This window comes from Spiroplasma endosymbiont of Aleiodes alternator (genome assembly GCF_964031135.1).
Classification (GTDB): domain Bacteria; phylum Bacillota_I; class Bacilli_A; order Mycoplasmatales; family VBWQ01; genus Spiroplasma_E.
In genome coordinates this window covers 57672-115342 of the sequence record NZ_OZ035008.1, presented here as the reverse complement: position 1 = coordinate 115342, position 57671 = coordinate 57672, and the positions used below count along the sequence as shown (strand labels likewise).

Annotated in this window: 69 protein-coding genes, 1 tRNA gene and 8 pseudogenes (2 of these 78 cut by a window edge); 21 read left to right on the top strand and 57 right to left on the bottom strand. The window is 26.2% G+C overall.

The window, feature by feature from the left end:
• From ACQH20_RS00690 to ACQH20_RS00675, 4 genes are all read left to right on the top strand, one after another.
• Positions 1-752: the 3' portion of an energy-coupling factor transporter ATPase gene (locus ACQH20_RS00690; protein ID WP_425377145.1), read on the top strand. Its footprint begins 91 nt before the window's first position; only the last 752 of its 843 coding nucleotides appear in the window; its start codon lies off the left edge, out of view; it ends in the stop codon at positions 750-752.
• On the top strand, positions 728-1606 hold the full coding sequence (locus ACQH20_RS00685) for an energy-coupling factor transporter ATPase (protein WP_281748539.1): 879 nt from the start codon (positions 728-730) through the stop codon (positions 1604-1606). Before ACQH20_RS00690 ends, ACQH20_RS00685 begins: the two co-directional genes overlap by 25 nt.
• A gap of 13 nt (positions 1607-1619) precedes the next feature.
• Positions 1620-2468, top strand: a complete 849-nt coding sequence (locus ACQH20_RS00680; RefSeq protein WP_425377144.1) for an energy-coupling factor transporter transmembrane component T family protein — start codon at positions 1620-1622, stop codon at positions 2466-2468.
• Positions 2469-2631: 163 nt separating this feature from the next.
• Complete coding sequence (locus ACQH20_RS00675; protein WP_425377143.1) at positions 2632-2805, top strand: hypothetical protein; 174 nt, start codon at positions 2632-2634, stop codon at positions 2803-2805.
• On the opposite strand, the pseudogene ACQH20_RS00670 reads toward ACQH20_RS00675, so the two are convergent.
• Positions 2747-3470: pseudogene (locus tag ACQH20_RS00670) on the bottom strand (IS30 family transposase); the annotation flags it as partial. The gene ACQH20_RS00675 and the pseudogene ACQH20_RS00670 sit on opposite strands and share 59 nt — an antisense overlap.
• 12 nt (positions 3471-3482) lie before the next feature.
• Between ACQH20_RS00670 and ACQH20_RS00665 the strand changes: the two are divergent.
• The gene (locus tag ACQH20_RS00665) at positions 3483-4661 is read left to right on the top strand and encodes an IS3 family transposase (RefSeq protein WP_425377142.1); all 1179 of its coding nucleotides are present in this window, start codon (positions 3483-3485) and stop codon (positions 4659-4661) included.
• Positions 4662-4751: 90 nt separating this feature from the next.
• Here the strand turns inward: ACQH20_RS00665 and ACQH20_RS00660 are convergent.
• Positions 4752-5129, bottom strand: a pseudogene (locus tag ACQH20_RS00660) (helix-turn-helix domain-containing protein); the annotation flags it as partial.
• A 154-nt stretch (positions 5130-5283) separates the two neighbouring features.
• On the opposite strand from ACQH20_RS00660, the gene ACQH20_RS00655 reads away from it, so the two are divergent.
• Both ACQH20_RS00655 and ACQH20_RS00650 read left to right on the top strand, forming a co-directional pair.
• A tRNA-His gene (locus tag ACQH20_RS00655) sits at positions 5284-5360 on the top strand.
• A gap of 151 nt (positions 5361-5511) precedes the next feature.
• Entirely contained in the window at positions 5512-6054 is a 543-nt protein-coding gene (locus tag ACQH20_RS00650; RefSeq protein ID WP_425377141.1) for a DUF402 domain-containing protein, read from the top strand.
• A 61-nt stretch (positions 6055-6115) separates the two neighbouring features.
• On the opposite strand, the gene ACQH20_RS00645 is transcribed toward ACQH20_RS00650, so the two are convergent.
• The 7 genes and pseudogenes from ACQH20_RS00645 to ACQH20_RS00615 all read right to left on the bottom strand — a co-directional run bounded on the left by ACQH20_RS00645 (position 6116) and on the right by ACQH20_RS00615 (position 14061).
• Positions 6116-6337, bottom strand: coding sequence for a hypothetical protein (locus tag ACQH20_RS00645; RefSeq protein WP_425377140.1), 222 nt, complete (start codon positions 6335-6337; stop codon positions 6116-6118).
• A 136-nt stretch (positions 6338-6473) separates the two neighbouring features.
• Positions 6474-7727: an HAD family acid phosphatase gene (locus tag ACQH20_RS00640; protein WP_425377139.1), complete on the bottom strand. Its 1254-nt coding sequence runs from the start codon at positions 7725-7727 to the stop codon at positions 6474-6476.
• Positions 7728-8251: 524 nt separating this feature from the next.
• Positions 8252-9196, bottom strand: a complete 945-nt coding sequence (locus tag ACQH20_RS00635; protein ID WP_425376675.1) for an IS30 family transposase — start codon at positions 9194-9196, stop codon at positions 8252-8254.
• 720 nt (positions 9197-9916) lie between these two features.
• A pseudogene (locus tag ACQH20_RS00630) lies at positions 9917-11154 on the bottom strand (IS256 family transposase).
• Between the two features lie 137 nt (positions 11155-11291).
• Complete coding sequence (gene glyA, locus ACQH20_RS00625) at positions 11292-12593, bottom strand: serine hydroxymethyltransferase (protein WP_425377138.1); 1302 nt, start codon at positions 12591-12593, stop codon at positions 11292-11294.
• A gap of 37 nt (positions 12594-12630) precedes the next feature.
• Complete coding sequence (gene rpiB, locus ACQH20_RS00620) at positions 12631-13059, bottom strand: ribose 5-phosphate isomerase B (protein ID WP_425377551.1); 429 nt, start codon at positions 13057-13059, stop codon at positions 12631-12633.
• 321 nt (positions 13060-13380) lie between these two features.
• Entirely contained in the window at positions 13381-14061 is a 681-nt protein-coding gene (locus tag ACQH20_RS00615; protein ID WP_425377137.1) for an IS3 family transposase, read from the bottom strand.
• Between the two features lie 158 nt (positions 14062-14219).
• Between ACQH20_RS00615 and ACQH20_RS00610 the strand changes: the two genes are divergently transcribed.
• Positions 14220-15128 (top strand): IS3 family transposase, encoded by a 909-nt coding sequence (locus ACQH20_RS00610; RefSeq protein WP_425377136.1) that lies wholly within the window; start codon positions 14220-14222, stop codon positions 15126-15128.
• An 89-nt stretch (positions 15129-15217) separates the two neighbouring features.
• Positions 15218-15361: pseudogene (locus tag ACQH20_RS00605) on the top strand (IS256 family transposase); the annotation flags it as partial.
• Between the two features lie 126 nt (positions 15362-15487).
• Here the strand turns inward: ACQH20_RS00605 and ACQH20_RS00600 are convergent.
• The 33 genes and pseudogenes from ACQH20_RS00600 to rpsJ all read right to left on the bottom strand — a co-directional run.
• Positions 15488-15859 (bottom strand): annotated as a pseudogene (locus ACQH20_RS00600) (transposase); the annotation flags it as partial.
• A 48-nt stretch (positions 15860-15907) separates the two neighbouring features.
• Positions 15908-17128 (bottom strand): IS3 family transposase, encoded by a 1221-nt coding sequence (locus ACQH20_RS00595; protein ID WP_425377135.1) that lies wholly within the window; start codon positions 17126-17128, stop codon positions 15908-15910.
• Positions 17129-17189: 61 nt separating this feature from the next.
• A complete protein-coding gene (locus ACQH20_RS00590) occupies positions 17190-17438 on the bottom strand; it encodes a hypothetical protein (protein ID WP_425377134.1) in 249 nt (82 codons plus the stop codon).
• Between the two features lie 50 nt (positions 17439-17488).
• A complete protein-coding gene (locus ACQH20_RS00585; protein ID WP_425377133.1) occupies positions 17489-18022 on the bottom strand; it encodes a M60 family metallopeptidase in 534 nt (177 codons plus the stop codon).
• Between the two features lie 108 nt (positions 18023-18130).
• Positions 18131-18496, bottom strand: a complete 366-nt coding sequence (rplQ, locus tag ACQH20_RS00580; RefSeq protein ID WP_425377132.1) for a 50S ribosomal protein L17 — start codon at positions 18494-18496, stop codon at positions 18131-18133.
• Between the two features lie 18 nt (positions 18497-18514).
• Positions 18515-19483 (bottom strand): DNA-directed RNA polymerase subunit alpha, encoded by a 969-nt coding sequence (locus ACQH20_RS00575; protein ID WP_425377131.1) that lies wholly within the window; start codon positions 19481-19483, stop codon positions 18515-18517.
• Positions 19484-19501: 18 nt separating this feature from the next.
• Positions 19502-19894, bottom strand: coding sequence for a 30S ribosomal protein S11 (gene rpsK / locus ACQH20_RS00570; RefSeq protein ID WP_252319229.1), 393 nt, complete (start codon positions 19892-19894; stop codon positions 19502-19504).
• 17 nt (positions 19895-19911) lie between these two features.
• A complete protein-coding gene (gene rpsM, locus ACQH20_RS00565) occupies positions 19912-20310 on the bottom strand; it encodes a 30S ribosomal protein S13 (protein ID WP_174480910.1) in 399 nt (132 codons plus the stop codon).
• Between the two features lie 24 nt (positions 20311-20334).
• Positions 20335-20448: a 50S ribosomal protein L36 gene (rpmJ, locus tag ACQH20_RS00560; protein WP_174480911.1), complete on the bottom strand. Its 114-nt coding sequence runs from the start codon at positions 20446-20448 to the stop codon at positions 20335-20337.
• A gap of 21 nt (positions 20449-20469) precedes the next feature.
• On the bottom strand, positions 20470-20790 hold the full coding sequence (gene infA, locus ACQH20_RS00555) for a translation initiation factor IF-1 (RefSeq protein WP_348774424.1): 321 nt from the start codon (positions 20788-20790) through the stop codon (positions 20470-20472).
• Positions 20790-21572: a type I methionyl aminopeptidase gene (gene map / locus ACQH20_RS00550; protein WP_425377130.1), complete on the bottom strand. Its 783-nt coding sequence runs from the start codon at positions 21570-21572 to the stop codon at positions 20790-20792. The genes infA and map overlap by 1 nt, the downstream gene beginning before the upstream one ends.
• Entirely contained in the window at positions 21565-22230 is a 666-nt protein-coding gene (locus ACQH20_RS00545) for an adenylate kinase (RefSeq protein ID WP_425377129.1), read from the bottom strand. Before ACQH20_RS00545 ends, map begins: the two co-directional genes overlap by 8 nt.
• Positions 22231-22239: 9 nt before the next feature.
• Positions 22240-23598: a preprotein translocase subunit SecY gene (gene secY / locus ACQH20_RS00540; RefSeq protein WP_338958165.1), complete on the bottom strand. Its 1359-nt coding sequence runs from the start codon at positions 23596-23598 to the stop codon at positions 22240-22242.
• Positions 23599-24042 carry a 50S ribosomal protein L15 gene (gene rplO / locus ACQH20_RS00535; protein WP_174480916.1) on the bottom strand — a complete coding sequence of 148 codons (444 nt, stop codon included), beginning with the start codon at positions 24040-24042 and terminating at the stop codon, positions 23599-23601.
• Positions 24043-24051: 9 nt separating this feature from the next.
• On the bottom strand, positions 24052-24756 hold the full coding sequence (gene rpsE / locus ACQH20_RS00530) for a 30S ribosomal protein S5 (RefSeq protein ID WP_425377128.1): 705 nt from the start codon (positions 24754-24756) through the stop codon (positions 24052-24054).
• Between the two features lie 18 nt (positions 24757-24774).
• The gene (rplR, locus tag ACQH20_RS00525) at positions 24775-25125 is read right to left on the bottom strand and encodes a 50S ribosomal protein L18 (protein ID WP_425377127.1); all 351 of its coding nucleotides are present in this window, start codon (positions 25123-25125) and stop codon (positions 24775-24777) included.
• 30 nt (positions 25126-25155) lie between these two features.
• Positions 25156-25710: a 50S ribosomal protein L6 gene (gene rplF, locus ACQH20_RS00520; RefSeq protein WP_252319239.1), complete on the bottom strand. Its 555-nt coding sequence runs from the start codon at positions 25708-25710 to the stop codon at positions 25156-25158.
• Positions 25711-25722: 12 nt separating this feature from the next.
• Entirely contained in the window at positions 25723-26127 is a 405-nt protein-coding gene (gene rpsH, locus ACQH20_RS00515; protein ID WP_425377126.1) for a 30S ribosomal protein S8, read from the bottom strand.
• Between the two features lie 13 nt (positions 26128-26140).
• On the bottom strand, positions 26141-26326 hold the full coding sequence (locus ACQH20_RS00510; protein WP_174480921.1) for a type Z 30S ribosomal protein S14: 186 nt from the start codon (positions 26324-26326) through the stop codon (positions 26141-26143).
• Position 26327: 1 nt separating this feature from the next.
• Positions 26328-26885 (bottom strand): 50S ribosomal protein L5, encoded by a 558-nt coding sequence (gene rplE / locus ACQH20_RS00505; RefSeq protein WP_338958174.1) that lies wholly within the window; start codon positions 26883-26885, stop codon positions 26328-26330.
• 21 nt (positions 26886-26906) lie between these two features.
• Positions 26907-27254, bottom strand: coding sequence for a 50S ribosomal protein L24 (gene rplX / locus ACQH20_RS00500; protein ID WP_425377125.1), 348 nt, complete (start codon positions 27252-27254; stop codon positions 26907-26909).
• Between the two features lie 13 nt (positions 27255-27267).
• Positions 27268-27636, bottom strand: coding sequence for a 50S ribosomal protein L14 (rplN, locus tag ACQH20_RS00495; protein ID WP_425377124.1), 369 nt, complete (start codon positions 27634-27636; stop codon positions 27268-27270).
• A 21-nt stretch (positions 27637-27657) separates the two neighbouring features.
• Positions 27658-27936, bottom strand: coding sequence for a 30S ribosomal protein S17 (gene rpsQ / locus ACQH20_RS00490; protein ID WP_174480925.1), 279 nt, complete (start codon positions 27934-27936; stop codon positions 27658-27660).
• Positions 27936-28430 (bottom strand): 50S ribosomal protein L29, encoded by a 495-nt coding sequence (gene rpmC, locus ACQH20_RS00485; RefSeq protein WP_338958179.1) that lies wholly within the window; start codon positions 28428-28430, stop codon positions 27936-27938. Before rpmC ends, rpsQ begins: the two co-directional genes overlap by 1 nt.
• Positions 28411-28896: a 50S ribosomal protein L16 gene (gene rplP / locus ACQH20_RS00480; protein WP_281748520.1), complete on the bottom strand. Its 486-nt coding sequence runs from the start codon at positions 28894-28896 to the stop codon at positions 28411-28413. Before rplP ends, rpmC begins: the two co-directional genes overlap by 20 nt.
• Position 28897: 1 nt before the next feature.
• Positions 28898-29641 carry a 30S ribosomal protein S3 gene (rpsC, locus tag ACQH20_RS00475; RefSeq protein ID WP_252319246.1) on the bottom strand — a complete coding sequence of 248 codons (744 nt, stop codon included), beginning with the start codon at positions 29639-29641 and terminating at the stop codon, positions 28898-28900.
• A gap of 16 nt (positions 29642-29657) precedes the next feature.
• Complete coding sequence (gene rplV, locus ACQH20_RS00470; RefSeq protein ID WP_174480929.1) at positions 29658-29990, bottom strand: 50S ribosomal protein L22; 333 nt, start codon at positions 29988-29990, stop codon at positions 29658-29660.
• A gap of 12 nt (positions 29991-30002) precedes the next feature.
• Positions 30003-30275, bottom strand: a complete 273-nt coding sequence (gene rpsS / locus ACQH20_RS00465) for a 30S ribosomal protein S19 (RefSeq protein ID WP_174480930.1) — start codon at positions 30273-30275, stop codon at positions 30003-30005.
• 14 nt (positions 30276-30289) lie between these two features.
• Complete coding sequence (gene rplB / locus ACQH20_RS00460) at positions 30290-31153, bottom strand: 50S ribosomal protein L2 (protein ID WP_425377123.1); 864 nt, start codon at positions 31151-31153, stop codon at positions 30290-30292.
• A 24-nt stretch (positions 31154-31177) separates the two neighbouring features.
• On the bottom strand, positions 31178-31471 hold the full coding sequence (gene rplW / locus ACQH20_RS00455) for a 50S ribosomal protein L23 (RefSeq protein WP_252319250.1): 294 nt from the start codon (positions 31469-31471) through the stop codon (positions 31178-31180).
• A 1-nt stretch (position 31472) separates the two neighbouring features.
• Positions 31473-32102, bottom strand: a complete 630-nt coding sequence (gene rplD, locus ACQH20_RS00450; RefSeq protein WP_425377122.1) for a 50S ribosomal protein L4 — start codon at positions 32100-32102, stop codon at positions 31473-31475.
• Positions 32103-32125: 23 nt separating this feature from the next.
• A complete protein-coding gene (gene rplC / locus ACQH20_RS00445) occupies positions 32126-32818 on the bottom strand; it encodes a 50S ribosomal protein L3 (protein ID WP_425377121.1) in 693 nt (230 codons plus the stop codon).
• Between the two features lie 115 nt (positions 32819-32933).
• Positions 32934-33236 (bottom strand): annotated as a pseudogene (rpsJ, locus tag ACQH20_RS00440) (30S ribosomal protein S10); the annotation flags it as partial.
• Between the two features lie 467 nt (positions 33237-33703).
• On the opposite strand from rpsJ, the pseudogene trmB reads away from it, so the two are divergent.
• A pseudogene (gene trmB / locus ACQH20_RS00435) lies at positions 33704-34156 on the top strand (tRNA (guanosine(46)-N7)-methyltransferase TrmB); the annotation flags it as partial.
• A 25-nt stretch (positions 34157-34181) separates the two neighbouring features.
• Here trmB and ACQH20_RS00430 read toward each other — a convergent pair.
• A complete protein-coding gene (locus ACQH20_RS00430; RefSeq protein WP_425377604.1) occupies positions 34182-34355 on the bottom strand; it encodes a hypothetical protein in 174 nt (57 codons plus the stop codon).
• Between the two features lie 6 nt (positions 34356-34361).
• Between ACQH20_RS00430 and ACQH20_RS00425 the strand changes: the two genes are divergently transcribed.
• Both ACQH20_RS00425 and ACQH20_RS00420 read left to right on the top strand, forming a co-directional pair.
• Positions 34362-34739, top strand: coding sequence for a hypothetical protein (locus tag ACQH20_RS00425; RefSeq protein ID WP_425377120.1), 378 nt, complete (start codon positions 34362-34364; stop codon positions 34737-34739).
• A 73-nt stretch (positions 34740-34812) separates the two neighbouring features.
• Positions 34813-35762 (top strand): annotated as a pseudogene (locus ACQH20_RS00420) (IS30 family transposase).
• Between the two features lie 83 nt (positions 35763-35845).
• Here ACQH20_RS00420 and ACQH20_RS00415 read toward each other — a convergent pair.
• On the bottom strand, positions 35846-37240 hold the full coding sequence (locus ACQH20_RS00415; RefSeq protein ID WP_425377119.1) for a M17 family metallopeptidase: 1395 nt from the start codon (positions 37238-37240) through the stop codon (positions 35846-35848).
• A 145-nt stretch (positions 37241-37385) separates the two neighbouring features.
• Here ACQH20_RS00415 and pepF point away from each other — a divergent pair, with 145 nt between their 5' ends.
• From pepF to ACQH20_RS00400, 3 genes are all read left to right on the top strand, one after another.
• A complete protein-coding gene (gene pepF / locus ACQH20_RS00410) occupies positions 37386-39224 on the top strand; it encodes an oligoendopeptidase F (RefSeq protein ID WP_425377118.1) in 1839 nt (612 codons plus the stop codon).
• 128 nt (positions 39225-39352) lie between these two features.
• A complete protein-coding gene (locus ACQH20_RS00405) occupies positions 39353-40342 on the top strand; it encodes a GMP reductase (protein WP_425377117.1) in 990 nt (329 codons plus the stop codon).
• A gap of 548 nt (positions 40343-40890) precedes the next feature.
• On the top strand, positions 40891-41031 hold the full coding sequence (locus tag ACQH20_RS00400; RefSeq protein ID WP_425377116.1) for a hypothetical protein: 141 nt from the start codon (positions 40891-40893) through the stop codon (positions 41029-41031).
• 18 nt (positions 41032-41049) lie between these two features.
• On the opposite strand, the gene ACQH20_RS00395 is transcribed toward ACQH20_RS00400, so the two are convergent.
• The 4 genes from ACQH20_RS00395 to ACQH20_RS00380 form a co-directional block, all read right to left on the bottom strand.
• Positions 41050-41994, bottom strand: a complete 945-nt coding sequence (locus ACQH20_RS00395) for an IS30 family transposase (protein WP_425377115.1) — start codon at positions 41992-41994, stop codon at positions 41050-41052.
• An 88-nt stretch (positions 41995-42082) separates the two neighbouring features.
• A complete protein-coding gene (locus ACQH20_RS00390) occupies positions 42083-42469 on the bottom strand; it encodes a hypothetical protein (RefSeq protein WP_425377114.1) in 387 nt (128 codons plus the stop codon).
• Between the two features lie 23 nt (positions 42470-42492).
• Positions 42493-43113 carry a viroplasmin family protein gene (locus tag ACQH20_RS00385; RefSeq protein WP_425377113.1) on the bottom strand — a complete coding sequence of 207 codons (621 nt, stop codon included), beginning with the start codon at positions 43111-43113 and terminating at the stop codon, positions 42493-42495.
• Between the two features lie 159 nt (positions 43114-43272).
• On the bottom strand, positions 43273-44316 hold the full coding sequence (locus tag ACQH20_RS00380; protein ID WP_425377112.1) for a BspA family leucine-rich repeat surface protein: 1044 nt from the start codon (positions 44314-44316) through the stop codon (positions 43273-43275).
• 564 nt (positions 44317-44880) lie between these two features.
• On the opposite strand from ACQH20_RS00380, the gene ACQH20_RS00375 reads away from it, so the two are divergent.
• The 3 genes from ACQH20_RS00375 (at position 44881) to ACQH20_RS00365 (ending at position 46691) form a co-directional block, all read left to right on the top strand.
• The gene (locus ACQH20_RS00375; RefSeq protein WP_281748502.1) at positions 44881-45030 is read left to right on the top strand and encodes a hypothetical protein; all 150 of its coding nucleotides are present in this window, start codon (positions 44881-44883) and stop codon (positions 45028-45030) included.
• Positions 45031-45199: 169 nt separating this feature from the next.
• On the top strand, positions 45200-46144 hold the full coding sequence (locus tag ACQH20_RS00370; RefSeq protein ID WP_425377111.1) for an IS30 family transposase: 945 nt from the start codon (positions 45200-45202) through the stop codon (positions 46142-46144).
• 100 nt (positions 46145-46244) lie between these two features.
• Positions 46245-46691: a hypothetical protein gene (locus ACQH20_RS00365; protein ID WP_425377110.1), complete on the top strand. Its 447-nt coding sequence runs from the start codon at positions 46245-46247 to the stop codon at positions 46689-46691.
• 57 nt (positions 46692-46748) lie between these two features.
• Here the strand turns inward: ACQH20_RS00365 and secA are convergent, their stop codons facing one another.
• Both secA and ACQH20_RS00355 read right to left on the bottom strand, forming a co-directional pair.
• Positions 46749-49133, bottom strand: coding sequence for a preprotein translocase subunit SecA (gene secA / locus ACQH20_RS00360; RefSeq protein WP_425377109.1), 2385 nt, complete (start codon positions 49131-49133; stop codon positions 46749-46751).
• Positions 49134-49178: 45 nt separating this feature from the next.
• Positions 49179-49334 (bottom strand): hypothetical protein, encoded by a 156-nt coding sequence (locus ACQH20_RS00355; protein WP_425377108.1) that lies wholly within the window; start codon positions 49332-49334, stop codon positions 49179-49181.
• Positions 49335-49340: 6 nt separating this feature from the next.
• Between ACQH20_RS00355 and ACQH20_RS00350 the strand changes: the two genes are divergently transcribed.
• On the top strand, positions 49341-50360 hold the full coding sequence (locus ACQH20_RS00350; protein ID WP_425377107.1) for an IS3 family transposase: 1020 nt from the start codon (positions 49341-49343) through the stop codon (positions 50358-50360).
• 31 nt (positions 50361-50391) lie between these two features.
• Here ACQH20_RS00350 and ACQH20_RS00345 read toward each other — a convergent pair whose 3' ends face one another.
• Entirely contained in the window at positions 50392-50619 is a 228-nt protein-coding gene (locus ACQH20_RS00345) for an IS3 family transposase (RefSeq protein WP_425377106.1), read from the bottom strand.
• 294 nt (positions 50620-50913) lie between these two features.
• Between ACQH20_RS00345 and ACQH20_RS00340 the strand changes: the two genes are divergently transcribed.
• Both ACQH20_RS00340 and ACQH20_RS00335 read left to right on the top strand, forming a co-directional pair.
• On the top strand, positions 50914-51612 hold the full coding sequence (locus ACQH20_RS00340) for an IS3 family transposase (protein ID WP_425377105.1): 699 nt from the start codon (positions 50914-50916) through the stop codon (positions 51610-51612).
• Positions 51613-51648: 36 nt separating this feature from the next.
• On the top strand, positions 51649-51984 hold the full coding sequence (locus tag ACQH20_RS00335) for an IS3 family transposase (protein ID WP_425377104.1): 336 nt from the start codon (positions 51649-51651) through the stop codon (positions 51982-51984).
• A 52-nt stretch (positions 51985-52036) separates the two neighbouring features.
• On the opposite strand, the gene ACQH20_RS00330 is transcribed toward ACQH20_RS00335, so the two are convergent.
• From ACQH20_RS00330 to atpG, 6 genes are all read right to left on the bottom strand, one after another.
• On the bottom strand, positions 52037-52549 hold the full coding sequence (locus tag ACQH20_RS00330) for a hypothetical protein (protein ID WP_425377103.1): 513 nt from the start codon (positions 52547-52549) through the stop codon (positions 52037-52039).
• Between the two features lie 104 nt (positions 52550-52653).
• Positions 52654-54711, bottom strand: coding sequence for a PTS transporter subunit EIIC (locus tag ACQH20_RS00325; protein WP_425377102.1), 2058 nt, complete (start codon positions 54709-54711; stop codon positions 52654-52656).
• 265 nt (positions 54712-54976) lie between these two features.
• Entirely contained in the window at positions 54977-55207 is a 231-nt protein-coding gene (locus ACQH20_RS00320; protein WP_425377101.1) for a hypothetical protein, read from the bottom strand.
• Between the two features lie 5 nt (positions 55208-55212).
• Positions 55213-55530 carry a F0F1 ATP synthase subunit epsilon gene (locus tag ACQH20_RS00315; protein ID WP_174480958.1) on the bottom strand — a complete coding sequence of 106 codons (318 nt, stop codon included), beginning with the start codon at positions 55528-55530 and terminating at the stop codon, positions 55213-55215.
• A 14-nt stretch (positions 55531-55544) separates the two neighbouring features.
• Entirely contained in the window at positions 55545-57107 is a 1563-nt protein-coding gene (gene atpD / locus ACQH20_RS00310; RefSeq protein ID WP_252319366.1) for a F0F1 ATP synthase subunit beta, read from the bottom strand.
• 17 nt (positions 57108-57124) lie between these two features.
• Positions 57125-57671: the 3' portion of an ATP synthase F1 subunit gamma gene (gene atpG, locus ACQH20_RS00305; RefSeq protein ID WP_338958301.1), read on the bottom strand. 305 nt of this gene lie beyond the right edge of the window; the window shows 547 of its 852 coding nt (coding positions 306-852); the start codon falls outside the window, past its right edge — the gene reads right to left on this strand; it ends in the stop codon at positions 57125-57127.

Sequence of the window (57671 nt, the reverse complement as noted above, 5' to 3'; positions counted from 1 at the left end):
ATATTAATCATGGTGAATATATTACTATAATTGGTCATAATGGTAGTGGTAAGTCAACACTTTCAAAAATTATTATTGGTGTTTTACACAAACAAAAAGGTACAATTCAATTATTTGGTGAAACAATTACTAATAAAAACATTAAACAATTACGTCGTCACTTAGGTATTGTTTTTCAAAATCCTGATAACCAATTTATAGGTTCAACTGTTCGTGATGATATTGCTTTTGGCTTGGAAAATCATTTAGTTGAGCCCAGTGATATGCCAGCAATTATTGACAGAGTTTCTAGGGCAGTGGGTATGGAAAAATATTTAGATCATGAACCACTATGATTATCTGGTGGTCAAAAACAACGTGTAGCTATTGCTTCAGTTTTAGCTTTAGAACCTGATATTATTATTTTTGATGAGGCAACTAGTATGCTTGATCCAAAAGGTAAACGAGAAGTTAAAGAAATTATGTTAAAATTACAAGAACAACGCAATAAAACTATTATTTCTATTACTCATGATATGGATGAAATTATTAATGCCGATAAAATTATTGTTATGAATAAAGGTAAATTAGTTCGTTATGGAACTCCATTTGAAATATTAAAAGAATGAGAGTTTTTACAAAGTATTCATTTAGATATTCCTTTTGTTTTAAAAGTATCGTTAGGTTTAAAAAATAAGGGAATTAATATTAATGAAACATTAAGTGAAGAGGAGCTGATTTCTAGCTTATGTCAATTAAATTCAAAGAAGTAAGTTATACTTATTCTCCAAAAACCCCTTATCAATATCAAGCATTAAAAGATATTACTATTGAAATTGTTGAACAAAAAATAGTTGCTATTATTGGTGAAACTGGTAGTGGTAAATCAACTATGATTCAACATATTAATGGTTTATTAGTTCCAATGGCAGGTTCAGTTGCTATTAATGATTTTATTATTAAGGCTAATCAAAAAAAAATTCGTGATATTAAAAAAATACGTAAACAAATTGGCTTAGTTTTTCAATTTCCCGAATATCAGTTATTTGAAGAAACTATTGAACGAGATATTATGTTTGGACCAGTTAATTTTGGTGAGAAAAAAGATAAAGCACGAGAGTTAGCAAAAAAATATATTAATTTGGTTGGATTAGACGAAACATACTTATCAAGAAGTCCATTTGATTTGTCTGGTGGTCAAAAACGAAGAGTTGCTATTGCTGGTATTTTGGCATTACAAGGTCATACTTTAATTTTAGATGAACCAACAGCAGGACTTGATCCCGATGGTGAAAAAGAATTAATTAATTTATTTTATGATTTAAATCATAAAGAAAATAAAACTATTATTTTAGTAACTCATAATATGAATCATGTACTAATGGTTGCTGATGAAGTTATTGTGTTACATAATACACAGATTTATAAAAAAGCAGATCCAATTACTATTTTTAGAGATAAAAAATTAATTACCGAAACCGGAATTGAGCCACCAAAAATTTATAGTTTTTTATATAAATTAGAAGCAGCAGGATTTGATACATCAAAAATTACTGCTAGAAGTGATTCAGAATTAATTGACCAGTTGTCAAAAATATTATCCAAAAAAAATAGCAATAAAAAGTAAGGAGTAATAAATAATGAAAGTTAGTTTTGGTCGTTATTTACCTTTAAATTCAATCATTCATCGTGTAGATCCAAGAATTAAATTACTAGTTTTAATTTGTTTAATTGCTTCACTTTTTTTTCATACTGGTTTTGAAGGTTACGCTCTTATTGGTTTTACTGTCATAACAATTTTCTTTTGTGCAAAATTACCTTTTATGATGTTATTAAAATTAATGCGTCCCATTTTATTTATGGCATTTATTTTATTTATAATTAATTGTTTTTTAACTGATAACCCTAATGTAGAAATGATTTGACGTTGGCATGGTATTAAAGTATCGTATAAAGCTATATTTGTTAGTATTTATATTGCTCTTAGAATTTATTTAATGATTTTAATTACAACAATTTTAACAACCACAACTCAACCATTAGATTTAACATTAGCATTAGAAGATTTAATGTTACCACTAAAATTAATTAAATTTCCAGTACATATTATTTCAATGATTATTTCTATTGCTCTTCGTTCAATTCCTACATTATTAGATGAAGCCGGCAGAATTTTAAAAGCGCAAGCATCACGTGGTGTAGATTTAAAGAATGGTCATTTTAAAGAAAAAGTTAAATCGTTAGTATCATTAATTATTCCCTTATTAGTTTCTTCATTTCAAAAAGCAGAAGATTTAGCATACGCTATGGATTCAAGGGGTTATGATCCACAAGGTAAAAGAACACGTTTTCGTCAATACCATATTGATTTTAAAGATATATTTTTCTTTATTATTGGTGTAGGATTGTTAGCATTTCTTATATCTTATACTTATCATCCAGAAATATTTTGAAGAATTCCATTTATTGATGATTATTATTCACAATAATATATAAAAAAATAATTAAATTTTTATTTATATATTTAGAAAATATTTGTAATTATATTTTTCTTAAGTATAATAATTTTATAAACTTAATATAGTTTTTAACCCGTTGTCTTATTTTAAAGTATATGGGTTTTTTATTTTTTTAAAAGAGGAGAAATTAAGTATGTCTAGAGAATGAAAATTTGAAAGAAGAGATTTTGAAGAAAATCAGAAACGTATTGAAAAAGAAATCCAAGAAACCTGAATTGTAAATATAAATGGGACAAATGGGACAGTTTTTAAAATAATTGTATTAAGTCTATTGGGCTTTTATAAGATAGTGATTTTCTGGGTGTAAAATTAATTTGAAATGCTATAGCATTTAAGTCTTTTTGTTTATATAAAGATAGATCTGTAGATTTTGGTAAATATCTTCTTAAAATACCATTATTATTTTAATTTAAACCTCTTTGACAAGGTTTGCCAGGATCTGCAAAATAAATCTTAACATTGCAAATTTTTTCGATTAATTTTCATTTATTAAATTGGGACTTTCCTAAAAAATGTGTTTTTTAAATAAATTTTAGTTGTAAAATCACTAAGTTACACAGATTGATGGAAAGTCCCATTAAATTCTTTACCACGATCAAAAGTAATAGTTTTAACTGTTCCTTTTTGTAACTTTGAAATAAATTTTATTATACTTTTTGTAATATTTTCTGCTTTATGATTTTTAGAAACTAAAGGAATTGTGGTTTTTGATCATATATCAGCTAAAGTAATAATAGAACTTTTATGATCTTTACCAATGATAGTATCACCCTCTAAATGACCAAATTCTTGTATATTTTTAATATTAGGAATGATTAAATTTCTTTCATGAATAGATTTACAATTATTAATTCGTCCTCTAGTTTCTTTTCGTTTATGAGGTTTATTTTTTCCTTTTCTCAATAAGTGAACATCTAGAATAAAGTAGACACAGAATTGTAACCTTTGTGTTAAAAATACTTTAAGGAAGGTGTTCATTTTTTTATGGCTAAATGACTATCAAAAGAAGAAAAGTTAAAAATAATAAAAATAAGTAAAATTAAAACAATTGATAAAACCGCATTAGAGTATGGTATTGATCGATCATCAATAAAAGAATGAATTAAAGCATATAAATTATTAGGTGAAAAAGGTTTAGAATATGGCAATGGAATTCGTGCTAAAAAAACCAAAAGAACAGGTCGACCCAAATCTTTAAATTTTAATGAAATGACAAAACAAGAATTAATTGAATATATTGAGGCAATGAACGATATAAAAAAGTATTTAGAAAAATCGACAAAAAAGAAGAAATATTTTGTGATTTTCTCATTGAAGAAAAAATATCAGATTAGTTATTTATGTTGATTATTAAATGTTTCAAAATCAGGATATTATAAGTGAATTAAGAATGGAATGAATGAATTTAATAAATGAGATACATTTTTAGCTAATATAATTAAAAATATTTTTTATGAATTTCAAGAAATTTATGGTTATAAAATGATAACTTTATGAATTAACAAAATTTATAATTTAAAATTAAAATTTCATATTGTATATAGATATATGAAAAATATGAGTTTAAAAGCTAAGGTTCGCATAAAAAAATTTGATTATAGAACTAAATCAGGAAGTTTAAGATATGATAATTTATTAAAACGTGATTTTTCAACTACTAATTTAAATGAAAAATTAGGTACTGATATAACTTATTTATTAACTAATGGTAAAACATATTATTTATCAATTGTTAAAGATTTTCATAATAATGAAATATTAGATTATAAAATAAGTGCAAGTTTAGACATGACATTTGTTGTCCAAAACATTATCCAAGCTTGAGTTAATGCTCAAAAACCTACTTCATGAATTTTACAATCAGATCAAGGATTTCACTATACAAATCCTTCTTATAAAATTTTATGTGATGAATTAAAAATAAAAATTTCAATGTCTAGAAGAGGTAATTCCTGTGATAATGGTGCTACTGAAACTTGATTTGGAACAATGAAAACAGAATTTCTATATCAAATTCCAAGAAAAAATAGAACTATTGAATGAATACAAGACAACTTACCTAAATATATTTACTTTTATAATAATTATCGACCTCAAATAAAATTAAAAGGAATGAGTCCAATCGAATATCGATTAGCTCATTCCAAACCAACAAATAATTAGTTCATACCTATAAATTTAACACTTACAAACGCTATTTTATAAAATTTAATAAAAGGTTACTTTTATTGTCCACTTTTCTTGACAAGTTCATAAGTTATTTTCATCAAAACCCATTCGATTTGTTTTAAACATGTTATATAAAGTTTTTGTTGAAATACTTTTTATTTTATTTTCCTTTAAAAAATTAGCAATTATATCAAGCACATAATTTTTAGTAATTAACAAATAATTAATAGTATTAATTTCTGTTAAAGTTAAAATTATTAATTTTCTACCTGCATTTTGCTTCTTTTTTTGAATTTGATTCAATATTTCTAATGGTAATAAGTTTTGATTTAATAATCTGCAAACTCTATGTACAGTTGATTTACTATAATCAACAGCTTTTGCTATTTTACGAATTGAAAATTCATAACTTTTATATTCTTTTATTGCTATTATTGATTCAATAGTCAGATACTTATACATTGTGCTAATTCCTTTCTTTTCTTAATTATAGAATTAACACAATTTAATTTTTATATAAATGTCCTTTTTAATTTTACAATTCAGGAAAAAAATATTAAAAAATCATAAATTTATTGTATAATATTTAACGGTTTTACTTATAGAAACTAATATGGCGACTGTGGCGTAGCGGTCTAGCGCATCAGTTTGTGGAACTGACATTCGCGGGTTCGAATCCCGTCAGTCGCCCCATTTAATAAAATTATGTTTTTTTACTACTCCTTTTTGGAGTTTTTTCTTTTTTAAATAAATATTATTATAAATTTATTTTTCGCTTTTTATTTACTAAATAAATAATGGTATAATTATTATGTTTTATGATTTGCAGAAAGTTGAGGTTTAAATGTATATGTACCTTAAAGAAGGGCAAATACTTTCAATTCATGCATATAAGCATAATGGCGATTTATATCGTAGTTGAAATAATTCAATTGTTTTAGAAGATACTGAAAAATATTTAGTTTTAGTAAATGAGAATGTAACAATTACTGAAATTAATGGTCGTAAATGAACAACCATTGATCCAGCAATTTGGTTATTTTTTAAAAATGATTGATACAATATTATTTGTATGATTCGTAATGATGGTGTTCATTATTATTGTAATATTGCCAGTCCTTTTATTTTAGATTCGCAAACAGTTAAATACATTGATTATGATTTAGATGTTAAAGTATTTCCTAATCGTTCTTATAAACTGTTAGATTTGAAAGAATTTAAAACTAATCGTCGAATATGAAAGTATCCAATACCTTTACAAAATATATTATGACAAAATATAAATAAATTAAAAAAAGGAATTAAGAAAAATGAAATTAATTTATTTAATGATGATGTAATTTTAAATTATTGAAAAAATTATCAAGACCAAAGTTTACAAAAATAGTAAGAACATATGTTCTTACTATTTTTGATATTAAAACTTTTTATAACTAAATTAAATTTTTTTATAAAATAGGTAATGTTTTTGCATAATTATGTTCTCTCATAATACTGTTTATATTACTTTTTTTATTTTTATCTTCAATACTATTATTTATATTTTGAATATCTATATCATTAAATTGTATTTTCTTTTTGTAATTATGATAATTAATAGCATATGTTTTTAATTTTTTTATTTCTTTAAACATTAAGTTTTTTATTTCTTGTTCAATTTGTTTATTCATTTTTTACTCCTTTTAAAAATAAAAACCTATTTACTTTGTTTCTCAAAGTAAATAGGTTAAAAACAATATTTAGTTTATAGTTATTTTTAACATCTTTTTGAAAATTTACAATTATCAAATATATTAACTTTGTAAATTATTTTCATATATTTTCATATATTTTGAAATAATGTTTTAGTAAATTTAATCAATTATCTAAATTACAACCATATTTTTTTTCTAAATCTCATAAAAAATTACCATATACATCATTACCGCCAACCAGTACATAAGTTTCTTTTCAACTAATTTTTCCTTCTTCTAGTTTAATTTCTTTTACAAAACCAAGGTTTTTTAGATCACTATCAATTAAACTATTTTTTTCATTTTCTTTTCAATAATGTTCTATTATTTCTCCATTTTTATTTTTTGTAAATCAAAATTCATCTCCCACTTTACCAATTAAGTTATTAAAATTTTTATTATTTATTAATTCATTTTTTAATGATATTTTATCAATTAATTCTGAATTAGTTAAATTAGAATGAAAATCATTAATGTTATCACCCAATCTCATTAGAATATGGGATGGTACATTTTTTATTGGTACTAAATCATTTTCTCAATTTTTTATTTGCATACTATTTTTATCTTTTGATGATAATTTAAAATTGTTATTATTAATATAATTAAAACGATTTTCTTTTGATATTAAATCTTTATAATTACTTGAATTATATTTAGTTACTCCTTGCATTCATCAAACATAACTATCAAGAAATGCCTTTGGATAATAATTATTTTCTAGTAGTTTTTTAGTTGGTATTGCTTCATCTCCATACTTGATATTTTCGCCTTGAAAACGATTTGAATCAAATAAAACAATACCACCACTTTTTCATACATGTTTAACAAATTCTAAAACTCCATTATAAAGTTGTTCTTCAAAATTGACTTGATGATCAACTCATTTTTTAAATTCATAATCCATATCTTTCATTTTTGGATTAAAAAATTTATAAATTGAAAAACCAATATTATTTATGAATGTTTCATCCAAATCAGTAATAACAATAGGTACATATTTATTAGCTTCAATTTTTGATTCATTATAATGCACAGTGTAATTTTTATCTTCTTCATCATTTTTGGCATTAGGTTTATTTGCGGTTGCGTAAATAACATCTAATGATAAATGTTTTTTATTTGCTTCTATAACATCATCATACTGTTTTATTGCTGCACGAAAAGTATTTAATAAGGATATTTTTCTTTCTGCTGATTCTTGTCAAATTATTGATTGTAACACTTTTAAATCATAAATATTGTTATTTTTATAACATCCAATAGCGTTTAAACTTGTACTTGTAATAATTATTAAACCACTTATTATTTTTAATATTTTTTTCATGTTTTTTCTCCTTTTAAAAATAAAAACCTATTTACTTTGAGAAACAAAGTAAATAGGTTAAAAACTATATTTAGTTTGTAGTTTTTTTAACATTTTTTTTGAAATTTTACAATCAATAAAGAAAATATATTTATTTTTAAAATTTAAAAGACAAGATATAATTATTATTAACTATTTAAATTACGTATTATTGTTGATTTATATTGGCTAAATGTTAAGATAAATGTAAAATTAGATATTTAATTATTAATTACATTTAGTTTTTAATAATTTTAAAAATGATTGATAAATAAAATTATTGTTTATAGATTTTAAATTTTTTTTGCATAAGATGTTAAAAATAAAGTACGAATAGTTTACTAGAAATATTGCGAAATAATAATTATAAAGAGGTAAAAGGATGTTAAAATTTTCAAAAAAATTATCTAACATTGGTATTTATCTACTTTTGACAACATTAATGCCGGTAATGGTTATTTCTATAACCTGAATTGTAAATATAAATGGGACAAATGGGACAGTTTTTAAAATAATTGTATTAAGTCTATTGGGCTTTTATAAGATAGTGATTTTCTGGGTGTAGAATTAATTTGAAATGCTATAGCATTTAAGTCTTTTTGTTTATATAAAGATAGATCTGTAGATTTTGGTAAATATCTTCTTAAAATACCATTATTATTTTCATTTAAACCTCTTTGACAAGGTTTGCCAGGATCTGCAAAATAAATCTTAACATTGCAAATTTTTTCGATTAATTTTCATTTACTAAATTCTTTACCACGATCAAAAGTAATAGTTTTAACTGTTCCTTTTTGTAACTTTGAAATAAATTTTATTATACTTTTTGTAATATTTTCTGCTTTATGATTTTTAGAAACTAAAGGAATTGTCGTTTTTGATCATATATCAGCTAAAGTAATAATAGAACTTTTATGATCTTTACCAATGATAGTATCACCCTCTAAATGACCAAATTCTTGTATATTTTTAATATTAGGAATGATTAAATTTCTTTCATGAATAGATTTACAATTATTAATTCGTCCTCTAGTTTCTTTTCGTTTATGAGGTTTATTTTTTCCTTTTCTCAATAAGTTATTTTCATCAAAACCCATTCGATTTGTTTTAAACATGTTATATAAAGTTTTTGTTGAAATACTTTTTATTTTATTTTCCTTTAAAAAATTAGCAATTATATCAAGCGCATAATTTTTAGTAATTAACAAATAATTAATAGTATTAATTTCTGTTAAAGTTAAAATTATTAATTTTCTACCTGCATTTTGCTTCTTTTTTTGAATTTGATTCAATATTTCTAATGGTAATAAGTTTTGATTTAATAATCTGCAAACTCTATGTACAGTTGATTTACTATAATCAACAGCTTTTGCTATTTTACGAATTGAAAATTCATAACTTTTATATTCTTTTATTGCTATTATTGATTCAATAGTCAGATACTTATACATTGTGCTAATTCCTTTCTTTTCTTAATTATAGAATTAACACAATTTAATTTTTATATAAATGTCTTTTTTAATTTTACAATTCAGGAAAAATTATAAAAAGATAAATTTTATTCTATATTTGCATAAAATATACTAAAATTAATATGGTGATACAAAATGGAAAATGAATTAATTAAATACTGAACAAAAAAAAGTTTTTTTTATGTTAGCATTTTGTGATTAATTGTTCAAATTATATTTATAATAATAGGTTCAATTTTAATAAATACTACTAGTGAAAAAATAATTAATATTTTATTAATAGTTGGCATAAATAGTTTAATTCTATTAATTTTGTTTGCTTTTTCTATTAATCATTATACTTATGAAACAGTTTATCAAATTAAAGTCAAAGGTAGTACTTTTCAAACTAAATTTTATCGTTATCTAATTATTCTATTTAGTTTTGGTTGATTAATTTTTTTCATTTTAAATGCATTATTTATGTTAGTTGAAACTGCCGTTTTTAAAAGCAAACTTGATTATTTTAATACTTTAAACGATCATTGATGAATTTTACTTATTGTAACAATATTTAACGTTTTAATTATTAGCATACATCGACAATTAATGCATTATACATTAACAAATTTACAATTACCATGAAGTAAATACATAAATAACAAATAGTAGATTATATGAGGCTTTTATGTAATCTGTGTATCTTTGTTTTACAAAGTACTAGTTTAGATTAATTCTATCTTCAAATTTTATCATAAAATGAGCAATTGCTGTATTTCAATTTTGAATGGGCATTGTTCATTTTTTTGTTATATTTTCAATTGCTAAATAAAATATTTTAAAAACTGCCATATCATTAGGAAAAACTTTTTTATTTCTGATAACTTTTCGTAATTGACTATTTACAGATTCAATAGCATTTGTTGTATAAATCACTCTTTTAATTTCTGCAGGATAACTAATAAAAACAATTAAATTATCTCAATTTTTATATCAAGATTTAGCAATTTGAGGATATTGTTTATTTCACTTATTTTCAAAGGATTCTAAAGCCTGCATTGCTTGTTCTTCACTACATGCAGTATAAATTGGTTTTAAATCTGCAACTAGAGATTTTCTATGCTTATATGGACATATTTCAAACTATTTCTAATTTGATGAACTATGCATAATTGATGTTCTGTTTTAAGATAAACTGATTGTATTGCTTCTGACATGCCTGTTAAATTATCACTGCAGGCAATAAGAATATCATTTAAGCCACGATTTTTCATTTCTGTTAAATTTGCTAATCAAAATTTAGCACCTTCATTTTCACTAATTCATAAACCTAAAACATCTTTTTTACCTTCTAAATCAACTCCTAAAGCTATATAAACTGATTTATTAATAATCCTTTTATCTTGTCGTACTTTCACTATTATGCAATCAAAATAAACAATCGGATAGACACTTTCTAATGGTCGATTTTGCCATGCTTTTACATCATCAATAACATCATCAGTAATTTGACTAATAACACTTTCACTAATATCAGCACCATGATATAACTCTTGTAATTGCATTCTAATATCTGATAATGTCATACCTTTTGCATATAAAGAAAGAACTTGTTGATCAAAACCTTCAAATCTTCTTTGTCTTTTTGCAACTATTACAGGATTAAAATTACTATTGCGATCTCGTGGTACATCAATCTCAATTTTACCTTGTTGAGTTATTAATTTTTTTGAACTTATACCATTACGAGCATTGTCACTATTACTATGTTGATTCTTATCATATCCTAAATAATTTTGCATCTCAGAATTCAACATTTTTTCTACTAATCTTTTTGTTAATTCTTTATACAATCCTCCCTCTTTAAAAACTGTTGTTAAATCTTCAGTATTTTCTAATAATAAATCTACTGCTTTTGATATTGGATCATTATTATTAATATTTTGCTTTTTAGCCATCTGTAACTCACTCTTTCTAGTCATTTAATTATATTTACTAGAATTAATTAAACATAGTTATTTTTGTAAGTTACACAGATTACTAAACATTACCAAAACTTTTATTTTTATATTCCAAACATAAAATAATTATTTTATTATTGAGGTAATTTTATATCTTCATAAATGGGAAATTTATTTAAAAGCATATCAACTTTTTTTCTTAATTCATTTAAACCATCATCATTAATACCCTTAGGTAATTTTCAAGCACTAATAATAATCTTTCCTAATTCAATAAACTGCTCTTCTTTAAAACCTCTCGTTGTCATTGCTGGACTACCAAAACGAACACCACTAGTAATAACAGCTGGTAAAGGATCAAAGGGAACACCATTCTTATTAGCAACAATATTAATCTTTTCTAAAATATCAACAGCTTCTTTACCATTTAAACCGTTAATATTAGTAACATTAACAGTTAATAAATGATTATCAGTTCCACCCGCCACTACATGAAATTTTGCATCAAGAAAAGTTTTCGCTAATGCTTGAGCATTTTTAATTACTTGCATTTGATAAGTTTTAAATTCTGGCGTTAATGCTTCATAAAAAGCTTGTGCTTTTGCTGCAATAATATGTTCCAATGGCCCACCTTGATTACCGGGAAATACCGCACTATCAATTTTCTTTTTTAATTCTTTGGTGCAAAGAATAGCACCACCGCGTGGTCCTCTTAATGTTTTATGAGTTGTTGTTGTTGTAATATCAGCATAACAAATAGGATTTTGATGTAATCCAGCAGCAATTAATCCAGCAATATGCGCCATATCAACCATTAAATATGCTCCAACAGTATCAGCAATTTTACGAAACTTTGATCAATCAATAAGTCTTGAATAAGCACTAGCTCCTGCTACAATAATTTTTGGTTTACATTCTTTAGCAATTTTTAAAATTTCATCATAATCTAAATATTCATCCTTTTTACTTACACCATAATTAACACCGTGATAAATTTTACCAGAAAAATTAATTTTATAACCATGAGTTAAATGACCACCGGCATCAAGTTCCATACCAAGAATAGTATCACCTGGACGTAATATAGCAGCATATGCTTCAGCATTAGCTTGACTACCAGAATGAGGTTGTACATTAGCATGAAAATTACCTTTTTTACATTGACCCGGTTTATGATTACAATTAAATAATTGTTTAAAACGCTCTATTGCCAAATTTTCAATTTTATCAACATTTTCGCAACCATTATAATATCTTCTGCCCGGATAACCTTCTGCATACTTATTAGTTAATATTGTTCCAGCAAGTGTAAGTACAGCTGGTGATACATAGTTTTCTGAAGCTATTAATTCAATATGATTTTGTTGACGTTGTCATTCATCTTTCACAATTTTTTTTAATTCTGGGTCAAGACCCTTATTAAAAGATTTATCCATTTTTAAACATCCTCTCTTTAATAATTTAATAGTAAAATTATTTTAGTTTTGCAACTCTTAATTGATGTCTTTTTTCATCACTTGTTTTAGTATTTAAAAATAATTTCACAAGTTCTACTGCTTTATAATCAGAAATAATTCTAGCACCTAGTGCTAAAACATTAGCGTCATTATGAAGCCTTGCCAATCTTACTGTTTCTTCTTCATAGCAAAGGGCACAACGAACACCATTAATACGATTGGTAGCAATGCTAATACCAATACCAGTACCACAAATTACAATACCAAAATCTGCTTTTTTACTAACAATAGCATTAGCAACATTAAAACCAAAATTAGGATAATCAACAGGCTCAATGCTATTTGTTCCTAAATTTAAAATTTGATAGCCTTCTGTATGTAAAAATTTAATAATTGGTTGTTTAAATTCATAAGCGGTATGATCATTACCAATAGCAATTACTAAACCATTAGTTTTCAACTTTATCACTTCCTTAGTTTAAATATTAGTTTTATTATACCTATTAATTTTAAAATTAATATATTTTCTTTTTAAAATAATTTTTATTACAAAAAGAAAAATATTTTTTCCTATAATAATCAAATTTAATCATTATTGCTATTAATAAATATGTTAAAATACTGCTAAAAGAAAGGTGAGATTCTTATTATGAAAATTAAAAAAATGATCGGAAATTGAACTTGTCAAGAAAAGTGGACAATAAAAGTAACCTTTTATTAAATTTTATAAAATAGCGTTTGTAAGTGTTAAATTTATAGGTATGAACTAATTATTTGTTGGTTTGGAATGAGCTAATCGATATTCGATTGGACTCATTCCTTTTAATTTTATTTGAGGTCTATAATTATTATAAAAGTAAATATATTTAGGTAAGTTGTCTTGTATTCATTCAATAGTTCTATTTTTTCTTGGAATTTGATATAGAAATTCTGTTTTCATTGTTCCAAATCAAGTTTCAGTAGCACCATTATCACAGGAATTACCTCTTCTAGACATTGAAATTTTTATTTTTAATTCATCACATAAAATTTTATAAGAAGGATTTGTATAGTGAAATCCTTGATCTGATTGTAAAATTCATGAAGTAGGTTTTTGAGCATTAACTCAAGCTTGGATAATGTTTTGGACAACAAATGTCATGTCTAAACTTGCACTTATTTTATAATCTAATATTTCATTATTATGAAAATCTTTAACAATTGATAAATAATATGTTTTACCATTAGTTAATAAATAAGTTATATCAGTACCTAATTTTTCATTTAAATTAGTAGTTGAAAAATCACGTTTTAATAAATTATCATATCTTAAACTTCCTGATTTAGTTCTATAATCAAATTTTTTTATGCGAACCTTAGCTTTTAAACTCATATTTTTCATATATCTATATACAATATGAAATTTTAATTTTAAATTATAAATTTTGTTAATTCATAAAATTATCATTTTATAACCATAAATTTCTTGAAATTCATAAAAAATATTTTTAATTATATTAGCTAAAAATGTATCTCATTTATTAAATTCTGAACATCTAGAATAAAGTAGACACAGAATTGTAACCTTTGTGTTAAAAATATTTTAAGGAAGGTGTTCATTTTTTTATGGCTAAATGACTATTAAAAGAAGAAAAGTTAAAAATAATAAAAATAAGTAAAATTAAAACAATTGATAAAACCGCATTAGAGTATGGTATTGGTCGATCATCAATAAAAGAATGAATTAAAGCATATAAATTATTAGGTGAAAAAGGTTTAGAATATGGCAATGGAATTCGTGCTAAAAAAACCAAAAGAACAGGTCGACCCAAATCTTTAAATTTTAATGAAATGACAAAACAAGAATTAATTGAATATATTGAGGCAATGAACGATATAAAAAAGTATTTAGAAAAATCGACAAAAAAGAAGAAATATTTTGTGATTTTCTCATTGAAGAAAAAATATCAGATTAGTTATTTATGTTGATTATTAAATGTTTCAAAATCAGGATATTATAAGTGAATTAAGAATGGAATGAATGAATTTAATAAATGAGATACATTTTTAGCTAATATAATTAAAAATATTTTTTATGAATTTCAAGAAATTTATGGTTATAAAATGATAACTTTATGAATTAACAAAATTTATAATTTAAAATTAAAATTTCATATTGTATATAGATATATGAAAAATATGAGTTTAAAAGCTAAGGTTCGCATAAAAAAATTTGATTATAGAACTAAATCAGGAAGTTTAAGATATGATAATTTATTAAAACGTGATTTTTCAACTACTAATTTAAATGAAAAATTAGGTACTGATATAACTTATTTATTAACTAATGGTAAAACATATTATTTATCAATTGTTAAAGATTTTCATAATAATGAAATATTAGATTATAAAATAAGTGCAAGTTTAGACATGACATTTGTTGTCCAAAACATTATCCAAGCTTGAGTTAATGCTCAAAAACCTACTTCATGAATTTTACAATCAGATCAAGGATTTCACTATACAAATCGGTAATGTTTAGTAATCTGTGTAACTTACAAAAATAACTATGTTTAATTAATTCTAGTAAATATAATTAAATGACTAGAAAGAGTGAGTTACAGATGGCTAAAAAGCAAAATATTAATAATAATGATCCAATATCAAAAACAGTAGATTTATTATTAGAAAATACTGAAGATTTAACAACAGTTTTTAAAGAGGGAGGATTGTATAAAGAATTAACAAAAAGATTAGTAGAAAAAATGGGACTTTCCTAAAAACTGTGTTTTTTAAATAAATTTTAGTTGTAAAATCACTAAGTTACACAGATTGCTGGAAAGTCCCTTTTCCGAGGCTTTTATGTAATCTGTGTATCTTTGTTTTACAAAGTACTAGTTTAGATTAATTCTATCTTCAAATTTTATCATAAAATGAGCAATTGCTGTATTTCAATTTTGAATGGGCATTGTTCATTTTTTTGTTATATTTTCAATTGCTAAATAAAATATTTTAAAAACTGCCATATCATTAGGAAAAACTTTTTTATTTCTGATAACTTTTCGTAATTGACTATTTACAGATTCAATAGCATTTGTTGTATAAATCACTCTTTTAATTTCTGCAGGATAACTAATAAAAACAATTAAATTATCTCAATTTTTATATCAAGATTTAGCAATTTGAGGATATTGTTTATTTCACTTATTTTCAAAGGATTCTAAAGCCTGCATTGCTTGTTCTTCACTACATGCAGTATAAATTGGTGAACTTGTCAAGAAAAGTGGACAATAAAAGTAACCTTTTATTAAATTTTATAAAATAGCGTTTGTAAGTGTTAAATTTATAGGTATGAAGTAATTATTTGTTGGTTTGGAATGAGCTAATCGATATTCGATTGGACTCATTCCTTTTAATTTTATTTGAGGTCGATAATTATTATAAAAGTAAATATATTTAGGTAAATTGTCTTGTATTCATTCAATAGTTCTATTTTTTCTTGGAATTTGATATAGAAATTCTGTTTTCATTGTTCCAAATCAAGTTTCAGTAGCACCATTATCACAGGAATTACCTCTTCTAGACATTGAAATTTTTATTTTTAATTCATCACATAAAATTTTATAAGAAGGATTTGTATAGTGAAATCCTTGATCTGATTGTAAAATTCATGAAGTAGGTTTTTGAGCATTAACTCAAGCTTGGATAATGTTTTGGACAACAAATGTCATGTCTAAACTTGCACTTATTTTATAATCTAATATTTCATTATTATGAAAATCTTTAACAATTGATAAATAATATGTTTTACCATTAGTTAATAAATAAGTTATATCAGTACCTAATTTTTCATTTAAATTAGTAGTTGAAAAATCACGTTTTAATAAATTATCATATCTTAAACTTCCTGATTTAGTTCTATAATCAAATTTTTTTATGCGAACCTTAGCTTTTAAACTCATATTTTTCATATATCTATATACAATATGAAATTTTAATTTTAAATTATAAATTTTGTTAATTCATAAAGTTATCATTTTATAACCATAAATTTCTTGAAATTCATAAAAAATATTTTTAATTATATTAGCTAAAAATGTATCTCATTTATTAAATTCATTCATTCCATTCTTAATTCACTTATAATATCCTGATTTTGAAACATTTAATAATCAACATAAATAACTAATCTGATATTTTTTCTTCAATGAGAAAATCACAAAATATTTCTTCTTTTTTGTCGATTTTTCTAAATACTTTTTTATATCGTTCATTGCCTCAATATATTCAATTAATTCTTGTTTTGTCATTTCATTAAAATTTAAAGATTTGGGTCGACCTGTTCTTTTGGTTTTTTTAGCACGAATTCCATTGCCATATTCTAAACCTTTTTCACCTAATAATTTATATGCTTTAATTCATTCTTTTATTGATGATCGACCAATACCATACTCTAATGCGGTTTTATCAATTGTTTTAATTTTGCTTTTTTTTATTATTTTTAACTTTTCTTCTTTTGATAGTCATTTAGCCATAAAAAAATGAACACCTTCCTTAAAGTATTTTTAACACAAAGGTTACAATTCTGTGTCTACTTTATTCTAGATGTTCAGTTTTATTTAAATTAATAATTGCTCGATATTGTGTTAAGTCCTGTCCCATTCCTTCTAATAATATACTATTTGCAAAATTTAATTTCACTGGAATTTGATATTTATTACCAACAAAATATTCATTTCTATCTATAACTACAAAATTAGTATCAATACTTTTTTTATCAAGAAAATCAGGTTTTTGATAAGAAATATCTTCAACACTTTCAACTTCTAAATTATCTTCCATCATAATATTTTCTTTAACTTCATTTTTTAAAATTTCATCACCAATACTTTTTTCTAAAAACTAATAACTTTTACTTCTTGCACTGGTTGATAACTTCGCAATTCATGTTCAACAATAGCATCATCATCATAATGACCATCAAAGATATTATTTCAAATCTCTTTTGTTAACTTTGGATATTTACTTACAATGTTTTCAGTATCTTCATCAGCTTTAATTCCTCATTTAGCAAAGAATGGAATTAGATTTCGATTAGCTATTTTTGAAGTCATTTGAATAAAAAATTGTTTTTTTAATTCATTATCAGTTGGTAATAACTTATTATCTAATAATCGACAAGTTTGATTTAAAGTTGAATAAAATCATTTTCCAAAGTCCTGATCTAATTGTCAAAACATACCTATTTTAACAAAAAGTGATTGTTTATCAAAATTTTTATCAGCATTTGAATTTAAAATAAATTCTTTAATATCTTTATCAGTATGTGATTTAATTAAGTTATTTTGAAATCCAAATTCTCTTTCAACTCAAAGCGCACTAATATTTACTGTAACTATAATAAAAATACCATAAAAAATATTTATCAATAATTGTATTAAAAAATACAATTTTATTTAAAATTGTCAACATATAAAAAAGAGAAAACATAAAAATGCTTTACTCTTTCCAAAATTTTCTTGCTTTAATATTTTTAATTAAACAAAAGTAATTAATACCATTAGTGCATTATCACCATTTCTATTATCTACTTTAATTAACTTTGTATATCCACCTTTACGGTCTTTATATCTTTCAGCAATATTGCCAAATAATGTTGGAATAACACCATCCTTTGGATGCTCTTTAGTTGTAATTTTACGCAATTTAGCAATTGCCATTCTTCTTGAATGCAAATCACCACGTTTAGCTAACGTTACTAAAGGTTCAATAAATGTTTGTAATCTTTTTGCTCTTTTTTCTAACAAAACTAATTTTCCATGAACAATTAATTCACTTGCTAAATTACGGATTTCAGCATCTACTTTAGCACTATTTCTTCCGATATCGTTAATATATGACATTTTTTCTTATCCTCCTTCTTAGTTTTTAATAGAAAACTCTAAATTATGTTTTGATACACAATCTTCAATTTCTTTAATTGATTTTGAACCTAAATGTTTAATTTGTTTAATTTCATCTAAACTTTTAGTTACAATATCACCCAAAGTTTTATAACCATCACGTTTTAAACAATTGTATGAACGAACAGTTAAATTCAATTCTTCTAAGGCTTTGTTTAAATCATTATTTTCTTGCTCATTAGTAATTGAAATAACTTCAAAGTTTTTAACATTATCATCTAAATTAACAAAAAACTCAATATGACTCATTAAAATTTTAGCTGCCATTGCAATAGCTGATGCTGCTTTAACTGAACCATTAGTTTGTACACCAAGAATTAATTTTTCATATTCAATACCCTTTAATGTTTTAGTTACAGGTTCAATTTTATAATCAACTTTTTCAACAGGTGAAAAGTTTGAATCAATAGCAATAATGCCTGAACTATTAGCAATTTCTTTTTTATTTTCCTCAAATGAAGAATAACCACGAGATTTCTTTACCATTAATTCCATTTCAAAAAGAACATTTCTTGAAGTTGTTCGAGCAATAATTAATTCTGGATTAACTACTCTAACATCAGTTGGACAAATAATATCTCCGGCAGTAATATCTTGTTCACCAGTAATACTAATTTTTAAATTAGCAATTTTTTCGTCCTTTTGAATATCACCATCAAAAGTTAAAACTAAGTCCTTAACATTTAAAATTATTTCAGAAACATTTTCAATTACACCTTTAACTGCAGTAAATTCATGAGATACACCACTTATTCTAATTGCATATACAGAAATACCTGGTACTGAAGATAATAATGTTCTTCTTAAGGCATTAGCTAAAGTTGTTCCATAACCACGTTCTAATTGACTCACAATAAATTCACTGTAATTAATAGCACTATTTTCACTGTTTAAACTAAATTTTGGTTTTAAAAATTGTTGTTCCATGTTTTATTTTCACCTACTTTATTTTCTTGGTTTTTTTGGTGGACGACAACCATTATGAGGGATTGGTGTCACATCATTTAAATCTTTGATTTCAAAACCTACTGCTTGTAAACTACGAATTGATGGTTCTCTTCCTGGTCCTGTTCCATTAACAAAAACACTTAAAATTTTAACTCCGTGTTCCATAGCAGTTTTACCTGCAGCTTCAGCTGCTAACTGTGCTGAGTGAGGAGTTGATTTACGAGTTCCTTTGAAACCTACTGCTCCAGCACTTGATCAAGCAATAACATTACCATTAAGATCAGTAATAGTAACAATAGTATTATTAAAACTTGCTTTAATAAATGCTTTTGCTTTAATAAAATTAGGATTAACTTTAATTTTTTTCTTTACTGTTGTTTTTATATTCATTATTTTTTTCCTCCTAATTAACTTGCTTTTTTCTTGTTAGCAACCGTTTTACGTGGTCCCTTGCAAGTTCTTGCATTAGTTTTTGTTGATTGTCCTCTGGCTGGTAATCCTTTACGATGACGAATACCACGATAACATCCAATTTCCATTAATCTCTTAATGTTTAAAGACACTTCACGTCTTAGTTCACCTTCAGTTTTATATTTCTTTTCAATTAATTGACTAATTGAACTTAATTCTTTTTCTGTTAATTCATTAATTTTTTTAGTTTCTTCAATTTTTAGTTCTTTTAATATTTCTGAAGATTTGCTGCGACCAATTCCATAAATTCTTGTTAAACCAATTACTGTATGTTGATTTCCAGGAATATTTACTTGCGCAATTCTTCGACTTGCATTATTAGTATTTGATGTCATATTTATTTTTCCTCCTTAATATTTTTATCCTTGACGTTGCTTATGTTTAGGATTTTCACAAATGATTACATTACGTTTTTTGCGTTTGATTGGTTGACATTTGTCACAAATTTTTTTAACTGATGCTTGTACTTTCATCATTTTCCTCCTGTTAAACTATTAGTTTTCTTTGTTTTCATCATCTTTATTTATCGGTAAATGTGTAGTAGCCATTCTGTTACGAAAAGTAATTCGTCCTTCAGTTAAATTATAAGTTGATAATTCAACTTTTACATGATCACCTTTGATAATTTTAATTTTATGTGTTTGCATACGACCAGATGGTCTTACAATAGGAGTAAAGTCATATTCATTCAACTTTACTTTAAATCTAGCATTAGGTAAGACTTCTATTACTATACCTTCACATTCAATAGTACTATCATTAGTTTTTTTTACTTTTTGAACTTTGGGTTTAACTACTTGTTTTGGTTTAGCCATTAATTACATTCCTCATTATTTTTTTGATTTTCATTAAGTATTGTTAGTACTTCACATCCATTATTAGTTACTAGGATAGTGTGTTCAAAGTGAGCAGTTTGCTGTTTATCAGCAGCAACTACTGTTCACTTATCACTTAAAACCAGAATTTTATCAGTTGTTGTTTGAACCATTGGTTCAATACAAATTGTCATTCCTGACTGCAATTTTATTCCAGTGTTGGGCTTACCAACATTAGGAATAGCTGGGTCTTCGTGGAGTTTTTTACCAATACCATGCCCAGTATATGATGTTGGTAAATAAAAGCCTTCGCTTTCTACATAAGTTTGAATGGCGTTACTAATATCACCAATTCTAACTCCTGGTGCAATAATTGCTATTGCTTTATTTAATGATTCTTTAGTCACATTAATAAGTTTTGCTTGTTCTGGTGTTGGTTTCCCACCAACACACATTGTAAAGGCAGCATCTGCATGATAACCATTAACAGCAGCACCAGCATCAATTTTCACAATATCATTCATTTTAAAAGGTCTATCATTAGGAATGCCGTGAATTAATTGTTCATTAACTGAAACACAAATTGTGGCAGGAAACCCATGATAATTTAAAAAAGAAGGTACAGCATTATTTTCTTTAATAATTTGTGCTGCCACTTTATCAAGTATTTTACCCGTTATCCCAACTTTTATTATCTTTGCTAACTCTTTATGAATAAGTGCTACAACTTGACTAGCGGCTTTGATATTTTGAATTTCACTTTGACTTTTAATGCTAACCATTATTTTTATTTCCTTTTAATGATGATAAATATGATTTAATTTGTTTTTTAATATCACTATTATTTTGGTTGGCATCCACTGTTCTTAACAGTCCACGTTCTTGATAAGAATCTACCAATGGTGCCGTTGCTACTTTGTAAGTTTTTAAACGATTGATAATTGTCTTTTCATCACTATCATCAATTCGCTTAATTAATTTTACCCCATCATTATCACAAATACCAGTAATCTTTGGTGATAGGAAATTAAGATTATAAATTGCTTTACATTGAGGACAAGTAACTCTTGAAGACAAACGTTTAATAACTGTTTCTTCATTAATATCTAGATACAATACCATTGAAAGCTTTTCATTCAAACTTGTTAATACTTTGTCTAATGATGCTACTTGTGAGATTGTTCTTGGATAACCATCAAGAATAAAATTATGTTTAATTTTTTTTAAAGTATTACTAATAATCTCATTTGTAATCTCATCAGGAACATATTGACCCTTATTAACATAAGTTTGAGCTTTTTTACCTACTGGTGATTGTTTTGTGATTTCATCACGAAACAAATCACCAGTTGATAAATGCATTAAATTATATTGTTCTTTCAGAAACTGTGACTGTGTCCCTTTCCCTGATCCTGGTGGACCTAAAATAATTAAATTCATCGTTACCCCCTAAGACCATAAGTGTTCTTTAACATCTTTGTTGTCCTTATAATTTAAGAATGAATGTTGAGTAATTCGTCCCTTAATTTGTTTTGTTGTATCTAATGCTACTCCAACCATAATTATTAATCCAGTTCCACCAACTGCTAATGAAGAAGGTAGATTAGTAAATTTAGAAATCAAAAATGGAGTTACTGCAACAGCAGTTAAGAAAAAGGAACCAATCGTACTTAAACGATTTAACATTCTTTTAATATAAATTTCTGTTTCCTTCCCTGGCTGAACGCCAGGAATATAAGTTCCTGATTTTTGAAAATTCTTAGCCATTTGCTCGGGATTAATTTGCACTTGTGCATATAAGAAAGTAAACATAATCGTCATTATAGCAAAAATACTAATTCCCGGCCACGACTGTAAAGATAAATAATTTCTAGCAAAATTAGCAAAACCACTATTTTGATCAACAATTTGTGCCACTGTCATTGGAGCAGTAATTAGTGCCGAAGAAAAAATAACAGGAATTACTCCAGCTGAGTTAACTTTTAAAGGTAAATAAGAACTTTTATCACCCTTTAAAGTTAAACCACTACCAGTTTGTTGAATTGGTAAGTGTCGCTCTGATTCACTAAAGAATACAACAACAAGAATAATCAGTAGGAAGGCTGCAAAATAAAGAGCAAATTTTAAAGCCCCTTGAAAAATAACACCGTTATTAGTATCTGGTCCTACTCAATACTTAAAAGTTGAAGCTAAGTTAAATGGTAAATTAGCAGCAATTCCACCAAAAATAATTAGTGAAATTCCATTACCAATACCACGATTAGTAATCTGATCAGCCATTCATAATGATAACATTGTCCCTGCTAGTAAAATAGCTGGAATTAATACATAATAGAAAACTTCTGGTCCGGCTGCTCCCGATCCCGAACTTCAATCAACACTAATAATATGTTGAGATTGTAAGCCAAAGATAGTGGCAAAACCTTGCATAATAGCAAAAGGAACAGTTAATACTCGATTCATTAACTCTAATTTTTTCTTACCTTTTTCGCCTGATTTAGCCCATCTTGTTAAAGTAGGAACAACATCAGTTGATAATAACTGCACAATAATTGATGCAGTAATGTAGGGTGAGACTCCAAGTGCAAAAACAGAAAATCTGCTAATAGCACCACCACCTAACATTGAAATTAAATTAAAGAATTCAATACCACTACTATTACTGCTACTTAAATCTTCATTCAAAGTTACTCCTGGAACTGTAATAAATGCTCCAACACGAAAGATAAATAAAATAAAAATGGTAAATAAAATTCTAATTATAACTTCTTTATACTTTTTTATTAATTCACGGGTTGTTGTGAACACTTAGATCACCTGCGCTTTTCCTCCGGCTTGTTCAATAGCAGTAATTGCTGATTTTGAAAATTTATGAGCTTTAATTGTTTTTGGTGTTGTTAATTTACCTTTACCAAGAACTTTAATACCATCTTTTTTACTTCTAATCAATTTTAATTGAAATAAAAGTTCAGGTGTTATTTCATGCTCTTTAATTAAATCAATTTGTTCTAAGTTAATAATACTATAATTGGTTGTAGTAAAGTTAGTAAACCCTCGTTTTGAAATACGACGGTACAGTGGTGTTTGTCCTCCTTCAAATCCGGGTCTTGTTCCACCACCGGTACGGGCATTTTGTCCTTTTGTCCCTTTACCAGCCGTTTTACCTTTTCCAGATGAAGTTCCTCTACCTAAACGTTTAATGTCTTTACGAGAACCTGGTGTTGGTTTTAAGTTATGTAATGTTGTTTCCATAATCCACCTCTAACCATTACTACGCTTAGTAGTAAGATTTTTATTTTTTATAAAATATTCTGCTGGTTTAACATTGCCAAGACCTGCAATTGTTGCTCTAGCTAAATTAATTTTATTTCTAGATCTAAATGCTTTTGAATAAATATTATGAATACCAGCTAATTCTAAAATATCACGAGCAGATCCACCAGCTTTAATTCCGATTCCTTCTTTAGCTGGTTTTAATAAAATTTCACTTCCACAATATTTACCTTTAACTTCATGAACAATAGAATTATTGTTTTTAGTTATCGTAATTGTTGTTAAATTTTTGTGAGCAGCTTCAATTGCCTTTTTAATTGCATCAGGAACTTCATTGGCTTTAGATATACCAAAACCAACTACTCCTTTACCATTACCAATAGCAACAGCAGCAGAGAAACGCAATCTTCTTCCCCCAGTTGTTACTTTGTTAATTTTTCTGATTCAAATCACTTTTTCAATAAATTCACTTGGAGTTTTTGGTTTACGTTCAAAATTTTTACGTGATTCACGAACTTTATTTTCTTTTTTATCGTGGCTATTTCTTGGTTGTGATGAATTAGTATGTCTAATTTTATTTTCATTACCAGCAGGATTTTTTACTTCTGCTTTAACAGAAGGTTTTGCTACTGATTTTTGAACTTCAGTATTTTCTTTATCATCAATAATTGTTTTTTTATTTTCTAAACTCATACTTTTAATTCTCCTTTTTTAGAATTCTAATCCAGCACTACGCGCCGCTTCTGCGAATGCTTTCACTTTACCATGATATAAATATCCACCACGATCAAAAACCACTTTTTTAATTTTTTTCTTAATAGCTAAATTAGCAATTGTTTCTCCAAGTTTAGTAGCAGCATCTATATTGCTTTTTGATGCTAAATCTTTAAATGTTAATGTTGATACACCAATAATTGTATTTGAAACAGTATCGTCAATAATTTGAGCATAAAAACTATTATTAGATTTAAAGATATTTAAGCGTGGTCTTTCACTAGTACCCATAATTTTACTACGAATACGATAATGACGAACTTTACGAGCTTGTTGTTTATTAATCATTTTCTATTCTCCTTAAGTGCCAGTATAAGATTATTTACCTTTACCAGCAGCTTTTCCTTCCTTACGACGAATGTGTTCATTTTTATATTTAATTCCTTTACCTTTATATGGTTCTGGTTTACGGAATTTACGAATTTTGGCTGCAACTTCTCCAATTAATTGTTTATCAATACCACTAATTTGTAATACTGTTGGTTTAGGAGCAACAATGGTAATTCCTTGCGGAATTTCAAACTTAATAGGATGAGAATATCCTAATGTTAAATTTAAGATATTAGCTTGAACAGCAGCACGATATCCAACACCATTTATTTCTAATTCTTTCATAAAACCTGTTGATACACCAACTAACATTCCATTAATTAATGAATTAGTTGTTCCGTGAAGTTGTTTATTTTTTTTGTTATCATCAGGTCTTGTTGTAGTAATTGTTTTTTTCTCTTCATCAACATTAATTTTAATAACATTTGGTAATAGTTTTTTTAAAGAACCTTTTGCTCCTGTAACAGTTAACAAGTTACTTGCATCTAGCGTTATTGAAGTATTTACTGGAATGGTAAGGATACGGTTACCAATACGTGACATATAGTTTCCTCCTTATCATACATAAGCAAGAACTTCGCCACCAAGACCAAGTTTTTTTGCTTGTTTATTTGTCATAATACCTTTTGATGTAGAAATGATTGCAATTCCATAACCATTTAACACACTTGGTAAGTCTTCACATTTTGCATACATTCTTAATCCTGGTTTAGATATTCTTTTTAAACCAAGAATTGGACTTTTACCAGTATGAACTAATAAAAGTTCTAATTTAGGTTTGCTAGGATTTTCTTTAGTAACACGATATTTTTCAATATAACCATTTTTTTGCAAGATATCAGCTATCCTAACTAGTTGTTTTGAAGAAGGTACACTAACTACTCGATGTTTACTGCTATCCGCAGCGCTAATAGCATTACGAATAACTGTTAAAATATTACTTATTGGATCTGTCATCATAATTATATACCTCCTATCATGATGCTTTTCTAATACCAGGAATTTGTCCTTGGTATACTAAACCGCGAAAACAAATACGGCATAACATAAATTTACGAATAACCGCATGAGGACGGCCACACTTTTGACAGCGTGTATATGCTTGCGTACTAAACTTTGATTTACGGGCTTGTCTTACTTTTAATGAAGTTTTTGCCATCTTATGCCACCTGCTTTCCTTGTTTTTTAAACGGTAATCCTATTTTTTTTAATAACAATAATGCTGTTGCATTATTTGATGTTGTGGTAATAATTGAGATTTCCATACCACGAACTTTATCTACTTCTTCATAATTAATTTCAGGGAAAATAATTTGTTCTTTAATACCAACAGTGTAATTACCATTTTGATCAAATGCTTTAGCTGATAAGCCTTGAAAATCACGAATTCTTGGTAAAGAAATTGAAATAAATTTATCAAGGAAATCATACATTTTTTCGCCACGTAATGTAACTTTACAACCAATTGGCATTCCTGCTCTTAATTTAAAGCCGGCAATTGATTTTTTTGCTTTAGTGATAATTGGTTTTTGACCAGTAATTTTTGATAATTCAGATACTGATTTATCAATGGCTTTTGGATTACTACTTGCATCTCCAACGCCAATATTAATAACAACTTTTTCAATTTTGGGTACTTGCATTATTGATGTAAAATTTAATTCTTTTTGCAATTGGGGAATAATAGTTTTATTATATTTTTCTTGTAAACGATTCATTTTTATGCTATTACTCCTTTATTATCGTAATTCTGTTTCAGATCTTCGTGCAATACGAATTTTTTTGCCATCTTTATCAATTTTGTACCCAATTTTTGTTACTTTTTTATCTTTTTTACCATCAAGGATCATTACATTAGAAATGTGAACACTAGTTTTTACTTCCACAATTCCACCTTCTTGATCATTTTGGGTAGGTTTTTTATTTTTCTTAGCAGTAATACCTTCAATAATAACACGATTTTTTTCACGAAGTACTTGGATAATTGGTCCGCTATGACCTTTATGCTTTCCTGCAATGATTTTAATTTGGTCGCCTCTTTTTAATTTAGTATCAAGACTAATAACTGGTTTCTTTTTGCTTGCCATTTATTTCATCCTCCTAAACAATTTCTTCTGCTAAAGAAGCAATTTTATTATAACCACGCTCTTTAACTTCACGAGCCAAGACACCAAATATTCTAGTACCACGTGGCGTTTTATCTTCTTTAATAATTACTACTGCATTATCATCAAATTTTACACAAGAACCATCATTACGTTTTACACCAAATTTACTACGTACGACAACTGCTTTAACAACTTGTCCTTTTTTCATTGCACTATTAGGTGTTACTGATTTTGCTGAACAAACAACAATATCACCGATTTTAGCAAATTTTTTAGTACTACCACCCAAAACTCTAATAACCATAACTTCTTTAATACCAGTGTTGTCAGCCACATTGGCTCACGATAGATTTTGTAACATCTTTCTTATCCTCCTGGTTAATTAAGCTTTTTTATTTGTTTTAGATTCAATAATCTTTAACAAACGGAAGCGTTTTAGAGCTGAAAGTGGACGAGTTGAAATGATTTCAACCTTGTCACCAATTTTAGCTTGGTTAGTTTCATCATGGGCATGATACTTTTTAGTTGACTTAAAACTTTTATGGTACATTGGATGTCGTTTTGAAGTTTCAACAACAACAGTAATTGTTTTATCATTTTTGTCAGAACTTACAATTCCAACAAAAGTTTTACGTTGTTTGCTTGGAATAATATTTGTCATTATTCTTTGTCCTCCTTAGCTGGTGTCACAGTTTTCTTAACTGTAGGTTTTTTAGATGGTTTTTCTACTTTAGTAGTAGTAACTTTTTTAACTTCTTTGTTTGATGATTTTGCTTTAGTTGTTTTTTCAGTAACTTCTTTTTTAGCAATTTTATCTGATTCTTTAATAACTTCTGATTTAGTTATTGTTTTAACTTTAATATCTTTTTTATCATCAACTTTAGCAACTTTTTTAGTTTTTTTGCTTTCTTTATTTTCTTCTGGTAATACCATTTTATTAATATGTAATGGTTTGATTTTTTCACCATTATTAATTCTGATAGTTAATTCAGTTTTAATACGAGCAATATCCTTACGAAGATTATTTATCATATGCGGAGTTTCTAGTTTACCTAACGAACTTTGAATTCGTAAAGCAAACAATTGCGCACGAAGAGTTTCTTCATGTTGTTGTAATTCTAAAGTTGATTTATTTTTAATTACTTGCATTTCCATTTGCTTCACCCAATTCTGTTGTTAAATTTTTAGCAACCTTTACTTCTTCTGTTGGTTTTATTTCTCTAGTAACAATTTTACATTTGATTGGCAACTTGTGCATTGCAAGACGCAATGCTTCACGTGCTGTTGCTTCATTAGGATATGATACTTCAAACATAACTGTTTTTGCTTTTACTACTGAAACTCAATGATCAATTGAACCTTTTCCTGAACCCATACGTACTTCCGCTGGTTTTCTAGTAATTGGTAAATGTGGAAAGATTCTAATTCAAACTTTTCCACCACGTTTCATGTAACGTGTCATTGCTACTCTGGCTGCTTCAATTTGTCTTTCAGTAATGTAAGAACCTTCTTCAGCACGAAGTCCGTAAGTTCCAAAAGCAACTGTTTTACAACCTTTTGCAGTTCCTTCATAACTTAAACGGTGGACGCAAGAGTGTTTATATCTCTTAGGTATAGCCATTTTACTTTACCTCCTTACGTGGTTGTTGTGAGTAATTATTTCGGCGATTGTTATTATTTCTTTGATTATATTTTGAAATAATTTCAGGTTGAGTTGAGTCAGTTCCTGATAAAATTTCACCTTTATATACTCAAACTTTAATACCAATTTGACCAAAAGTTGTTTTTGCCTCAGCAGTAGCATAATCAATATTACTACGTAATGTTGCTAAAGGAACACTACTTTCTGAATAACCTTCAACACGTGCCATATCCGCTTCACCAAGTCTTCCTGAAACACGAGTTTTAATTCCCTTTGCTCCAGCACGAAGTGCTTTACGAATTGCTAATTTTTGTGTTGTACGATGTGACATACGATTACTTATTTGTTGTGCTAATGTATTAGCAATTGTTTGCGCATCAATATCAGGATTTTTAATTTCAACAACATTAATTCTAATACCTATTTTACGATTTTTAATTGTTTTACGAACTAGTGTTGTTAATACTTCAATGTTTGAACCGCCTTGCCCTAAAACTGAACCAACACGAACACAGTGGATAAATAAGGTAATTTGTGATTTAGTTCTTTCAATTTCAATTTTAGAAACACCAGAAGTTTTTAAATGTGCAAATAGTGCTTTTCTAATTTTGTGGTCTTCTAAAATTCATTTTGCTAAATCTTCGTTACTAGTTGCATATCAACGTGATTGTCAATCTTTATTGATACCATATCTTAATCCATTTGGACTAACTTTGTGACCCATATTACTTATTTACCTCCTAATTATCGCTAACCACGATAGTGATTTTGCTTGTTCTTTTTAAGATTTGATATGCTCTACCATGAGCACGGGGCATAAATCTTTTCATAGTTGGACCTTCATTTACAAATATTTCCTTAATACGTAATTTGTTGGCTTCCATTCCATAGTTATTAGCAGCATTAGCAACTGCTGAATTAATTAATTTTATAATTGGCTGTGCTGCGCGTTTTTTTTCATGAGCTAGAATTACTAGAGCTTTGGCAACAGCATTATCACGAACTAAATCGGCTACTAAACGCACTTTTCTTGGACTAATGCGTAATTTATCTAAATGAGCTTTTGCTTCCATAATTTCTATCTCCTAACGCTTTTTCTTGTCAGAACCGTGACCACCAAACTTACGTGTGGGTGCGAATTCTCCTAATTTATGACCAACCATATCTTCTGTTACATATACAGGTAAATGTGTTTTGCCATTATGTACACCGAATGTATGTCCAACAAATTGTGGGAAAATTGTTGAACGACGAGATCAAGTTTGAATAATTTTTTTTGATTTATTTTTATTTTGAGTTTCCACTTTGTTTAATAAATGACTATCAGCAAAGGGTCCTTTTTTTAAAGATCTTGACATATATTACTTTCCTCCTACTTTGTTGCATTTCTTCTTCGTACAATTAATTTATTTGATGCTTTTTTACTATCACGAGTTTTTAAACCTAATGCTTTTTTACCTCATGGTGTTACTGGAGCTTTTCTTCCGATTGGAGCTTTACCTTCTCCTCCACCATGTGGGTGATCATTTGGATTCATAACACTACCACGAACAGTAGGTCTAATTCCTTTTCAACGATTTCTTCCCGCTTTACCAATGTTTACTAAGTTATGATCATCATTTCCAACTGTACCAATTGTAGCTCGACAATTACTTAATACTTTTCTAACTTCACCTGATGTTAATTTTAATAATGTATACTTAGCTGTTTCATCACGACCAAGAATTTGAACACTACCACCAGCACTTCGTGCCATTTGTCCACCTTTACCTGGTTTTAATTCAACATTATGAACAACTGTTCCTTGTGGAATCTGTGATAATGGTAAACAGTTACCAACAGTAATATCAATTTTAACAGTATCACTGTTTTCACCACTTAATAACTTATCTCCTACTTTGATTCCTTTTGGTGCTAAGATATAACGCTTTTCACCATCAAAATAAGAAATAAGACAAATGTTAGCATTACGATTTGGATCGTATTCAATTGTTTTAACTGTTCCAACTACATTGTCTTTGTTACGTTTAAAATCAATAATACGGTATTTAACCTTATGACCATTACCTTGATGTCTTACTGTAATTTTACCTTGATTATTTCTACCAGCTTGTTTAACTAAATTTACTAATAAAGATTTTTCAGGGCTATTACCAATAGTTAAGTTCTGTTTGTAATCCAGAACGGTCATATTACGTCTTCCTGCAGTAGTGGGATTAATTTTTCTAATTGCCATTGTTTTTTTCTCCTTCCAATCTCATTAGCTTTGTTCTTCAGAACTAAACAAACTTAATTGTTCACCAGGAGCTAATTTAATAAGAGCTTTTTTTACTGCCGATGTTTTTCCAACAAATCTACCAACAGTTTTAGTTTTTGGTTTACTATTAATAATATTAACGTCTGCTACTTTAACTTCAAAAATCTGTTCAAAGGCTTTTTTAACGTGACTTTTATTAGCTTTACGGTTAACAGTAAATGTATAGATACCTTCAGCCATTTGTTTATAAGTTTTCTCAGTTAATACTGGTTTTACTATAACTTCACTTAAATGCATATTAAATTAAAGCCTCCTCAACGATTTTAATTGCCTCAGTAGTAAACAATACTTTTTTAGCATTTAATAAATCGTAAATATTAATACTATTAGCAGCAATTGTTTTTGTTCTAGGTAAATTACGACCTGATTTAATAACTGTTTCTTTATTGCTTATTCCTGAAACAATTAGTGTTTTATTGTTTGCTAATTCTAAAACTTTTAAAGTTTCTAACATAATTTTAGTTGAAGGTTTTTCAAAGTTTAATTCATCAATTACAACTATGTTTTTATTTTGGAATTTGGCAGCCAATGCTGATTTTATTGCCAATCTTCTTACTTTTTTTGGTAATCCAATTAAATAATTACGATCAGTATTTGGTCCAAAAACAATCCCCCCACCTTTTCATTGTGGTGAACGAATTGAGCCTTGACGCGCATTCCCTGTTCCTTTTTGTTTTCATGGTTTTCTACCACCGCCAGCAACTTCAGCACGACTTTTAACAGCGTGTGTTCCTTGACGTTTTGTAGCATTATAACTTAATAAACTATCAAACTGCGCTTGCTTGTGGGGTTCAATTCCTCAAATTTTTTCGTTTAAAGTTAATTCGCTAACTTTTGTTCCAGCGTTGTTAACAACATTAATTTTCATTTTGCTATCCTCCATAATTAACTTTATTGACCATCAGTAACTTCGGTTGTAGTATTTTGATTTCTAACAACTAATGATACTGGGGTTTTGAGAATTGATTTTTTAACTGCTTGTTTAATAACAAGAAAGCCTTGTTTTGGTCCTGGAACTGAACCTTTTACTAAAAGATAATTATTTTCTTTATCTACTTTAATAACTTCTAAGTTAGCAACACTACGTTTAACATTTCCCATTTGCCCTGGCATTGGTTGTGATTTAAACACACGGTTAGCATTAATAGAACCTGTTGAACCCATTTGACGATGTAAACCTGATCCATGACCCATTGGACCACGTGATTGATTATGACGTTTAATACGTCCTGTAAATCCTTTACCTTTAGAAGTTCCTTGGACATCAACGAATTCACCTGCTGTGAATACGTCAGCAACATTAATAAGATCTTTATGATTAAATCCGTTCATGTTACGAATTTCTTTCACGAAGCGCTTAGGTTGACTGTCGGCTTTTTTAAAGTGTCCGATTGTTGGTTTGTTTGATAAAGTAACGCGAAGATCGAACGTTGCAAGTTGTAAACTACTATATTTGTCTTTTACATTTGTTTTAACTTGACTTACTACATTTGGTTGTACTTCGATAATTGTTACTGGAACTAGTTGTCCGTTGTTTAAGAAAACTTGTGACATTCCTAGTTTCTTACCTAAGATTCCTTTCATAATTTCCTCCTTGGAATATGTTGTAAATAATTAATATTTATCGATTTTAATAATTTTTTTTATTAATCTTTTTTGATACTTGATTTAAAGTTGATTTTTTTTCATCTTTAGATTCGATTATCAAAGAGATATTAACACTATTAGGGATAGTAAGTCCACTTAGAGCATTTAAAGATTTTGGTGATAATTGAGCACCAATAATTCTTTTGTGAGTTCTCTTTTCAAATTGTTCACGTGAATCTTTATGTTTATGCGGTGAACGAAGAATAGTGAAAATTTCTTTATGAGTTGGTAATGGAATTGGACCTACCACTTCAGCACCTTCTTTTTTTAACACATCTTTAATTTTCTGTGCTATTTGGTCAATAGCTGAGTGATCATAACTTTCTAAACGAATTTTTACTTTGTCTCCTATGATTGCCATTGGCTATATCCTCCTTAGAACGATTTTTAATAAAATAAAGAACAAAACATGTGATATAATGACAACTGATATCAGTGTATCAGCATTTATAAATAACAATCACGCCTTGTAAGTATAACATAGTGTAATGGTAAAAGGGAATAGCAAAATACAAAAAAACAAAAAAATAATGGGTTTTTTGTTCATAATCTTTTAACTATTAATTTAGTTGTAAAAAATAAAGATTTTTATTAAAAAAATAACGGTATTTTATTATTTTTTCTTACTTTAAAAAAGTAAAAGGTAATATATAATTATAATATTTCACAAAATTTATTTAAATAAAAATATTACATGATATAAATATAATAATGAAATTCTTTTGGCAAAAGATATTTAAACTTCAATTTTGATATAATTCTAAAATTAGTAAGTTACACTTTTATAACAACTATGTTGATTAAATTAGAAAAGGAATTACAATGAGAGTAAGAAATAAACCATGAGCAAAAGAATTTATTTTAACACATAATAATTTATGTATTAATGATTCCTATAATTACAAAGGGAAATGAAATAAAAAAATATTTCAAAATAAAAATCCAATCAATATTGAAATTGGAAGTGGCAAAGGAAATTTCATTATAAATCTTGCTAAACAAAATTCAAATCAAAATTATATTGCTATTGAAAAAAACATTTCTATTGTAACTATACTATTAAAAAAATTAATTGAAAATAAATTATGTAATTTAAAAATAATTATAGAAGATGCCATAAATTTAAAAGAACTTTTTGCCAATAATGAAATTAATAAAATTTATTTAAATTTTTCTGATCCATGACCTAAAAAAAGACATTTTAAAAGAAGATTAACATACCAAAAATTTTTAGAAATATACAAAAAAATTTTAATAAAAAATGGACAACTTCACTTTAAAACAGATAATAATAATTTATTTAATTATTCACTTTTGGAATTTCAAAAAAATAAATGAAATTTATTATGAACTTGTCAAGAAAAGTGGACAATAAAAGTAACCTTTTATTAAATTTTATAAAATGAACATCTAGAATAAAGTAGACACAGAATTGTAACCTTTGTGTTAAAAATACTTTAAGGAAGGTGTTCATTTTTTTATGGCTAAATGACTATCAAAAGAAGAAAAGTTAAAAATAATAAAAATAAGTAAAATTAAAACAATTGATAAAACCGCATTAGAGTATGGTATTGGTCGATCATCAATAAAAGAATGAATTAAAGCATATAAATTATTAGGTGAAAAAGGTTTAGAATATGGCAATGGAATTCGTGCTAAAAAAACCAAAAGAACAGGTCGACCCAAATCTTTAAATTTTAATGAAATGACAAAACAAGAATTAATTGAATATATTGAGGCAATGAACGATATAAAAAAGTATTTAGAAAAATCGACAAAAAAGAAGAAATATTTTGTGATTTTCTCATTGAAGAAAAAATATCAGATTAGTTATTTATGTTGATTACCTGAATTGTAAAATTAAAAAGGACATTTATATAAAAATTAAATTGTGTTAATTCTATAATTAAGAAAAGAAAGGAATTAGCACAATGTATAAGTATCTGACTATTGAATCAATAATAGCAATAAAAGAATATAAAAGTTATGAATTTTCAATTCGTAAAATAGCAAAAGCTGTTGATTATAGTAAATCAACTGTACATAGAGTTTGCAGATTATTAAATCAAAACTTATTACCATTAGAAATATTGAATCAAATTCAAAAAAAGAAGCAAAATGCAGGTAGAAAATTAATAATTTTAACTTTAACAGAAATTAATACTATTAATTATTTGTTAATTACTAAAAATTATGCGCTTGATATAATTGCTAATTTTTTAAAGGAAAATAAAATAAAATAAAAAGTATTTCAACAAAAACTTTATATAAAATGTTTAAAACAAATCGAATGGGTTTTGATGAAAATAACTTATTGAGAAAAGGAAAAAATAAACCTCATAAACGAAAAGAAACTAGAGGACGAATTAATAATTGTAAATCTATTCATGAAAGAAATTTAATCATTCCTAATATTAAAAATATACAAGAATTTGGTCATTTAGAGGGTGATACTATCATTGGTAAAGATCATAAAAGTTCTATTATTACTTTAGCTGATATATGATCAAAAACCACAATTCCTTTAGTTTCTAAAAATCATAAAGCAGAAAATATTACAAAAAGTATAATAAAATTTATTTCAAAGTTACAAAAAGGAACAGTTAAAACTATTACTTTTGATCGTGGTAAAGAATTTAGTAAATGAAAATTAATCGAAAAAATTTGCAATGTTAAGATTTATTTTGCAGATCCTGGCAAACCTTGTCAAAGAGGTTTAAATGAAAATAATAATGGTATTTTAAGAAGATATTTACCAAAATCTACAGATCTATCTTTATATAAACAAAAAGACTTAAATGCTATAGCATTTCAAATTAATTCTACACCCAGAAAATCACTATCTTATAAAAGCCCAATAGACTTAATACAATTATTTTAAAAACTGTCCCATTTGTCCCATTTATATTTACAATTCAGGAAATAAAAAAGGAATAATTGTTATTATTATTCCTTTTTATAACTTTATTTACTTGTACTATAATTTTTCATATATTGAACTAATGTTTTAATTAATACACCCATACCACGATCATTTTTATAAGCAGTTCCCGCAATATCTAAATGTAAAAATGGTTTATCTTTACTAAATTCTTTTAAAAATGCAGCAGCATTTGATGAACCACCATATGGATCTTTAGAAAGATTACTTAAATCAGCTATTTTAGATGAACGCATATTTAAAATATTTTGTTGATGAATTGGCATTCTTCAAATTTCTTCATTAGTTTGTTTTGATGATAAATCAAAATCATTAAATAATTTATCATCAGTAGCAAAAGCACCAGTCATATAACTACCTAATGCAACTAGCATTGCACCAGTTAAAGTTGATAATTCAATAATACGATTTGCTTTTCCTTTACGTAAAGCATATGTCATACCATCTGCTAATACCAACCTTCCTTCGGCATCGGTATTATTAATTTCTACAGTTTTGCCATTCATTGAAGTAAAGACTGTTTCTACTAAAGTAGCATGACTACCAATCTTATTTTCTGTTAAACAAGTAACAGCTACAAAGTTTATTTTTAATTGTAATTTAGCAGCAGCAATGGCAGCATTACATACACTAGCTGCACCCGACATATCAAATTTCATACCTTTCATTGCTGAAGAAGGTTTTAGTGAATAACCACCACTATCAAAAGTAATTCCTTTACCAACTAATCCTAAAATATCATCGGCATGCTGTGGATCACCTTTATATTCTAAAACAACAACACGAGCATCAAAATTACTTCCAGCATTAACTGCTAATAATAAATTCATATTTAGTTCTGTTATTTCTTTTTGCCCTAAAACCTTTACTGATAAATTTTTAATACCTTTTGCTGCATCTTGAATTTTTTTTGCAAAAACTTCGGGATATAACAAATTAGGTGGCATATCTTGCAAATTACGTGCTAAATTAATACTTTCTCCTTGAATTTTGATTTGTTGTTGTGAAGTATAGTTAGGGAATTTTGCTGTTGAAACAACATTATATTTAACTTTTTTTTCTTCATTGTTTTTACTTTTTAAAGTATATTCTTTAAAAGTACCGAATCATAATGCTTCATATATAGTTTGTAAAAGTATACTTTCATCTAAATTACTCGTAACAAAAGATTTGACATCAATATCCAAATCTTGACTATTATTACTACTAAAATTTACAAAAAAATTATAAACATCATTACGAGTTAAGCCCTTACTATCACCTAAATATAGGTAATAAGTTTTATCTTCAGAAATTAATGTTAATTTATTTTTTTCTTTAGCAATCAATTCATGAGGAACTTTATCAGCAAATACCGCTGTTAATTTTAATTTTAATTCAAGTTTACTACTAACATTAAGTAGAATATTTTTATCCATGTTTTCACTCCTAAATGGTAATATTAAAATAATTACAATATATCTGAATTAATATTTTCGAAAATTACAACAAAAATAGATAAGTTAAACAATATTATTGTATTATTATTGTATTGTAATATTACCATAGAATGGAGCAAAAACTATGAAGCGTTCTGAATTAAATGAAAAAGATAAAAAAAAGTACTGCTGAGATTTTAAGCATTTATTTATTAATAATGACTCTTGAAAAAAAGCTTTACCTGAGTTTGATAAATTTGCCAATCAACTTTTAACTTTTAAAGGAAAATTAAATAATATTGATAACTTTAAAAAATATTTAGCAATTAGCAAAGAAATATCAATGTTAGGGTCTAAAGTTGTGCAATATTTACATTATGGAGATTTAGATCAAACTAACTTAGAATTGCAACAATTATCTAGTTTATTTGCGACTCAACAAAGTAAGTTATCGGAAAAGTTAGCATGAATTGAACCAGAAATCAAAACTATTGGTTTACAAACTATTAAAAACTGAATTAATAATGACCCCTCATTAATGATATATAAACATGATATGGAAGTTTTCTTTAAATTTGAAAAATTTATTTTAAGTGAGCACGATGAAACTTTACTAAGCAAAGTTAGCAAATCAAGAAGTGCTGGTGGTGGTTTATATGATAGTTTGGTTTATGCTGATAAACAAAAAACAATGTTTAATTATCAAAATAAAGAACAAGAATTAACACAAACTTTATATTTAGACATTTTAGAAAATAGTAATCCAGTAAAAGATCAACAATTAAGAATTGATATTTCAAAAAAATTTTATGAAGATATTAAAAATAAAAAACATTCATTAGCACAAGTTTATGAAAGCATTTTAGAAGTAGCTGTTGAAGAAATAAAAATTCGTAACAACGATAAAGAAAAAGATAATAAAAAACATTTAACTACTTTAGAATATAGTCTATTAAGTGATGATGTACCATTAATACTATATGAAAATTTAATAAAAACAGGACAGAAACACGCTATTTTAGTAGAAGAATTTTATAATTTAAAACGTAAATTTTTTAAATTTAAAAAATTTTATAGTACCGATACTAGTTTAAAAATGACAACAATACGAACCAAAAAATTCAGTGTTGAAGAAGGTATTAATTCAGTCAAAGAAATTTTAAGTATCTTAGGTGATGAATATTTAGAGCAATTAAACTTAGCATTATTACCAGGTAGAATTGACTATTATGAAGACACAAATAAACGAACTGGTGCTTATTCAACGGGTGGTAATGGCGTAGAACCCATTATTTTAATGAATTGAGATGATACTATTAATTCACTTAATACACTAGCTCATGAATTAGGTCATTCTGTTCACACCCTATTTTCAGAAAAATATCAAAAATATCCAAATGCTGACTATCCAATTATTTTAGCTGAAGTTGCTTCAACAGTTAATGAACATCTAGCCTTTGATTATTTATATAATAAAGCCTCAAATAATCAAGAACGCATTTACTTACTACAAACTCATATTGAAACTGTAATTGGTACTTTTTTTCGTCAAATTCAATTTGCTGAATTTGAATGAGAAGCACATAAATTAGTAGAAAAAGAAGTGCCATTAAACGCCGATATTTTGGCTGATTTATTTGAAAATACAGCTAATAAATATGGACAAAAAGCATTAGATAAATACGAAGAAAAAGCAAAAGGATACTCATGACCACGAATTCTTCATTTTTTCTACTCACCTTATTATGTTTATAAATATGCTACTTCAATTACCGTTTCTTATAAACTTTATGAAGATGTTAAAAACGGCAAAAAAGAAAATTTACTTAACTTTTTAAAAGCCGGTGGCAGCAAATATCCATTAGATATTTTAAAAGATGCGGGTGTTGATTTAACACAAATTGATGTTTATAACCCATTAATTACTAATTTAAAGAAAATGATTAATCAATTATCAGACTTAATTAATAATAAAGATAATTAAATTGCAAAAAAATAATATATAATACTAATGGTGTTTTAGTCCTTTAGCATTTTATTTAAAACGTTATAAAATAATATGTACATATTTTGACTATTACAATTAGTAAAGACTAAGGAGAATAAATAAAAATGAATGTGAAATTTGATTTTGAAGATATAAATCTAATTGCAAATAAAGGAATAGTTAAATCACGAAAAGAATGTGATACCAGTGTTAAACTAAATGGTTTTACTTTTAAAATTCCAATTATTCCAGCAAATATGAGTGCTGTCATTAACCAAGAATTATGTATTTGATTGGCTAAAAATAATTACTTTTATGTAATGCACCGTTTTAATATCGATCAAATTAAATTTATTAAAAGTATGCATGAACAAAAGTTATATGCTTCAATTAGCATTGGTGTTAAAAAAGAGGATAAAGAGTTACTTGAACAATTAATCAAACTAAATCTAATTCCAGAATTTATTACTATTGATATTGCTCATGGTCATAGTAATGCTATGGAAGAAATGATTAAATTTATAAAAACTACTTTTGCTAAAACAAATACTAAACCTTTTATTATTGCTGGTAACGTTATGACAAAAACCGCTGTTAAAGATTTAGAAAAATGAGGCGCTGATACAATTAAATTTGGTGTTGGTCCAGGAAAAGCTTGTATTACTAAACTAAAAACTGGATTTGGTACAGGTGGTTGACAATTAAATGCTTTACAAGATGTTGCCAATAGCACCACTAAACCATTAATTGCAGATGGTGGTATTAGATGTAATGGTGATATTGCTAAAGCAATAGCTTTTGGTGCCACTATGATTATGGCAGGAAGTATTTTAGCGGGTTATGATGAATCACCTGGCAAAATTGTTACAATAAATGGTCAATCTTACAAAGAATATTTTGGATCAGCAAGTATTTTTAACAAAGCGGAAGCAAAAAATATTGAAGGTAAAAAAATACTTGTTCCATATAAAGGTTCAATTTCTGATACTTATAAAGAAATGGAAGAAGATTTACAATCTGCTATTTCTTATGCTGGTGGTAAAGATTTATCTGCATTAACAAAATGTGATTATGTTATTGTTAAAGGTACTATTAATAATGGTGATGATCGTTAATAACTTTTAATTTTTCTTTAAAAACAATTCTGGGTACCCAGAATTGTTTTTTATTAAAATAGAAGCAAATCAAACTGCCTATGATGATAATTGAATTCACTGTGATAATTGTTTAATGATATTAAAGAATCTAATAATTAAATTATTTTTAATATTTAAACTACTTTGTCTAAAACTTTTTTTCTGATTTTTTATCATTATTTTATATTTATTTTGATTATATTTCTTTATGATATCATTTTTAATAGTTTTGCTTTTTTAGCTTCTTCCATATTTTTTGCTTTTTAGTTTATATTCAATTATATTTTTAATAAAAAATAAATTAAATAAACTTTATTTAAAATACTAGATAAAAATATATTGTGAAATACGTTTTATTTCTTTATAATAAATATAAAAATTAATATAAGTTTTTTAATCCATTTACTTTCATTTTAAAGTAAATGCTTTTTTTATTTTGAAAAATTGGGACTTTCCAGCAATCTGTGTAACTTAGTGATTTTACAACTAAAATTTATTTAAAAAACACAGTTTTTAGGAAAGTCCCGATGTTAAAAATAGCAAATATTAATAATCAATTATATTTAATGAAAGAAATTATATTAAATGATGGTGCAGTTATTTTAGAATTATCAAATTTAAATGAAAATAAAAAAATTGAAACAAAATATAAAATACCTGAATTGTAAATATAAATGGGACAGTTTTTAAAATAATTGTATTAAGTCTATTGGGCTTTTATAAGATAGTGATTTTCTGGGTGTAGAATTAATTTGAAATGCTATAGCATTTAAGTCTTTTTGTTTATATAAAGATAGATCTGTAGATTTTGGTAAATATCTTCTTAAAATACCATTATTATTTTCATTTAAACCTCTTTGACAAGGTTTGCCAGGATCTGCAAAATAAATCTTAACATTGCAAATTTTTTCGATTAATTTTCATTTACTAAATTCTTTACCACGATCAAAAGTAATAGTTTTAACTGTTCCTTTTTGTAACTTTGAAATAAATTTTATTATACTTTTTGTAATATTTTCTGCTTTATGATTTTTAGAAACTAAAGGAATTGTGGTTTTTGATCATATATCAGCTAAAGTAATAATAGAACTTTTATGATTTTTACCAATGATAGTATCACCCTCTAAATGACCAAATTCTTGTATATTTTTAATATTAGGAATGATTAAATTTCTTTCATGAATAGATTTACAATTATTAATTCGTCCTCTAGTTTCTTTTCGTTTATGAGGTTTATTTTTTCCTTTTCTCAATAAGTTATTTTCATCAAAACCCATTCGATTTGTTTTAAACATGTTATATAAAGTTTTTGTTGAAATACTTTTTATTTTATTTTCCTTTAAAAAATTAGCAATTATATCAAGCGCATAATTTTTAGTAATTAACAAATAATTAATAGTATTAATTTTTGTTAAAGTTAAAATTATTAATTTTCTACCTGCATTTTGCTTCTTTTTTTGAATTTGATTCAATATTTCTAATGGTAATAAGTTTTGATTTAATAATCTGCAAACTCTATGTACAGTTGATTTACTATAATCAACAGCTTTTGCTATTTTACGAATTGAAAATTCATAACTTTTATATTCTTTTATTGCTATTATTGATTCAATAGTCAGATACTTATACATTGTGCTAATTCCTTTCTTTTCTTAATTATAGAATTAACACAATTTAATTTTTATATAAATGTCCTTTTTAATTTTACAATTCAGGTATTTAATAAACTAAACGAGGATTAAAAACAAGATCTGCATTATTATTAGGAATGAATTGTTCATCATTAATTTCAAGAATATATTCTTGCAATAAAGGCGCAAATTCGTTTGAAGATTGAAAAGAATGAGTGTTATCAATGATTTGTTGACTTTCAAAAAATTCTCTATAATCACCATTATCTTCTTCATCATTTAAACAACAAAAAAGACCTGAAATAAAATCAAAAAGAGCACCAGTAAAACATCCTGAAAGCACTGTTATAGCTGAAGTAATATCAAATTCAAGAATATTTTGTTCTCTTTTTTGATATAGATCAGAAAGAGTAAACAAACTACCTCCAATAATATTCCCTAAACAAGTTGATAATATCATTTTTTTATTAATCATGTTATTTACCACCTTTTTAACATTTAAATTATTGGTTTAGACATTTTTTTTAAATTAAATGCTTTTCAAGCAAGAGCATCTGCTTCATCATTATATATATTACCACTATGACCTTTAACTCATTTAAAATAAACATTAACATCTTTTGCTATTTTATCATAAAATGCTTTATATGCCTTTGTTTCTACTTTAGTAGTTTTTCATTCACCAGTACATCATTTACTAATTCCAACATAATCATGACAAATTAAAATTGATTTTATATTATTTTCCAAAGCTAACTGCATTGCCTTTTGTGCACCCATTATTTCTCCAGCAACATTTCTTAATTTTGCTCAATTTTCATCATCAAATTTTTCATAAAATATATCTTTTTTGCCATTATTTAAGAAAACAAGTCCATAAGAAAATTGATTAATTTCTTCTTTAAAACTACCATCAGTATATGCTATTACTTCATATTTATAGTGATTTTCAGATTTTATTTGAGTTTTATCATCTAAATAATCTTGAGCTTCTTTTTTAGTTGCAAATTTTTTATACTGAGCACCAGCATAACCTCTAATTTGTGTTTCACATTCATTCCAGTTTTCAAATATTCCAATGACTCTACCTTTTTTTACTGCATAAAATTTACTTGCCATAATTATGACTCCTCTATTGTTTATTTTAATTTTACAATAATATTAAATTTTATCTAATTAAAATTACAACTAAAAGCAAAAATATTGCTAATGCTAATTAGCAAGTGACTTTACTAATTAAATAAAATGGCACAAAAAAATATTTATTATTTTAAAATTTTAATTTTTAAATTTGGGTCATTTGTTAGGATCATTTTCAAATCCTGAATTTTTAGCAAATCATCCATGTCATAATACTTCATTTACATTTCATTTTGATAAGTCTTTATTAAATAAAGAAGCTTTATAAAACATATAACCCATATCCACCACTTTTGAAGTATCTCACTTCGAAATATCTTTATTAAATAATGAAGCTTTATAAAACATATAACCCATATCCACCACTTTTGAAGTATCTCACTTCGAAATATCTTGATTAAATGCCACTGCTCCAGCAAACATACAACGCATGCTTGTAACATCATTTACAATTCATTTTGAAATATCTTGATTAAATGATAAACAATTTCGAAACATATTATTCATATTTGTTACATTATTATCATAGAGTAAATTTGTAATATTACCATTAAATAACGAAGCACCATAAAACATTGAACTCATATCTCTCACATTAATTATATTTCAAGATAAATTTTGATTAAATGATAAAGCACCATAAAACATTGCATGCATAGTTGTTACATTAACTACATCTCAGTTTGAAATATCTTGATTAAATTTTTTTGCTCCAGCAAACATTGAACTCATATTTGTTACGTGTGCAATATTTCAACTTGATACATTTTGATTAAATGATGAAGCATTACTAAACATATAACTCATATCTACTACATTTGATGTATTTCATTTTGAAATATCTTGATTAAATGCTCTTGCATCCATAAACATATTTTTCAAAGATCTAATTTCTGATGGTAAATGATCAGATACTTTTTCTATTGTTACTGGCATTTTAACAACTTGAATTATTCCTTCTCGATTTTGAAAAAATCCAATTTGAATAACCTCTTTGCTATTTATATTTGATAAATCTACTTCACTCGTTTTCACTTGTTTTCCATCTTTGTCAATGTAAATTGTATCTTGCTGAATTTTATTATCTAAAAATTGAATTTTTTGTGAACTTGTATTTAAGATAACATTAGTTAAATTACCCGTAATTGCTAAAATACTTAATGTTGTTAATAATGATTTCATAATTAATCACCCTCCAAGTTTTCTCCAATAACTTCTTAAAATTTAAGAAGATAAATATATTTTAGTATTTTTTAAAAAAATAAATAAACAATAAGTTATAAAAAAACAAAGCATTACAATTATCTTTAAATTTAAATTAAATAAAAAGTTATCAATGTACTTGCAAAATGTTCACCGATAACTAAACTATTTTTAAATTGAAACTATTTTTAAATTGAAACTATTTTTTATTATTAAATTAATAAATAAAATAAAATACCGGCACTAATGATATTGCAATTAATAATGATAAATATTTTTTCATAAATTAATCCTCCTCAATTTTTACCAATAACTTCTTAAGTTTAAGAAGATAAATATATTTTACATACTTTTAATTATTTTTTAACACTTTTTTCATAAAATTGTATACTAATAACTTATTAACTAAATCTATTGCACTATTTAAAATAATATAAATTTTAATATATAAAACACTTAAAATATAAAAAAATAATTAATAAAATGATAAAACAGAAATCATGTAAAATGTATAATATAAATTTAAAAGAGGTTAATTAGATTATGCCAATTATTACAACTAAATGCTATATTTCATCATGTGAGAAAGAATATACATTTGACTCTTTATATCGTGATAAATTTATATATTGCAGTGGTAAATGTTATCAACAAGCATTCAATAATACAGTAACAAAATATACACAAAAATAATAAATTAGTTTTGGAGAGATATTATGAAAAAAGAAAAATTAATAGAATTGATTAACAATAAAATATTATAAGGTTTTTTAAAAACCTGAATTGTAAAATTAAAAAGGACATTTATATAAAAATTAAATTGTGTTAATTCTATAATTAAGAAAAGAAAGGAATTAGCACAATGTATAAGTATCTGACTATTGAATCAATAATAGCAATAAAAGAATATAAAAGTTATGAATTTTCAATTCGTAAAATAGCAAAAGCTGTTGATTATAGTAAATCAACTGTACATAGAGTTTACAGATTATTAAATCAAAACTTATTACCATTAGAAATATTGAATCAAATTCAAAAAAAGAAGCAAAATGCAGGTAGAAAATTAATAATTTTAACTTTAACAGAAATTAATACTATTAATTATTTGTTAATTACTAAAAATTATGCGCTTGATATAATTGCTAATTTTTTAAAGGAAAATAAAATAAAAAGTATTTCAACAAAAACTTTATATAACATGTTTAAAACAAATCGAATGGGTTTTGATGAAAATAACTTATTGAGAAAAGGAAAAAATAAACCTCATAAACGAAAAGAAACTAGAGGACGAATTAATAATTGTAAATCTATTCATGAAAGAAATTTAATCATTCCTAATATTAAAAATATACAAGAATTTGGTCATTTAGAGGGTGATACTATCATTGGTAAAAATCATAAAAGTTCTATTATTACTTTAGCTGATATATGATCAAAAACCACAATTCCTTTAGTTTCTAAAAATCATAAAGCAGAAAATATTACAAAAAGTATAATAAAATTTATTTCAAAGTTACAAAAAGGAACAGTTAAAACTATTACTTTTGATCGTGGTAAAGAATTTAGTAAATGAAAATTAATCGAAAAAATTTGCAATGTTAAGATTTATTTTGCAGATCCTGGCAAACCTTGTCAAAGAGGTTTAAATGAAAATAATAATGGTATTTTAAGAAGATATTTACCAAAATCTACAGATCTATCTTTATATAAACAAAAAGACTTAAATGCTATAGCATTTCAAATTAATTCTACACCCAGAAAATCACTATCTTATAAAAGCCCAATAGACTTAATACAATTATTTTAAAAACTGTCCCATTTGTCCCATTTATATTTACAATTCAGGTTTTATAGTTTTAATAATTTCTTGTATATGCTTTATTAAAAAAAATAGAAAAAAGAAATATATGTCACTAGAAGCAAAAGCACTATATTCACAAAATGAAATTAATCAAAACATAACTTCTTCAACAAATAATGAAGAAGAAACAATATGAACGCCACAACAAATTGAAGAAGTATGAAATAAAGGAGAAATTATTAATAATTTTAATCCACAATTATACCGTCGAGATTATGCGGGTGCCTTAATGTTTTGACATAATTTTATTGCACAACCGAAGCTTAATGATACAATTGAAAGTTTAAATTGAACTATTGTTTATGAACGCCCCACCACAGCAGATGGAACTAATTATATTAAAAATTTAGTACCCATGAATAATAGTAATGCTGTTACTAAAGGTAATAATTTCCCCCATTGAACAACTTCAGTCACTTATGACAGTAAAAAAAATAAAAACATATTTAAAAAGAAGTCATGAAAACATAAAGAAAAAAATCAAATAGAATAAAAAAACATATTTAAAAAACTAAGTATTAAAATACTTAGTTTTTTAAATAAAGATTGATTATCCAATTTTAGTTTTAGTTTCAACATTACTTGCTAATACTGTATCCAATACATCTTGACCACCACGGACCTGATGTTGTTCTGGATCAATGCTATGTAACATAATAATAACTTGATGAGCAACATTGATTTTCATACGATTAAATAATTTTGAAGCTTCCTCAATATAAGCTTGTAAGGGATTTAACTGCGCATAACCACGCAAATGGATTCCTGCACGCAATTTACTTAAAGCATCAATGTGATTAGTTCAATATTGATCAAAAGTTTGTAAAATAACACTATTTTCAATTTGTTTTATAATAACATCATTTAACTTTTCTCTTTTTTCAAGATAAAAATTATAAGATTTTTCAACAATTAAATCAATATTTTCTTCAGTACTTAATCGATTTAACTTTTCTGCTATTAAATCATTAGGCTTAATTAATTTATTTTCAATACCTTTAACTAATTCATCATAATCAATAAACTGTTCTCTACCAACAACTTTATTAAAAATATTTAATAAATCACGTGCTACTGTTCTGTGCATATTTTTGATTAAATCTAATAAATCATCAGCAAGTAAAATATTATCACGTTGATGATATGTAGCTTCACGATGCTGAGCAATAACATTATCATAATCTAATAAGTTTTTTCGTGCATCAAAATTCATACCTTCAATTTTTTGTTGTGCTCTAGTAATTGATCTAGTTAACATTTTTGATCTAATATAGTCTTCACCTAAACTTGCAAAAGCTTTTTTTAATTTTTCACCACCAAAACGTAACATCAAATCATCTTCAATTGAAACATAAAATTGTGAAAATCCAGGATCACCTTGTCTTCCGGCTCTTCCACGTAATTGATTATCAATTCTTCGTGCTTCATTTCTTTCAGTACCTAATACAGCAAGGCCACCAAGTTCAATAACACCCTTACCAAGTTTAATATCAGTTCCACGTCCTGCCATATTAGTTGCTAAAGTAATCGATCCTTTTTCACCAGCTCTACCAATAATATCAGCTTCACGAGCATGATTTTTAGCATTTAAAATCTCATGCTTAATTCCTTCCAAAGTTAACATATTAGCAATTCGTTCTGATACATCAACATTAGCAGTACCAATCAAAATTGGTTGTCCTTTAGTATGTCGTTCTTTAACTTCTGCAATTAAAGATTTAAATTTAGCATTTAATGAAGCAAAAACATGATCGGGTTTATCTTCTCGAATAATTGGTTTATTAGTAGGAATCTTAATTACTCTCATATTATAAATTTTTACAAATTCTTCTTCTTCGGTTTTAGCAGTTCCTGTCATACCACTTAATTTATTATATAAACGGAAAAAGTTTTGATAAGTAATAGTAGCTACTGTTGTTGTTTCTTGTTGAATTGTAACATTTTCTTTAGCCTGTAAAGCTTGATGAAGTCCATCACTATATACTCTACCAGGCATTAATCTACCAGTAAACTGATCAACTAGCACAATTTCACCATCTTTAACAACATATTCTACATCTAATTTGAAAACATGATTAGCACGAAGTGCATTTTGAATATGATGAAATAATTCCGAGTTATCAATATCAAATAAATTTTTTAAATTAAACTGTTTTTGAGCTTTATTAACACCCGTTACTGTTAATGCAATTTGACGTGATTCTCAATCAATTTTATAATCTTCAGGTATTAAAGTTTTTGCAAAAACATCTGATGCTTGATATAAAGGAGTACGATTTTTTGAACCACCAGAAATAATTAAAGGTGTTCTTGATTCATCAATTAAAACAGAGTCCGCCTCATCAATGATAGCATAATTAAGCTGACGTTGAACTTTTTCTGGATAAACCTTAACCATATTATCACGCAAATAATCAAAGCCTAATTCCGAATTAGTTGTATATGTAACATCTTTTAAATACGCTTCACGTTTTTGATTAGTAGAATGATCACGAAGACTAACGCCAATAGTAATTCCCAAAAATTCTAAAATTGGTCGATTTAATTCAGCATCTCTTGCCGCTAAATATTCATTAACAGTAATAACATGAACACCTTTACTACTTAAAGCATTTAGATAAATTGGCATCACAGCAGTTAAAGTTTTTCCTTCACCAGTTCGCATTTCAGCAACATCACCATTATGAAGAACAATACCACCAATTAATTGAACAGGATATGGATGTAATCCACTAATTCTTCTTGCTGCTTCTCTAATTGTCGCAAAAGCTTCAACTAAAATATCATCTAAAGTCTCACCTTCTGCCAATCTGGTTCTGAATTCAACTGTTTTATTTGCTAATTCTTCATCTTTAATTTTTCTCATTGTTTCATCAAGGCTAATTATTGCCTTAACTTGTTTATTAATTTTTCGTAAAATTTTACGATCTCACATAAAGTAAATCACCATTTTTTTCTTTATTATTACTTATACTTATTATTACTTGTAAAGTAATAAAATCTTTATTATTTTAACATAAAAAAACTTAGAAAACTTAGTACCCAAAAAAAAAATTGTATTTATATGAACATCTAGAATAAAGTAGACACAGAATTGTAACCTTTGTGTTAAAAATACTTTAAGGAAGGTGTTCATTTTTTTATGGCTAAATGACTATCAAAAGAAGAAAAGTTAAAAATAATAAAAATAAGTAAAATTAAAACAATTGATAAAACCGCATTAGAGTATGGTATTGGTCGATCATCAATAAAAGAATGAATTAAAGCATATAAATTATTAGGTGAAAAAGGTTTAGAATATGGCAATGGAATTCGTGCTAAAAAAACCAAAAGAACAGGTCGACCCAAATCTTTAAATTTTAATGAAATGACAAAACAAGAATTAATTGAATATATTGAGGCAATGAACGATATAAAAAAGTATTTAGAAAAATCGACAAAAAAGAAGAAATATTTTGTGATTTTCTCATTGAAGAAAAAATATCAGATTAGTTATTTATGTTGATTATTAAATGTTTCAAAATCAGGATATTATAAGTGAATTAAGAATGGAATGAATGAATTTAATAAATGAGATACATTTTTAGCTAATATAATTAAAAATATTTTTTATGAATTTCAAGAAATTTATGGTTATAAAATGATAACTTTATGAATTAACAAAATTTATAATTTAAAATTAAAATTTCATATTGTATATAGATATATGAAAAATATGAGTTTAAAAGCTAAGGTTCGCATAAAAAAATTTGATTATAGAACTAAATCAGGAAGTTTAAGATATGATAATTTATTAAAACGTGATTTTTCAACTACTAATTTAAATGAAAAATTAGGTACTGATATAACTTATTTATTAACTAATGGTAAAACATATTATTTATCAATTGTTAAAGATTTTCATAATAATGAAATATTAGATTATAAAATAAGTGCAAGTTTAGACATGACATTTGTTGTCCAAAACATTATCCAAGCTTGAGTTAATGCTCAAAAACCTACTTCATGAATTTTACAATCAGATCAAGGATTTCACTATACAAATCCTTCTTATAAAATTTTATGTGATGAATTAAAAATAAAAATTTCAATGTCTAGAAGAGTGAACTTGTCAAGAAAAGTGGACAATAAAAGTAACCTTTTATTAAATTTTATAAAATAGCGTTTGTAAGTGTTAAATTTATAGGTATGAACTAATTATTTGTTGGTTTGGAATGAGCTAATCGATATTCGATTGGACTCATTCCTTTTAATTTTATTTGAGGTCGATAATTATTATAAAAGTAAATATATTTAGGTAAGTTGTCTTGTATTCATTCAATAGTTCTATTTTTTCTTGGAATTTGATATAGAAATTCTGTTTTCATTGTTCCAAATCAAGTTTCAGTAGCACCATTATCACAGGAATTACCTCTGAACATCTAGAATAAAGTAAACACAGAATTGTAACCTTTGTGTTAAAAATACTTTAAGGAAGGTGTTCATTTTTTTATCGCTAAATGACTATCAAAAGAAGAAAAGTTAAAAATAATAAAAATAAGTAAAATTAAAACAATTGATAAAACCGCATTAGAGTATGGTATTGGTCGATCATCAATAAAAGAATGAATTAAAGCATATAAATTATTAGGTGAAAAAGGTTTAGAATATGGCAATGGAATTCGTGCTAAAAAACCAAAAGAACAGGTCGACCCAAATCTTTAAATTTTAATGAAATGACAAAACAAGAATTAATTGAATATATTAAGGCAATGAACAATATAAAAAAGTATTTAGAAAAATCGACAAAAAAGAAGAAATATTTTGTGATTTTCTCATTGAAGAAAAAATATCAGATTAGTTATTTATGTTGATTATTAAATGTTTCAAAATCAGGATATTATAAGTGAATTAAGAATGGAATGAATGAATTTAATAAATGAGATACATTTTTAGCTAATATAATTAAAAATATTTTTTATGAATTTCAAGAAATTTATGGTTATAAAATGATAACTTTATGAATTAACAAAATTTATAATTTAAAATTAAAATTTCATATTGTATATAGATATATGAAAAATATGAGTTTAAAAGCTAAGGTTCGCATAAAAAAATTTGATTATAGAACTAAATCAGGAAGTTTAAGATATGATAATTTATTAAAACGTGATTTTTCAACTACTAATTTAAATGAAAAATTAGGTACTGATATAACTTATTTATTAACTAATGGTAAAACATATTATTTATCAATTGTTAAAGATTTTCATAATAATGAAATATTAGATTATAAAATAAGTGCAAGTTTAGACATGACATTTGTTGTCCAAAACATTATCCAAGCTTGAGTTAATGCTCAAAAACCTACTTCATGAATTTTACAATCAGATCAAGGATCAAATCGGGACTTTCCTAAAAACTGTGTTTTTTAAATAAATTTTAGTTGTAAAATCAGTAAGTTACACAGATTGCTGGAAAGTCCCTACAAATCTTATAAAATTTTATGTGATGAATTAAAAATAAAAATTTCAATGTCTAGAAGAGGTAATTCCTGTGATAATGGTGCTACTGAAACTTGATTTGGAACAATGAAAACAGAATTTCTATATCAAATTCCAAGAAAAAATAGAACTATTGAATGAATACAAGACAACTTACCTAAATATATTTACTTTTATAATAATTATCGACCTCAAATAAAATTAAAAGGAATGAGTCCAATCGAATATCGATTAGCTCATTCCAAACCAACAAATAATTACTTCATACCTATAAATTTAACACTTACAAACGCTATTTTATAAAATTTAATAAAAGGTTACTTTTATTGTCCACTTTTCTTGACAAGTTCATAAATTATTTACATTTTTTATAGTATTTAATATGGAATGAAATTTCATTTCAATGCTTAAAACTAAAAATATTATTAAGATCCATTAGTTCCGAAACAATTTCTTCGGGTGTAAAATCAGCATTTGCTGCATAAAAAGATTTGAATTGCTTATTTTGTTTAATTCAATATTTAATCTCATAAATAATCATAAATAATGCAATTACTAATACCATTACCACTATTAAATCTTTAAATATATTTACCGCATACAATAATTTTCGAAGTTCAAAACTAATTTTTTGATCAGTTTTATCAATAACAGTTAATAATATTGAAAGAATTATTGAAAATATTGATAAAAACAATGCAAATATATCCATAATTCTAATTTTTTGTGTACATTTTAATTTAATATATTTAAATAAATCTTTAACAACAATATTAACATCAATTGTTAATGTTAAATTTTGTATATTTGTTTGTATTTCTTCATACCTAGCTTCTTCTAACTTTTCTTCTTCATCATCAAAAAACATAGTTTTCCCTCCATCCTATATTATAATTTTAACATTATCCGTAACTAAAACTAAAAAAATGAACAACTTTTTGAGTTGTTCATTTTTTTAGTTTTAGTAATAGTTTATTTTGGAGTTCAAGTTTTTAATAAATCATTTTTAATATTACCTACTTGTGGCCCATAAATTACCTGAATAGCTGTACCTTTTTTAAAGATACCAACTGCACCAGTTGATTTTAAAATATTATCATCAACTTTAGTTTCATCAAAAACTGTAACACGCAATCTTGTAGCACAATTGTCTAATAATTTAACATTACTTCGTCCACCAAGACCTTTAAAAATATTTTCTAACATATCATTATTTTTATCTTTATTAGTATCAGGTGTTAATGTTTGTTTCTTTGTCATTTCTGCTTGTAAAGTTTTATGAATAGACTCTGCACCATCAAGATAAGTAATTTCAACTTTATTGGCAATTACTTTAATATTTTTAGTTCCACTTAATCTTAATAAAGCTTTTGAATAAATATTTGCATCTTTTAAAGTTGCAACTAATACTTTATCTTTAGCATTAACATCAATAATATTTAATGCTCCACCAAGTCCAAGTAATAAATTTTCTACTTTTGTTCTACCTTTTTTTGAAGACTTATCTAAAGAACTTTCAACACTTTGTAAAGCTAAGTTGGTTGCTAATTCTCCTTCTTCACGACCTAAAGTTTTGTAATTTCTTCACTTAATAATGTAATAGAACCCAAAGAAATAAGCAGGTGCCATAATTAATCCAGTAGCAAATACTCAATAGAAGCCTGTTTCTTTACCAAGAATACTTGGTAATATTCCAAAGAAAGAAAAGTCAATAAATCCAGCAGCAAAACCTTGACCAACAACTATATTTAATAAATACGCCATCATAAAACTAATTCCTGCCATAAATGCATGGAAAACAAAACATAATGGTGCTACAAATAAGAATGAAAACAACAATGGTTCTGTAACTCCTGTTAAGAAAGAAGTTAGAGCAGCAGATCCTAAAATACCACCAACCATTTTTTTATTTTCTGGTCGTGCTAACATTCACATAGCAAGCGCTGCAAATGGATAACCATATTGCATATATGCAAATCGCCCACTCATAAACATTGTTCCTGGTGTTTGATTCATGTGTCCTACTACATTAGAAGCAAATTGTCCAAAGAAAATATTGTACGCTCCTACAAATGTGTCAGATCCATTAGTTCACGTACCACCAATTCCAGTATATCAGAAAGGTGCATATTGAACGTGATGCAATCCTGTTGGTATTAATAAACGTTCAGTAATTCCAAAAAACATTGCAATAAATGCTCCACCAACTGTTGGATGAAAATTATCACCAGTTAACTGTCCATCAGTAAGTTGACCTGTATTCATACCAGCTGCTAAGCCATTACCAATTTCTCTAAAAGCAATTAATAACATTGGTCAAATAAAGAAAAAAGCTAATCCCATTCCTATTCCAACAAAAACAGCTAAAATTGGCACAAAACGTTCACCACCAAAAAAAACTAATACTCTTGGCATACGAATATTGTATGAATGATTATGAACAACTGATACTAATCAACCAACAAGAATGCCACCTAAAACTGAAGTATCAAACGTAGGAAATAATCCTAAGACAGAAGAAAATAAACCAGAAGATTTACCACTTTCTGGAGTAATCTTTGCACCTTCACCTAAACCTCATGGATCAAATCCCAACATTCCTGTTTTAGGATTTCAAAAAAACATGCCACTAATAACTGAAGTCATAACAATAAAAGTAATAAATCCAGAAAGAGCAGCTACACCTTTACTAGCTTTTGCAAAACCAAAAGCAATAGAAATAGAAAAAATCAATCCTAAATTAGCAAAAACAACGTTTCCAGCTGATTGCATAATTGAAAAAATATTAATAATACCAACAAGACTATCATGATTAGGTAATTGCTTTAAAGCACTAGCAACACCACCACCAATTCCTAACAATAAGCCAGCTATTGGTAATGTAGCTATTGGTAAAACAATGGCTCTTGATAAGTTTTGCATTTTGCCAAACATTTTGCCACCTAATTTATTGAAAGTTCTTTTAAAAGTAAAACTAGGATTTTTCTTATCCTCAGGAGTTGTTTGTTTACTATGAAAAAATTTACTCATTTACTCACCTCCATTCTATATTGTTCTATACAGATGAGAATTTTATTCTATACATATAAAAATATTATATATATATATAATAGTAAAAACAACAATAAAATAAATAAAAACGATTTTTTTACTACTATAATAGTAATTTTGGAGAAATTTTATAATATATATAGGTATTATCAATAACTACTATAAATTTTAATAATATATTGTAATTAAAAAAATAGTAAGTATTTTAAAACACTTACTATTTTTATTTTTTTAATTTTAAGTATTAATTTAAATTAAACCAAATATCTAAACCAATAAATTTAATAATTAACGTACCAATACAATAAGTAAAAACTAAAGTTGTTAACATATATAAAATTCATGATTCTTTTATTCTTTTATGATCAAGAAATTTATTAAAAGGAATTGCTTTTACAGCAAATCCGCTAGCAATAAAACTAAAAAGATAAATACTTATTTCAATTATTCATTTTATTAAATGTGAATCATACATATTTATTAACCTCCACTAACCCTTTTAATACGCTCATCAAATACCTTTGTTTCTTGCTCTTTTAAAATTGATGTATATTCAACTTTATCACTAATAATACGAACCATATGTAAATCAGTTACCAAAAGTCCACCAGAAATCGTTAAATTACGAATTTTTTCTTTAATTTTAAATGACATTTTCGATATTTGAATATTAGCAATCAAAGGTGTATGCCATTCAAGAATACCAACATAGCCTTCAGTTGTTTTAACATTAACTCACTGTACTTCTCCATCAAAAAAAATACCATCAGGAGTAATAATTTTAAGATTTAATGCCATACTATCACCTTTAATTATCTCAATTTCTTTGCCTTTTCAATTGCTTGTTCAATAGTTCCTACATATAAAAACGCTTGCTCTGGTAAATCATCACATTCACCATCTAAAATTTGTTTAAAACTATTAACAGTTTGACTAATCGGAATATAAATACCGTTTAAACCCGAAAATTTTTCAGCAACATGAAATGGTTGTGAACAAAAATTACGAATTCTTCTTGCTCTAGCTACTATTTTTTTATCTTCTTCACTCAACTCATCCATTCCTAAAATACCAATGATTGGTTCTAATTCAGAAAAACGTTGAATTGTTTCAATAACTCTTTGCGCAACATCATAATGCTCCTGACCAACAATAGCAGGATCTAACATTCTTGATGAAGATTGTAAAGGATGAACAGCAGGATAAAGCCCTAAAGCAGCAATATTACGATCTAAAACAATTTTGGCATCCAAGTGAGTAAATGTTGTCGCAGGAGCTGGATCAGTTAAATCATCAGCTGGTACATATACTGCTTGTACAGATGTAATAGAACCACGTGTTGTTGATACAATACGTTCTTGTAAAGCACCCATTTCTGTCGATAATGTTGGTTGGTACCCTACTGCTGAAGGCATTCTTCCTAATAAAGCTGATACTTCACTACCAGCTTGTGTAAAACGAAATATATTATCAATAAATAATAATACATCTTGTTGTTTTTCATCACGGAAGTATTCAGCAATTGTTAAACCAGTTAATGCAACACGCATTCTAGCACCTGGTGGTTCTGACATTTGACCAAACACTAAAGCAGTTTTACTAATAACACCTGACTCTTGCATTTCATAATATAAATCATTACCCTCACGTGTTCTTTCGCCAACTCCTGAAAAGACAGAAATACCACCATGTTCTTTAGCTATGTTATTAATTAATTCTTGAATTAAAACTGTTTTACCAACTCCAGCTCCACCGAATAAACCAATTTTTCCACCTTTAGCATAAGGTGCTAATAAATCAATAACTTTAATTCCTGTTTCTAAAATTTCAGATTTTGATTGTAATTCATCAAAACTAGGAGGTGTACGATGAATAGGATATTTTAATTTAGTTTTAAGTTCTTTACCATCATCAATGACTTCACCCAATACATTAAAAAGTCTACCCAAAACTTCTTCACCAACAGGAACACTAATTGGTATTCCTAAATCAACTGCTTCAAGACCACGTAGCAATCCTTCAGTTGGACCCATTGAAATACAACGAACACTATCATCACCAATATGTTTTGCAACTTCAACAATTAATTTTTGACCATTATTATCAATACTAATAGCATTATTTAAATTAGGTAAACTATTATCATTAAAACGAATATCAATAACTGGACCTGAAATTTGAACAATTTTTCCAATATTTCGTTTAGTTGGTAATTGTTTACTAGTTTTAACACTTTCTTTGCTATTAACTACTTTTTTAGTCACTTTTGCTTTTACTTTAGCAATAACTTTAGTGTTATCTTTTTTTAAAGAATTTTTATCACTAACATTTTTTTCTTTAATTGTTATAGATTTTTTACTAGTTGCATTTTTCATTTTAGTTTACTCCTTTATTATGATGATTGGGCATCAGCGCCACCAATAATTTCTGAAATTTCTTGGGTAATAGCACCTTGACGGGCACGATTATAACTTACTAATAATTTATCTTTCATTTCTTTGGCATTATTTGAAGCATTTTCCATTGCTAATCTTCGTAATGCTTGCTCTGACACTTGTGATTCTACTAATGCACCATAAACAATGGCACCAACATATAAAGGAATAGCACTATTAATAACAGTATTAGCGTCTGGTTCAAAATCAGTTTGAATTAAATTACTTTCTTGATTAGTTTTAATAGAAACAATTGGTAATAAATCAATAATTGTTGGAATTGTTGTTACCGTATTTACATATTTTGTATATGCAATTTTAATAGCATCAGTTTCTTTATTATTAAACTTAGAAAGTAACAACAAAGATATCTCTTGTGACTCATTATATGATGATTGAATGTTAATTTCAGTATAAGATTGCATAATTTTACAATGATGATTAGTAAAGTATGAAACTCCTTTACTACCAATAACAACTATTTCATCTTGTGGTTGATATTGT